Annotated in this window: 49 protein-coding genes; 30 read left to right on the top strand and 19 right to left on the bottom strand. The window is 59.2% G+C overall.

What is annotated here, in order from left to right:
• Positions 1-425: 425 nt before the first annotated feature.
• Entirely contained in the window at positions 426-1,328 is a 903-nt protein-coding gene (locus EXY20_RS36175) for a helix-turn-helix domain-containing protein (RefSeq protein WP_235886370.1), read from the bottom strand.
• A gap of 107 nt (positions 1,329-1,435) precedes the next feature.
• Here EXY20_RS36175 and EXY20_RS36170 point away from each other — a divergent pair, with 107 nt between their 5' ends.
• From EXY20_RS36170 to EXY20_RS36160, 3 genes are read left to right on the top strand one after another with little or no spacing between them, the layout of a single operon-like run.
• Positions 1,436-2,137: an HAD family hydrolase gene (locus tag EXY20_RS36170; protein ID WP_135557296.1), complete on the top strand. Its 702-nt coding sequence runs from the start codon at positions 1,436-1,438 to the stop codon at positions 2,135-2,137.
• A 59-nt stretch (positions 2,138-2,196) separates the two neighbouring features.
• Positions 2,197-3,015: a VOC family protein gene (locus EXY20_RS36165; protein WP_135557295.1), complete on the top strand. Its 819-nt coding sequence runs from the start codon at positions 2,197-2,199 to the stop codon at positions 3,013-3,015.
• Positions 3,016-3,052: 37 nt separating this feature from the next.
• Complete coding sequence (locus EXY20_RS36160) at positions 3,053-3,844, top strand: MerR family transcriptional regulator (RefSeq protein WP_167859766.1); 792 nt, start codon at positions 3,053-3,055, stop codon at positions 3,842-3,844.
• A gap of 110 nt (positions 3,845-3,954) precedes the next feature.
• Here the strand turns inward: EXY20_RS36160 and EXY20_RS36155 are convergent, their stop codons facing one another.
• On the bottom strand, positions 3,955-4,785 hold the full coding sequence (locus EXY20_RS36155; protein WP_135557293.1) for a collagen-like protein: 831 nt from the start codon (positions 4,783-4,785) through the stop codon (positions 3,955-3,957).
• Between the two features lie 334 nt (positions 4,786-5,119).
• Positions 5,120-6,157, bottom strand: coding sequence for a spore photoproduct lyase (splB, locus tag EXY20_RS36150; RefSeq protein WP_135557292.1), 1,038 nt, complete (start codon positions 6,155-6,157; stop codon positions 5,120-5,122).
• Positions 6,158-6,351: 194 nt separating this feature from the next.
• Here splB and EXY20_RS36145 point away from each other — a divergent pair, with 194 nt between their 5' ends.
• Positions 6,352-7,671 (top strand): glycosyltransferase family 8 protein, encoded by a 1,320-nt coding sequence (locus EXY20_RS36145; protein WP_135557291.1) that lies wholly within the window; start codon positions 6,352-6,354, stop codon positions 7,669-7,671.
• A gap of 2 nt (positions 7,672-7,673) precedes the next feature.
• On the opposite strand, the gene EXY20_RS36140 is transcribed toward EXY20_RS36145, so the two are convergent.
• A complete protein-coding gene (locus EXY20_RS36140; protein ID WP_235886369.1) occupies positions 7,674-8,738 on the bottom strand; it encodes an LLM class flavin-dependent oxidoreductase in 1,065 nt (354 codons plus the stop codon).
• Positions 8,739-8,919: 181 nt separating this feature from the next.
• On the opposite strand from EXY20_RS36140, the gene EXY20_RS36135 reads away from it, so the two are divergent.
• Complete coding sequence (locus EXY20_RS36135; RefSeq protein WP_135557303.1) at positions 8,920-9,657, top strand: Bax inhibitor-1/YccA family protein; 738 nt, start codon at positions 8,920-8,922, stop codon at positions 9,655-9,657.
• A gap of 304 nt (positions 9,658-9,961) precedes the next feature.
• Here the strand turns inward: EXY20_RS36135 and EXY20_RS39610 are convergent, their stop codons facing one another.
• The gene (locus EXY20_RS39610) at positions 9,962-10,813 is read right to left on the bottom strand and encodes a hypothetical protein (protein WP_207671395.1); all 852 of its coding nucleotides are present in this window, start codon (positions 10,811-10,813) and stop codon (positions 9,962-9,964) included.
• A gap of 137 nt (positions 10,814-10,950) precedes the next feature.
• Here EXY20_RS39610 and EXY20_RS36125 point away from each other — a divergent pair, with 137 nt between their 5' ends.
• A complete protein-coding gene (locus EXY20_RS36125; RefSeq protein WP_135557302.1) occupies positions 10,951-11,625 on the top strand; it encodes a response regulator transcription factor in 675 nt (224 codons plus the stop codon).
• Positions 11,618-13,024, top strand: coding sequence for a sensor histidine kinase (locus EXY20_RS36120; protein ID WP_135557290.1), 1,407 nt, complete (start codon positions 11,618-11,620; stop codon positions 13,022-13,024). The genes EXY20_RS36125 and EXY20_RS36120 overlap by 8 nt, the downstream gene beginning before the upstream one ends.
• 41 nt (positions 13,025-13,065) lie before the next feature.
• On the opposite strand, the gene EXY20_RS36115 is transcribed toward EXY20_RS36120, so the two are convergent.
• On the bottom strand, positions 13,066-13,956 hold the full coding sequence (locus tag EXY20_RS36115; protein ID WP_135557289.1) for a LysR family transcriptional regulator: 891 nt from the start codon (positions 13,954-13,956) through the stop codon (positions 13,066-13,068).
• A 131-nt stretch (positions 13,957-14,087) separates the two neighbouring features.
• Between EXY20_RS36115 and EXY20_RS36110 the strand changes: the two genes are divergently transcribed.
• The 4 genes from EXY20_RS36110 (at position 14,088) to EXY20_RS36095 (ending at position 18,762) form a co-directional block, all read left to right on the top strand.
• Positions 14,088-15,173: a branched-chain amino acid aminotransferase gene (locus EXY20_RS36110; protein ID WP_235886368.1), complete on the top strand. Its 1,086-nt coding sequence runs from the start codon at positions 14,088-14,090 to the stop codon at positions 15,171-15,173.
• Between the two features lie 283 nt (positions 15,174-15,456).
• Positions 15,457-15,900 carry a MarR family winged helix-turn-helix transcriptional regulator gene (locus EXY20_RS36105; protein WP_135557288.1) on the top strand — a complete coding sequence of 148 codons (444 nt, stop codon included), beginning with the start codon at positions 15,457-15,459 and terminating at the stop codon, positions 15,898-15,900.
• A 47-nt stretch (positions 15,901-15,947) separates the two neighbouring features.
• The gene (locus tag EXY20_RS36100; RefSeq protein ID WP_235886367.1) at positions 15,948-17,387 is read left to right on the top strand and encodes a DHA2 family efflux MFS transporter permease subunit; all 1,440 of its coding nucleotides are present in this window, start codon (positions 15,948-15,950) and stop codon (positions 17,385-17,387) included.
• 688 nt (positions 17,388-18,075) lie between these two features.
• Complete coding sequence (locus tag EXY20_RS36095; RefSeq protein WP_135557286.1) at positions 18,076-18,762, top strand: ChbG/HpnK family deacetylase; 687 nt, start codon at positions 18,076-18,078, stop codon at positions 18,760-18,762.
• An 81-nt stretch (positions 18,763-18,843) separates the two neighbouring features.
• Here EXY20_RS36095 and EXY20_RS36090 read toward each other — a convergent pair whose 3' ends face one another.
• Positions 18,844-19,743 (bottom strand): MerR family transcriptional regulator, encoded by a 900-nt coding sequence (locus EXY20_RS36090; RefSeq protein WP_135557285.1) that lies wholly within the window; start codon positions 19,741-19,743, stop codon positions 18,844-18,846.
• A 192-nt stretch (positions 19,744-19,935) separates the two neighbouring features.
• Here EXY20_RS36090 and EXY20_RS40550 point away from each other — a divergent pair, with 192 nt between their 5' ends.
• Positions 19,936-20,862 (top strand): methyl-accepting chemotaxis protein, encoded by a 927-nt coding sequence (locus EXY20_RS40550; protein ID WP_328592620.1) that lies wholly within the window; start codon positions 19,936-19,938, stop codon positions 20,860-20,862.
• A gap of 93 nt (positions 20,863-20,955) precedes the next feature.
• On the top strand, positions 20,956-21,639 hold the full coding sequence (locus EXY20_RS36080; RefSeq protein ID WP_135557299.1) for a glycosyltransferase: 684 nt from the start codon (positions 20,956-20,958) through the stop codon (positions 21,637-21,639).
• Between the two features lie 252 nt (positions 21,640-21,891).
• On the opposite strand, the gene EXY20_RS36075 is transcribed toward EXY20_RS36080, so the two are convergent.
• A complete protein-coding gene (locus EXY20_RS36075) occupies positions 21,892-22,704 on the bottom strand; it encodes a helix-turn-helix domain-containing protein (RefSeq protein ID WP_135557284.1) in 813 nt (270 codons plus the stop codon).
• Positions 22,705-22,790: 86 nt separating this feature from the next.
• Here EXY20_RS36075 and EXY20_RS36070 point away from each other — a divergent pair, with 86 nt between their 5' ends.
• Positions 22,791-23,093, top strand: a complete 303-nt coding sequence (locus EXY20_RS36070) for a helix-hairpin-helix domain-containing protein (RefSeq protein ID WP_328592619.1) — start codon at positions 22,791-22,793, stop codon at positions 23,091-23,093.
• Between the two features lie 343 nt (positions 23,094-23,436).
• On the opposite strand, the gene EXY20_RS36065 is transcribed toward EXY20_RS36070, so the two are convergent.
• Entirely contained in the window at positions 23,437-25,329 is a 1,893-nt protein-coding gene (locus tag EXY20_RS36065) for an LTA synthase family protein (protein ID WP_235886365.1), read from the bottom strand.
• 108 nt (positions 25,330-25,437) lie between these two features.
• Complete coding sequence (locus EXY20_RS36060; protein WP_135557283.1) at positions 25,438-25,881, bottom strand: MarR family winged helix-turn-helix transcriptional regulator; 444 nt, start codon at positions 25,879-25,881, stop codon at positions 25,438-25,440.
• A gap of 246 nt (positions 25,882-26,127) precedes the next feature.
• On the opposite strand from EXY20_RS36060, the gene EXY20_RS36055 reads away from it, so the two are divergent.
• Positions 26,128-27,375, top strand: a complete 1,248-nt coding sequence (locus EXY20_RS36055) for a nickel pincer cofactor-dependent isomerase, group 22 (protein WP_135557282.1) — start codon at positions 26,128-26,130, stop codon at positions 27,373-27,375.
• Positions 27,376-27,400: 25 nt separating this feature from the next.
• Positions 27,401-29,254, top strand: a complete 1,854-nt coding sequence (locus EXY20_RS36050; RefSeq protein ID WP_167859765.1) for a diguanylate cyclase domain-containing protein — start codon at positions 27,401-27,403, stop codon at positions 29,252-29,254.
• A 60-nt stretch (positions 29,255-29,314) separates the two neighbouring features.
• Here the strand turns inward: EXY20_RS36050 and EXY20_RS36045 are convergent, their stop codons facing one another.
• A complete protein-coding gene (locus EXY20_RS36045; RefSeq protein ID WP_135557280.1) occupies positions 29,315-30,199 on the bottom strand; it encodes a pirin family protein in 885 nt (294 codons plus the stop codon).
• Complete coding sequence (locus EXY20_RS36040) at positions 30,189-30,650, bottom strand: MarR family winged helix-turn-helix transcriptional regulator (protein WP_135557279.1); 462 nt, start codon at positions 30,648-30,650, stop codon at positions 30,189-30,191. The genes EXY20_RS36045 and EXY20_RS36040 overlap by 11 nt, the downstream gene beginning before the upstream one ends.
• A 394-nt stretch (positions 30,651-31,044) precedes the next feature.
• On the opposite strand from EXY20_RS36040, the gene EXY20_RS36035 reads away from it, so the two are divergent.
• Positions 31,045-31,344, top strand: a complete 300-nt coding sequence (locus EXY20_RS36035; RefSeq protein WP_235886364.1) for a helix-turn-helix domain-containing protein — start codon at positions 31,045-31,047, stop codon at positions 31,342-31,344.
• 112 nt (positions 31,345-31,456) lie between these two features.
• Entirely contained in the window at positions 31,457-32,704 is a 1,248-nt protein-coding gene (locus EXY20_RS36030) for an MFS transporter (RefSeq protein ID WP_135557278.1), read from the top strand.
• Positions 32,705-32,927: 223 nt separating this feature from the next.
• On the opposite strand, the gene rluF is transcribed toward EXY20_RS36030, so the two are convergent.
• From rluF to EXY20_RS36010, 4 genes are all read right to left on the bottom strand, one after another.
• Entirely contained in the window at positions 32,928-33,632 is a 705-nt protein-coding gene (gene rluF / locus EXY20_RS36025) for a 23S rRNA pseudouridine(2604) synthase RluF (protein WP_135557277.1), read from the bottom strand.
• A 76-nt stretch (positions 33,633-33,708) separates the two neighbouring features.
• Complete coding sequence (locus EXY20_RS36020; protein ID WP_135557276.1) at positions 33,709-34,425, bottom strand: HAD family hydrolase; 717 nt, start codon at positions 34,423-34,425, stop codon at positions 33,709-33,711.
• Positions 34,426-34,439: 14 nt separating this feature from the next.
• Positions 34,440-34,889, bottom strand: coding sequence for an aminoacyl-tRNA deacylase (locus EXY20_RS36015; RefSeq protein WP_135557275.1), 450 nt, complete (start codon positions 34,887-34,889; stop codon positions 34,440-34,442).
• A gap of 99 nt (positions 34,890-34,988) precedes the next feature.
• A complete protein-coding gene (locus EXY20_RS36010; protein ID WP_167859764.1) occupies positions 34,989-35,906 on the bottom strand; it encodes a helix-turn-helix domain-containing protein in 918 nt (305 codons plus the stop codon).
• 52 nt (positions 35,907-35,958) lie between these two features.
• On the opposite strand from EXY20_RS36010, the gene EXY20_RS36005 reads away from it, so the two are divergent.
• Positions 35,959-37,233 (top strand): neutral/alkaline non-lysosomal ceramidase N-terminal domain-containing protein, encoded by a 1,275-nt coding sequence (locus EXY20_RS36005; RefSeq protein ID WP_135557273.1) that lies wholly within the window; start codon positions 35,959-35,961, stop codon positions 37,231-37,233.
• Positions 37,234-37,914: 681 nt separating this feature from the next.
• On the opposite strand, the gene EXY20_RS36000 is transcribed toward EXY20_RS36005, so the two are convergent.
• The gene (locus EXY20_RS36000; protein WP_167859763.1) at positions 37,915-39,318 is read right to left on the bottom strand and encodes an extracellular solute-binding protein; all 1,404 of its coding nucleotides are present in this window, start codon (positions 39,316-39,318) and stop codon (positions 37,915-37,917) included.
• A 460-nt stretch (positions 39,319-39,778) separates the two neighbouring features.
• On the opposite strand from EXY20_RS36000, the gene EXY20_RS35995 reads away from it, so the two are divergent.
• The 8 genes from EXY20_RS35995 to EXY20_RS35960 all read left to right on the top strand — a co-directional run bounded on the left by EXY20_RS35995 (position 39,779) and on the right by EXY20_RS35960 (position 50,586).
• Positions 39,779-41,461 (top strand): extracellular solute-binding protein, encoded by a 1,683-nt coding sequence (locus EXY20_RS35995; RefSeq protein WP_135557271.1) that lies wholly within the window; start codon positions 39,779-39,781, stop codon positions 41,459-41,461.
• A 39-nt stretch (positions 41,462-41,500) separates the two neighbouring features.
• Positions 41,501-42,412 (top strand): ABC transporter permease, encoded by a 912-nt coding sequence (locus tag EXY20_RS35990; protein ID WP_135557270.1) that lies wholly within the window; start codon positions 41,501-41,503, stop codon positions 42,410-42,412.
• A 99-nt stretch (positions 42,413-42,511) separates the two neighbouring features.
• The gene (locus EXY20_RS35985; protein ID WP_135557269.1) at positions 42,512-43,393 is read left to right on the top strand and encodes a carbohydrate ABC transporter permease; all 882 of its coding nucleotides are present in this window, start codon (positions 42,512-42,514) and stop codon (positions 43,391-43,393) included.
• An 18-nt stretch (positions 43,394-43,411) separates the two neighbouring features.
• On the top strand, positions 43,412-44,221 hold the full coding sequence (locus EXY20_RS35980; protein ID WP_135557268.1) for a Rossmann-fold NAD(P)-binding domain-containing protein: 810 nt from the start codon (positions 43,412-43,414) through the stop codon (positions 44,219-44,221).
• A 38-nt stretch (positions 44,222-44,259) separates the two neighbouring features.
• Positions 44,260-47,265: a heparinase II/III domain-containing protein gene (locus EXY20_RS35975; RefSeq protein WP_135557267.1), complete on the top strand. Its 3,006-nt coding sequence runs from the start codon at positions 44,260-44,262 to the stop codon at positions 47,263-47,265.
• Positions 47,266-47,355: 90 nt separating this feature from the next.
• A complete protein-coding gene (locus EXY20_RS35970) occupies positions 47,356-49,080 on the top strand; it encodes a polysaccharide deacetylase family protein (RefSeq protein ID WP_135557266.1) in 1,725 nt (574 codons plus the stop codon).
• 218 nt (positions 49,081-49,298) lie between these two features.
• Positions 49,299-50,087, top strand: coding sequence for a M55 family metallopeptidase (locus tag EXY20_RS35965; protein ID WP_135557265.1), 789 nt, complete (start codon positions 49,299-49,301; stop codon positions 50,085-50,087).
• 22 nt (positions 50,088-50,109) lie between these two features.
• Positions 50,110-50,586, top strand: coding sequence for a GNAT family N-acetyltransferase (locus EXY20_RS35960; RefSeq protein WP_135557264.1), 477 nt, complete (start codon positions 50,110-50,112; stop codon positions 50,584-50,586).
• Positions 50,587-50,606: 20 nt separating this feature from the next.
• Here the strand turns inward: EXY20_RS35960 and EXY20_RS35955 are convergent, their stop codons facing one another.
• Positions 50,607-51,647, bottom strand: coding sequence for a DUF7309 domain-containing protein (locus EXY20_RS35955; RefSeq protein ID WP_135557263.1), 1,041 nt, complete (start codon positions 51,645-51,647; stop codon positions 50,607-50,609).
• A gap of 336 nt (positions 51,648-51,983) precedes the next feature.
• Here EXY20_RS35955 and EXY20_RS35950 point away from each other — a divergent pair, with 336 nt between their 5' ends.
• The 3 genes from EXY20_RS35950 to EXY20_RS35940 are packed head-to-tail and all read left to right on the top strand — an operon-like array spanning position 51,984 to position 53,989.
• Positions 51,984-52,607, top strand: a complete 624-nt coding sequence (locus EXY20_RS35950) for a YhbD family protein (RefSeq protein ID WP_135557262.1) — start codon at positions 51,984-51,986, stop codon at positions 52,605-52,607.
• 25 nt (positions 52,608-52,632) lie between these two features.
• Complete coding sequence (locus EXY20_RS35945) at positions 52,633-53,334, top strand: hypothetical protein (protein WP_135557261.1); 702 nt, start codon at positions 52,633-52,635, stop codon at positions 53,332-53,334.
• Positions 53,312-53,989 (top strand): hypothetical protein, encoded by a 678-nt coding sequence (locus tag EXY20_RS35940; RefSeq protein WP_135557260.1) that lies wholly within the window; start codon positions 53,312-53,314, stop codon positions 53,987-53,989. The genes EXY20_RS35945 and EXY20_RS35940 overlap by 23 nt, the downstream gene beginning before the upstream one ends.
• Here the strand turns inward: EXY20_RS35940 and EXY20_RS35935 are convergent.
• The gene (locus EXY20_RS35935; protein ID WP_135557259.1) at positions 53,986-54,501 is read right to left on the bottom strand and encodes a hypothetical protein; all 516 of its coding nucleotides are present in this window, start codon (positions 54,499-54,501) and stop codon (positions 53,986-53,988) included. The two genes, EXY20_RS35940 and EXY20_RS35935, sit on opposite strands and share 4 nt — an antisense overlap.
• Positions 54,502-54,973: the final 472 nt, after the last annotated feature.

Raw genomic sequence — 54,973 nt, 5'->3', positions numbered from 1 at the left:
ATTCCACCGCTGTATCTGACATTAAAATCGATGAAATCCTGCGAATGGCTGAGCATTCGTGAGAAATACCCTTAAATACGAGGGACGGAACCTACAGCCCTTATTTGTCTCCTGGAGCCACTTTTATCGAAGGTAACGGAACCAACAGCCGCTATCGGATGAAAAAACACCAAATGAGACGAAACATGCGAAAATAAGAGCGCTCTGTTCCGTTAGCATCAAAACTAGGGTCGCAATCTCCTAAATAAGGTCTGTGAGTTCCGTCCCTCGAGCATTCAACCATGGAGCCAGCTCGTGGGAAGATCGGCGTCCTCAATTGAGGTTACGAACTTTACAGGCTGCAAAAAATCTCCCCATAAAGAGGGAGATTTAAGTAATAACTAAAACTCTTTACACCGGCCGCCCCGTTCTGCTCCCACCCGATTTTACAAGTAGGAAGATCCGGCCAGATCGTGATGGAACTCGCTGACCTTCATCGCGATGTGCTTCGGGCTTACCCAGGAGAATGCTTTCATATCGCGTATAAAATGCGACTGGTCGTAATAATGCAGCGCATAAGCGACGTCGGACAAACGTTCGTATTGCTCGGAATGCATCATCCGAAGCGCTTCGTTGACGCGTCTTACCCGGATATACAGGTGAGGCGGCATGCCGACGACGCGGGTGAACCGCTTCTGGAACTGCCGCTCCGACAGATGAAAATGGCGCACCAACCCGCCAACCGAAACCTGCGCGATGTTGTCGCGAATATAGGCGAGCGTGGACTCGATCAGCTCGTCCCTTTTATGGCGGCGGAGCCCGTTGCCCGTCAGAAAGCATTGCAGCCGGTCGATCCGCTCGCTCGTCGAGGCTGCGGCAAGAAGGCGGCTTTCCAGATCGGCCGCGCCGAATTGCTCGGGCGTCAGCAGTACCTGGCGATGTTCTGCGGCATCCCAGCCAAACAAGCTGTACAGCGCGTGCGGTTTCAGCACCACCTGGATCGTCGTGTAAGGAATGCCTTTGAAATGCATGACGCTCGGCTCCGAGCCTTGCCCGTGAAGAAACAGAAGGGGGATCTGCGCGGTGTCGGCGGTGCGAATGGCGATCCGCTCGATCGCTGCCGTCCCGTCGGCCGCAAGCTGGAACACGATTCCCGGATAGCCGCCCGGACAAACCTTGACCTCCAGCGGCCGATCGCCGGCGTAGTCGGCTACCCGAATGCATTCCACGTCCCTGCTTAACGCCGGAGAAGGGGGAATGGTACGAAAGTGAATGGTCGTCATGAGGCTATTGTACAGGAATTGCCGGCCCGACGGGAACCCCGTCGATTCGGGCAATTGCAGCCTCACCTGAAGCCTCGCTCTTCTTGGAAGGAAAATCCCGCCGCCCCATCGAACTAGTATGTCAAAGGAAAGCGCTGGAAGTCTATCCATGAACACCAACCAGGAGGTTGCCCGTGCGGTATAAAGCTATTCTTTTCGATCTGGACAACACACTGTTGAACTATTCGCTCAGCGAGTTGAAATCGATGCAAGGAACCGTGGAAGCGCATGGACTGGTTCATCGCGATACGTTCTCCTGGGACACCTTCTGGACACTGTTCTGCCAAAAAAACTTCGCTTACTGGAGCGACAGAAGGAAATCGGGCTACAGCATCCATGAAGTGTTGGAGCTCTCTTTTCGCGACACGTTGCAGGGGCTTGACTGGGATCATGCCGACTCCAAACCGTTGGCTCAATTGTACTGGAGCACGTTCTGCGCCTCCTGCGAATTCGAAGCGCATGCCAAGGAGATCTTGACCCGGTTGTACGGGAGCTACCGGCTGGCGATTATTTCGAACGGGATTGGCGAAGCCCAACGAAGCAGACTTGCGGCCGGAGGAGTGATCGATCTCTTCGATACGTTGACGGTTTCCGACGAGGTTGGCTACTGGAAGCCGGAGCGGGAAATTTTCGACGAAACGCTGAAACGCTTGCAGATCCGGCCCGCTGAAGCGTTGTTTATCGGCGATTCGCTGCACGACGACTATAACGGCGCGATAAATGCCGGGATCGACTTCTGCTATTACAATCGGAGCGGCGCCCAAGTCGACCCCGACGTTCGCCCCAAATATATCATCGATAGCTTGCTTCATCTTGACGCTTGTTTGGTCGATTGACATTCAACTTGCTTGAACCCTTATGATGATGGCAAAATCGTTTGCGAGGAGAGACAGGCATGCAGCGACCAACATTCGGATTCGACGGCGGTTTTATCATGGCATCTTGGGACGGGTTTGAGGAAGCGATTTCCTGGTACGGTCGCCACTTTGGCTGGAAGCCCCGCGGCAGCGAGTTGACCGCGATCGGCAAAATGGCGTTTTTCGGCCTGCCGCTATATGGCCAGATGAACGTCAAGTCTTTTCAGACGGAGTGGGAGCATTATCGCGATGACGGGGCGTATGAAGGAACCTGCCGGCTGATCTTCTGCGTGGCCGATCTGGAAGCGGCGTTGCGCTATTTTCGGGAGAACGGGATTGGGGTTTCGGCGCCGCAGCGGCTTCCCGACGAGAGGGAGTATATCGATATCGAAGCGTTCGAAGGGGCAAGAGTGACGGCCGTCCACAAGCCGTTGAAGCCCAATCCCCATCCGGACTCGCGTCTGATCGGGTTCGGTGATATTTCGATGATCCTCCACGTTTCCCATTTGCAAGCATCCGTCTCCTGGTACGAAACGGTCCTCGGCTTCGAGAAGGTTACGGACGGGCCGGACGGGCGATCGGCGCTGCTCCGCATGGTCATGTCCGAGTATGGAAAAGATGTCGCCAGCGACGACTTCCCTCACCATGTGTGGATGATTGAAGATCCGTCCGTCGCCGGCGCGGCAAGAGGGAATCCGAAAGCGCGGGTATATTTTCAGGTGTTCCCGCATGAACTGGAGTCGTCTCGTTCGTGGCTGGCCGCGCACGGAGTTCCGATGTCGGAGCTGGCGGTGAACGATTACCACTTCTATGATCCGGACGGAAACCGGCTCAACGTGTGGGCTTATCAAATGTAGGGAGATCGAAGCGACGAATGGAGGCGGGCAGGCGGCCATGATGACGATCCAGGCTTTTGCGCACAAAACCGGGTTGTCTCCTTCCGCCCTCCGTTTCTATGAAAGCAAGAGGCTGCTGCTTCCGCAGGCGCGCGGCGACAACGGTTATCGCTATTACACCGAGGAGCAGGTCCCGCAGGCCCGGTTGATCCATACGTTTCGGCAGGCAGGAGTGCCGGTAGGAGAAATCAGACTGTTCCAGCAAGCATCGCCGGACGAGCAGGAGGCGCTGATGGATCGCTGGCGTCGGGAGACGGAGCGCAAACTGCGGGAGCTGCTGGTGGCGAAGCAATATTGGAGCGGCGCCCGTCCGGGGGTGCGGGCGGTGAATTTGGCGCAGTGGGAGGACACGACCCGGATGATCTGGTTCCTTCATGAAGTGGAGCCATCGGTTCATCCGTATGCGCGTGCGATCGCGGAGGACCGCAGGGCGTTGGTGTCCGGCGGCTGCGGGGCTGCAGCGGAGGCTTACGTCTGCCTGCTTCGGGCGGAGGGGAAGACGCTGCACGCGGAGATCGGCTTCCGGCTCGGCGGAGGCGGAACGGCCGCACAGGCCGCTTCGCGGCTTGCCGCCGAGCGTCCGGGACGGTGCCGGGTCGACAGCGTCGGCCCGACGCTGTTCGCCACGCTGGAAACCGAAGCGGACGATCCGACGCTGTGCATCCGTTATTCCCGCATGCTGGACCGGTATGGATTTCAACCGATAGGCCCCCGGTGGGAGCGATACGAAACGGGGAGCGAATCGCAGGTGCTTTCGTACATTCCCGTGCTGTCGAAGGAGGAGGCTTGATCTGTGCCGGAAGCGGGCGTTAGTTGTGACTAGGCCTACATATCGTGCACAGAAGGCCGCAGAAGTAATCGGCGGCCTTGACGCATGTAATTCAACTATCGACTCCCCCGCTATGCGATACGCGTAATAACAAGGTGGGCTGAGACAGGTCTTGTTCCGCCTGCAACAGGGGTGATAGTTAGTGCCGTTGATTCGCCAGCAGGATTTCGTACAGTGAGTATTGAATTAATGACTGATGTTTGCACAAGAGCCATTCCTACGATCTGGGATGCACCTGTAGCTCGCCCGACCACCGTATAGTCTAAATCAGCGTTATTGAGAGTTAGTATCAGCTGACCGGCTTCGGTTACACTCACCTGGAACAAGACCTGATAAGTGCCAATCGCAGCCAAGTTAAACGAACTGGCACCAATACGGGTGATAGCAGCCCCGCTAATAGGTCCATTTTGCGGAAAGCTTACATCTGTACCGGGAGCAACCGTTGCTGCATTATCGCCAGGCATCAAGGCAAAAAAATCTGCAAAGCCTAATACTCCACCTGGAGGCCCTGCTGGTCCTGCGGGACCCGTTGCCCCCGCCGGTCCTGCCAGCCCGGCTGCGCCAAGTGCTCCTGCAAGTCCTGCAAGTCCTTGGGGTCCAAGTGCACCAATCGCTCCTACAAGTCCTGCTGCTCCTTGGGGCCCAAGTGCACCCGCAAGTCCTTGGGGCCCAAGTGAGCCAATCGCCCCTACAAGTCCTGCTAGTCCTTGGGGCCCAAGTGCACCCGCCACTCCTTGAGGTCCAGATTCTGCTACTGCCTCCGCAAGTCCTTGAAGTAATTGCTGCGGAGAACAATTGCATCTATGAACTGCAAGACGCCGTTTCTTTTTCTTTCCTTTTGGAGGGCACACAATTACGGTTTTCTTTTTACACCTTTTTTTCCTATCCAGACAAATCAACATCGACACCTCCCTATAAAGATGGTTCAGTGTACGTGAGTTGTTAATTTTAGGCATGGACTAATAGCCGGTTATTGGCTAGACTAAAAACTATTTTCAGAATATTGGGTTTATAGCAGGGGAGTGCTATACCACAACCCCAACACACTTTCAGTTAAGACTACATATAGTTAAAATCAAGACAACTTCTTCCTTCCTTTCGTCAACCCGCATCATATTTGGCTTCTATTATTCTTCATTTCCCAACATCCGGAAATGCTGAAGACAAGCAACGGCTGATAGCGGCAGCAAAAAAGCACAATGGAGTCGAGCCTTAACCTCGGGTCGCTTGTGCAGTCTACGTAAAATACTCAATCCTCGCGTCAGGAAACTGATGAAATATCTGTTCGGTAATGAACTCTCTCAGAGCTTCCGCCTGATCTTTGGGATACACGTATTTTCCTTGCCCCCAGCGCCCCCATTTGTATTGACGCTTCGCTTCATCCATTTCAAGCTTTGATTTGGGGTACCTTCTTTCAATAATCGTTTTAGCCGTTTTCGTAAATCGATGCTGGATCAGCTCAAACGTAAGGTCCCGCGTTCCCTCTTTCGGAAGCGCTTCGGCCAATTTATCGAATAGCTCGGCATATCCGTGCTCCCAACCGTCATACCAAATAATCGGCGCGACAATAAACCCGAGCGGATACCCCGCTTTCGCCACTTTTCCCGCCGCTTCAATCCGGTCGGCAAAGCTGGATGTGGCAGGCTCGAAGTTTTTGATGACATAATCGGCGTTCACGCTAAACCGGAAACGGGTATGTCCCTGATGCTCGGCGTCCAGCAGGGAATCAACATGATGAAATTTCGTGACGAATCGGAGACGACCGAGTGGCTCCCTGCCCATAAATTCGATATATTCCTTTAACGAGCCCGAAATGTGTTCGATACCGACGGGATCGGATGTACAGGCTGCTTCGAAGCGTGTGATTTCCGGAGCCCGCTCCTCGATATACCGCTTCGCCTGCTTGAGAATATCATCCGTGTTCACGTAAACGCGTATGTAGGGTTTCGCCCCTAACGTAGTTTGCAAATAACAATAATGGCAATGTCCCATACATCCTGTGGCGAGGGGGATGGCGTATTCCGCAGAGGGCTTCGAAGTGTCGAAGGCGAGCGTCTTTCGGAGTCCGACGACAAGGGTGCGTTTCGCTATTTTGTACTGCTCCAGCTCGGAATCTCCCGGCAAATTCGTAATTCTGTTATGAGAAGTTGTCATCCGGTACGGGATTCCCTCGCTTTTCACCCATTCAAAGATGCGTTCGCCTTTCGGATAGGTAATGGCTTCAGGCTCAAAGTACGCCAATTCGGGAGTGAATACCCCTCTTGAATTGTTCATGGCGGCGACACTCCTTTACAAAGTGCACTTATTTTACCGCGGGGAAGGGGGGAATATGCACAACCGGAAATGTGCCTGGAAAAATGGGTGACCGCGCACCGGACGAACGTCTACGCAAGCGCACCGGGGCAAACATATAGTTGGATCAAGGGCTATCATCCACTACTACGGGTAGAGCGAGGTGACTGCAATCCATGATCGAACTGGCGCTGGCGGTTTACGACAGGAACGGTAGCGATGCGGAGCACGCCGGTGTCGTGCTGGCGTCCGTCTTCAGCCATACGAAGTCGGAGCTTCGCGTTCATCTGCTGCATGACGAAACGTTGCGCGCAGCGGACAAAATCAAACTGCTGCGATTGACCCGGCGCTTCGGACATCGCATCCGCTTCTATCGCGTCATCCTTCCGGCGGACATGCTGGAAGCGGCGTCCCGGATGCCGGCGATCGACGCCCGGGCAACGGCAAGCTTGTTCGGACTGCTGCTTCCCCAATATATTCATGCGGACAAAGTCATTTATCTGGACGGCGGCGCGGTCGTGCGCCTGGACATCGGTGAATTGTGGTCGACCGACGTGGGCGATTGTTACTTGGGCGCGGTGCGGGATCGGGAGGCTCTGGAGAGGGCCGGGGACATCGTTCGCTGCGGACTGAACTCGAACGAGTATTTCGATTCGGGCGTGATCGTTTTTGCGCTCGATACCATTCGCCGCCGCTTTTCGTGGTACGACGATATGCTGCAGTTCATGCGGCAATTTCCGACGGCTTCGGTGCCGGACCGGGACACGCTGAACGCCTTATACGGCGGCAACTTCCTTCCGCTGGATTCCCGGTTCAATAAGCCGCTCGCCGGGCTGCCGAATGACGGCGAGAACGGTATATTCCGCACTTCCGGACCGGTCGGAAGCGAGAGCGTCAACTCATCGTCTTTCGAATGCTATCGACAAATATGGCGGGATACGCCCTGGAACGAAAGCGAGCCGTACGACGAAGACGAGGGCGAGAAGGACGACAAGCCGCTAGTGAGACCGGTCCGCATTGGCCGGCTCTGGCGTCGCAGGTTTTGGCGCAAGCTGGCCGATCCGATGCGGAAGGCGAGCCGAAAGCTGCGCAAACGCGGGCGAGTCGGCAAAGGAAGGGGCAAGCTGCGGCAGAGGAAAAAGGTGCGGACGCCGAACAAACCGAAATCGGCGGTTCCGAGGCGGCGGTTCCGGCAGAAGCGGGAGCGGCCGGTGAGGAAGCAGGTTGTACCGGCGAAGAGAGCGGTTCGACCGAAGAAGCCTTTGGCTGCGCCGAGAAAGAGGCAGGCCGTGCCGAAGAAGCGGCCCGCCATGCCGGTCGCGCCGCCGACCCGCAGAACCGACGACCGCTTGCCGCAGCATGCCGAACGATCGCGGGCGATGGACTTCATGCCTGCCAAGGCATGGGTCCATCCGCGGTTCAATGAAATTCGCGAGCGGCTAAGAAATGCCCCTGGCCGACCCGGGACAACAAGGACCGTCCCGCCTGTTTACTAAGGTCAGCCTTCGATCCGCGCCAGTTCTTTATGCACGATCGGGGCAACCCGCGTGCCGAGCAGCTCGATGGCGTGCATGACGTCGAGGTGCGGCATCGTGCCGACATTGACGTGGAGGAAAAAACGCGTCACGCCGAGGTTGCGGCGGAGGAGTACGATTTTCTCCGCGACGTATTCCGGGTCGCCGACGTAGAGCGCGCCGCGCAAGCTTCGCGCCGAATCGAAGGTGGAGCGGGAGTACGGCTGCCCCCAGCCGCGTTCGCGCCCGATCTTGCTCATCTGCGCCTGGGTCGGCGGGAAGAACAGGTCGGCTGTCTGCTCGGTCGAGTCGCCTACGAAGCCGTGAGAGTGGGTGGCGATCTGCAGCTTGCTGACATCGTGGCCGGCTTGCGCAGCGGCTTTCTTGTACAACTCGACCAGCGGCGCGAACTGCTCGGGCATGCCGCCGATGATCGCGTAAGCTACCGGCAGCCCGAGCAATCCCGCGCGGATCGACGATTCCGGATTGCCGCCGGTGGCAATCCAGACAGGCAGCGGATCCTGCACCGCACGCGGATAAACGCCGAGGTTGTCGATCGCCGGACGATGACCTCCGCGCCACGTCACCTTCTCGTGCTTGCAGATTTCGAGCAGCAGCTCCAGCTTCTCCTCGAACAATTCGTCATAATCGTCCAGGCTGTAGCCGAACAGCGGGAACGATTCGATGAACGAGCCGCGGCCTGCCATAATTTCCGCCCGACCGTTCGAGATGCCGTCGAGCGTCGAGAACGACTGGTACACCCGCACCGGGTCGTCGGAAGACAGCACGGTGACGGCGCTGGTGAGCCGAATGCGCTTCGTTGCCGCGGCCGCCGCGGCCAGAACGACAGCCGGAGCGGAGCCCGCATAGTCCGGGCGATGATGCTCGCCGACGCCGTATACGTCCAGGCCGACCTGGTCGGCCAGTACAATCTCCTCGACCGCATGTCGCAGCCGCTCCGCATGGCTGATCCGCACCCCCGTCACCGGGTCGGGAGTCGCTTCGATAAACGTGCTGATGCCGATTTCCATCCGTGCCTTGTCCGTCATTCCAGTTACTCCTTTCGATTGCCGTTCGCTCCTTACTTGCTCATTTTAGGGGCTTCCCTTGCAAGGAGCAAATTAATCGTCAAAAGCCGGCGTCGACAGGTGCTTTTGCCGAATAATTTTCCTATGGAGAACCGACTCTATATGGTAGGATATAGGTAAAATGACAGATGGGGTGATCGGTTTGATCGGGCGCAGCGGCAATCCAACATTGAACGAGCGGACATTTGAACGTACCGGACAACAATCCGGGCAAGATGCGATGACGATTAATGGCACGGTGAACAAGGCGTTTATCACGCTGGCGATTTTGCTGGGCGGGGCGTTCTCGACCTGGTCGATGTACTTCGAGGACCGCAATGTTGCGTCTTATGCGATAACCGGGGCGATCGTCGGCTTCGTTCTGGCGCTGATCATCAGCTTCCGCCCGACGGCGGCGCCGTTCCTCGTGCCGGTGTACGCCTTGTTCGAAGGTTTGTTCCTCGGCGCGTTGTCGGCGAATTACCAATCGCTTTACAACGGCATTACCTTGCAAGCTTCGTTGCTGACGATCGGCGTATTCCTTGCGCTGCTGCTTGCCTACAAGCTCCGCCTGATTCAGGCGACGCGAAATTTCCGGCTCGGAATATTTGCGGCGACGGGCGGCATCGCGATCATGTATTTGCTCAGCTTCGTATTGGGGATGTTCGGCGTTACGATTCCGTATTTGCACGACAATAGCCTGCTTGGCATCGGCATTTCGCTGGTCATTGTCGTCGTGGCGGCGCTGAATCTGGTGCTCGATTTCGACTTCATCGAGTCCGGCGCGAAGCAAGGCGCTCCGAAATATATGGAATGGTACGGCGCGTTCGGGTTGATGGTGACGCTCGTATGGTTGTACATCGAGCTGCTGCGGCTGTTGTCCAAGCTGCGGAGCCGGTAAGTTCGGTTGTATGGAAAAGAGCCCCCGCCGGGTAAACGGCGAGGGGCTTTTGGTGCGCGGGGTTGTGCCCGACAAATAGCCAGTAAAACATGGCTTATTCATTGCTTTTTGCCCATGGCGTCGGAAATAGCCAATGAAAACACGGGTTATTTCGTCCGAACGGCCTTCAAATGGCGGTTTTCAGCCAAATAGCCAGCGATTTCGCTGGCTATTTTCAAGCTGTCGGCCATTTTAGTCTAAATAGGCCCTGAAACATGGCCTATTTAGAAACACCCTCTGGCCGAAGCGAGAGTGCCCGAATCGCTTAGTTGAGCGTAATCGAGGCGATGCTTCCGTTGGTGGCGAAGTCGGACGTGTACTTCACCGTCGCTGTGGCGGTTGTGGTGCCTTGCGGCCCTTTGACCGTTACGGTTGGCGCCGACGAGTATCCCGCTCCCGGGTTCGTGATCGTGATGCCGGTGACGACGCCGTTCTCGATAACAGGTACGGCGGTGGCGAGCGTCTTTTTCCACGTCGCCTGCTGGTTGCCGTTATACCGGTAGTAGTTCGACACTTCGTCCAGCCGGTCGTTCGTGATGCCGTACGGCGCCAGCACCTTAAGCAATGCGGCCTTGTTCGTGCGCGCTTCCGCTTCGGTCGGCCCGCCGCTGTCCAGGCCGGCCGGATGCACGCCGCTGAACGCTTCGCGGAATACCTCCGTCGGCACGCCGAGCGCGGCGGCGATGAGCACAACCGGGCGGCCGTGGTCCTGCGACTCGGTGTCGAAACCGCCGGAGATCGTGACGGTCACGCCGTCCTGCTCGGTGACACTGTCGATGCCGGCGCCGCGGTTGCCGGGCCCGCCGGGTCCGCCGTTGCCGCCTGCCGGAGCGGGCGGCTGCTTTCCCGCTGCCGGCTGGGCCGCGCCGTCGTTGTTCGCGCAGGCCGGCCCTTTGCGGCCGTCGTCCTGCGGCTTCGGCTTGTTCGCGCCGTCCTGCTGGCGAGCGGGCGGGGCCGGCTTCTGCGCCGCGTCGGGAGCGCCGGATGCGGCCGCCGACGGTTGCGGCGAAGGCGAAAGGGAAGGCGCGGCATAAGCGGCGCCAACAGCGGCAACAGCGGCAGTGGCGGCGAGAGCGGCAACGAGCGTAAGCTTGCGGAAACGTTTGTTCATATTCATCGGTCATCTTCCTTTCGCGGTGGAGGAGTGGTTGTTTCTTGATCCCATCTTATCCGCGTACGGTGAAAATTCGGTGAAAGCTTGCGAACAATCGACTATACTGGTGGTAAAAGTTTCTGGAGGACGGGCGCATGCCGATGAAGCTGCTGCTGGCGGAAGACGACAGGAAATTGGGCGAGCTGACCGCCCACCTGCTGCGCAAAAAAACGGGCGGTACCGTCGACTGGGTGACGACCGGAGGCGACGCGTTCGACTACGCGACGGCGTCGAGCTACGACGTCGTCATTCTCGACTGGATGATGCCGGGCGGCGACGGCCGCGAAACGTGCGCCCGGCTGCGAAAGGCAGGCTACCTCGGCGCGATTCTGATGCTGACGGCCAAGGATGCGCTGCACGACCGCATCGAGGGGCTGGATGCCGGCGCCGACGACTACCTGGTCAAGCCGTTCGAGATGGACGAGCTGCTCGCGCGGTTGCGGGCGCTGTCGCGCCGCAGCTTCGTCCCGCTGCAGGACGACGTTGCCCGCGCCGGCAATCTCGAGCTGCAGCGGACGAACCAGATCGTCCGGCAAGGCGGCCGGCCGATCCAGCTGTCGCCGCGCGAGTTCCAAATTCTCGACCTGCTGATGCAGAACAAGGGGCGCACGCTGACGCGCGAGACGATTCTGGACCGGGTCTGGGGGCTGGACGCCGACGTCAACCTGAAGACGATCGACGCGATTGTCAAATTGATCCGCAAGAAGCTGGAATCGTTCGAATCGCGGGAGCTGATCCAGAGCGTGCGGGGCGTCGGGTACAAGATCGATGCGTAACTTCGTGCCCAGCGCGGGAGGTTGGCTGAAGCGGGCCGGCGGCGTCGGGAGCAACTTGTTCGACCGGACGAGAGGCAAGCTGACCCTGCAGTACAGCGGCGTGTTGATCGTGTTTCTCACCGTGTTCGTGATCGCCGTGTACACGCTGCTGTACGGGTTTATTTGGAACGACCAGCGGGCCCGGCTGGCGGAGGTGGCCGACTCGGAAATCCGGCTGCTGCAGCAATGGGCCGACAGTGACGACAACCCGACTCGGCGGCCGCCGCGCGATGTAGAGGACGGATTTTCGCTCAGCACGGATCAGTCGTTCTATTACTTGATCCGCAGCGACGGCGAAATGCAGCTGGCGGGCGAAACGCAGCCGGAGCTGCGGGCGCAAGTGACGGCGCTGGCCGCGGAAAGCCGCTTCGGGCCGAAACGGATGGAGCTGGCGGCGCTGCAAACGTACGACCGCCCGTCTTCGGAGCCGACGGGCCGGCCGCAGAAGAGCGGCACCGGGCGATTCCTGATCGCGGAGCGGGAGCTGACGTGGAAGGGCGAACGCATCGCCACGCTGTACGTCGGCAAGGAAGTGACCTTCCAGCACGACTTGTTCCGTTACCTGCTCGTGCTGCTCGTCGGCATGGCGCTGCTGTTCTTTGCGCTGGCGTTGTGGCTCAGCCACTACATGGCGCGCAAAGCGCTCGTGCCGATCGCCGGCGCCTACGCGCGGCAGCGCGAGTTCGTCGCCGACGCGTCGCACGAGCTGCGCACGCCGATGAGCGTGCTGCTGACGTCGATCGAGGCGCTGGAGCTGGAAACGGAGGAGGGCGGCAGCGAATTTTCGCGGAACGTGCTGCGGGGGATGAAGGACGAGGTCGGCGCGATGACGAAGCTGACCGGCGAGCTGCTGCATCTGGCCCGCACGGATGCGGACGGCTTCGCGCCGAGCCGGGCCAGATTCGACGCGTCGCAAACGGCGGCGGCGGTCGTCTCGAAGCTGCGGCCGCTGGCGCGGGAGAAGGCGATCGAATTATCGCTGCATGCGCCGGAGTCGCTCGTTGTGGCATGGGACGCGGAGAAACTGACGCAGCTGCTTGTGCTGCTGGTCGACAACGCGATCAAATACACGCCGGAGCGCGGCGCCGTGCAAGTCCGATTGGCCCATGCGGAGGAGAAGGGCGGCCATGTGCTGACGATCGAGGTGCAGGACAACGGCATCGGCATTTCGCCCGAAGCGTTGCCCCGCATCTTCGACCGGTTCTACCGCCAGGACAAGGCAAGAACGCGCCAGAGCGGCGGCGGCCACGGCATCGGTCTGGCCATCGCCCGCAACATCGTCGAAGCCGGCCGCGGCACGATTCGGGTGGCAAGCAAGGAAGGCGAAGGCAGTACGTTTACGGTGCGCCTGCCCGTCTGATTGCGGCGCCTGCCTCGCTTTCGCCGCACAGCCAGCCGAGGCTACTCGCGGAACATTTCAATGAACCGGCGCGCGCTTTTGGACAAGTAGCGATTGCTCTTCCAGACGACGCCGACTTCCGAGCGCAGATCGGCATTGGCAACGTCCAGGACGGCAATATTCGCCACCTCGAAGGAAGCCATCACCGATTTCGGCAGCAGGGTGGCGCCGATGCCCGTCGCCACGAGCGAGATGATGACCGCCACGCTGGAGCACTCGCAGATGATGTGCGGCTCCAGTCCTTTGTCATGAAACTCTTGCAAAATGCGTTCGTGCATGCCTTTTGTGCGATCGGTCTTGAGCGTAAGCCAGGGAAAGCGGGCCAACTCGCTCATGTCGATGGCGGGCTGCGCCGGGTCGGGCTGCCACGCGGCGGGCAGTACGGCGACGAATGGGTCGGGCGGCAGCTGAAGCACTGTATAAGGCCCGGAATCGGCGGAAACCTCGAAAGGAAGCCGGGCAACGGCCAACTCGACCATCCGGCGCTTCATCCATTCGCCCAGCAAATAGTGGTCGCCTTCGAGAATTTTGAACGTCACATTCGGATAAGTTTGCCGGAAGGCGTCGATTTGCCGCGGCAGCAGCGAAATGCAGGACACGACGGCGCCGATGGCGAGCGTTCCGCGAAGCCCGTCGTCAAGCTCTTTCACCTCCTGCATCGTTTCCTGGAACTGTTTCAGCAGCAGCTCGGCCCGATGCCTCAGCAATTCCCCTGCGCGCGTCAGCTCGAACCGCCTGCCGCTGCGGTCGAACAGCGCGACGCCGAGCTCATCCTCCATCAGCTTCAGCTGCCGACTGAGCGGCGGCTGCTCCATATTGAGCCGCTTCGCCGCGCTGGTTACCTGCCCTTCGTTTGCCACCATCAAAAAGTAGCGAAGCTGTCGCAAGTCCACTTTTGGTACCTCCTTCCCATCCATACCGAAAAAGTATGTCATACGAACCAAACAGATATTTTCAATATAGCGAAAGAATTGATATTCTGCAATTAACGGAAGGAATCCGACAGAGGAGTGTGGACTGCCCGATGATGAAGGCGGAAACGGTTGCAATCGCAGTGGAGAGAACACGTACAAAGAAAACGAAACCGGCGGCGGACCAGCTCGGCTTCGGCAAGTATTACACCGATCATATGGTCATGATCGATTACGAAGAGGGGCGGGGCTGGCACGATCCGCGCATTGTGCCTTACCAGCCGATCCAGCTCGACCCGGCGGCCAAAGTGTTCCATTACGGGCAAACTGTGTTCGAAGGGATGAAGGCGTATCGGACGGAGGACGGGCGGGTCCTGATTTTCCGGCCGAACAGCCATCTGGAGCGGTTAAACCGCTCAAGCGCCCGGCTCAGCATCCCGCCGATCGACGAACGACTGGCGCTGGAAGCGATCCGGCAGCTGCTGCTCGTCGACGAGGAGTGGATTCCCGAAGCGGCCGGCACCTCGATGTATATCCGGCCGTTCATCATCGCCACCGAACCGGCGCTTGGCGTGACGCCGTCGCGCGCGTACCGGTTTATGGTGATTTTGTCGCCGGTCGGCGCATATTACGCCGCGGGCCACGGCCCCGTCAGCATCCATGTCGAAGCTGATTACGTGCGCGCCGTCGCCGGCGGGGTAGGGGAAGCGAAGACCGCAGGCAACTACGCCGCAGGGCTCAAGGCGCAGGAGGAAGCGGCGCGCGGCGGTTATGCGCAGGTGCTGTGGCTGGACGGCGTGCATCGGAAGTACGTGGAAGAAGTGGGCAGCATGAACGTGTTTTTCCGCATCGGGGATACGGTGGTGACGCCGGCGTTGACCGGCAGCTTCCTGGCCGGCATTACGCGCGACAGCGTGATCCGGATGCTGCGCCATTGGGACGTGCCGGTCGAGGAGCGGCTGCTGTCGATTGACGAAGTCAGCGAAGCGTGCCGCAGCGGCGCCTTGCGCGAAGCGTTCGGTACGGGCACGGCGGCGGTCGTTTCGCCGATCGGCGAGCTGTGCTGGCAGGGCGATCGGATCGCCGTCGGCGACGGGCTCACCGGTCCGCTGGCGGGCAAGCTGTATGAGGCGCTGACCGGCATTCAGCGCGGGCTTGCGCCCGATCCGTTCGGCTGGACATGGACGCTGCGCGAATAGCATAGGATTTGGAGAACGAACCCGCCCCGGGGCCGAGCAACATCGGCTGCCGGGGCGGTTCCTTTTGCGGCGGATGGAATGGCCTTTCTGCGCATTGCCGATACTAAACGCGCGCAAACCGGCGCAATCGGGATCAAACGGCGGTTGCGAGCCTGCTGGTTTGGCGACCGCTTTTTTTTTATTCTTTTCTGCCATTCAGATCGGTTTGACAATTCCACCGAGCGGTTACATAATACTTCGTATGCGAAAGTTCGTATGCGAAATATATGGCGGAGGGAGTCTTGTGAACGAACAACAACGTGTGGTGCATATATTCCAGACGTATCGGGAAATCAACCAGGCCTTTTTTCAGGTCATGTCCAAAGCCGCGCGCCAGCACGGCATTACCCCGCTGCAGCTGATCGTGCTGCGGCTGCTGAATGAGTATCCGTCGTGCAGCCTGACCAGGCTGGCGGAAAATTTGAATCTCGGCAACAGCACGACCAGCGGCATTATCGACCGGATGGTAAGGGCGGAGCTGGTGACGCGCGAACGGACGGAAACGGACCGTCGGGCGATGACGCTTACCTTGACGGAGAAGGGGAAACGGCTGTGGCACGATTCCGATGCCACCCGGATGAGGATGCTGTCCGGCTTGCTGGAAATTTCCCCGGAAGATTTGCTGGAGCTGGAACGGATCCAGCTTCAGGTGCTGCGCATTCTTAGAAAAGTCAGAGAGGACGTTTGACTACCATGACAGGCATAGCATCCAACACCTTACGGAGAGGGCCGATCATGGCCGCTCTGATTCTGGCCGCGTTCGTTGCGTTGTTAAGTCAGACGCTGCTGAACGTCGCTCTGCCGAAAATGATGGAAGACCTGAACGTCAACGAGAACACGATCCAGTGGCTGTCCAACGGCTACATGCTCGTCAACGGCGTGCTCGTTCCGGTCAGCGCCTACCTCATCAGCAAGTTTACGACCCGGCGGCTGTTCCTGATCGCTTCGATCCTGTTTGCGGTCGGCACCTTGTTCTGCGCCTTGTCCGACACCTTCGCGCTGCTGCTGACCGGCCGCCTGATCCAGGCTTGCGGCGCCGGCATTTTGATGCCGTTGATGACGGTCGTGACATTGACCATTTTCCCTGTTGCGGAGCGCGGCAAAGCGATGGGCATGATGGGGATCGCGATGATTTTCGCCCCGGCCGTCGGTCCGACGATGTCCGGATGGGTTGTGGAGCATCATAGCTGGCAAATGCTGTTTTACATCGTGCTGCCTCTTGCTGTCATTGCGGTTATTTTTGGCGCCGTATCGATGAAGAACGTCATCAAGACGTCGAATCCGAAGCTTGATTTGCTCGGCGTTATTTTGTCCACGATCGGCTTCGGCGGGTTGCTGTACGGCTTCAGCGACGCGGGAAGCGCCGGCTGGGATGCGCAGGCCGTCGTTTGGTGCCTGGTCGTCGGCGGCATTTCGCTGCTGCTCTTCATCTGGCGTTCCCTGGCGACGAAAGTGCCGCTTCTGGAGTTCCATGTGTTCAAGTACCCGATGTTTTCGCTGACGTCGCTGATTAACGCCATCATTACGATGGCGATGTTCTCGGGCATGATCCTGCTGCCGATCTACCTGCAGAACATTCGGCATTTCACGCCGCTCGAATCGGGCTTGCTGCTGATGCCGGGCGCGATTCTGATGGGCATTATGTCGCCGGTAACCGGGATGATCTTCGACAAGATCGGCGCGCGCTGGCTGGCGGTCGCCGGTCTGCTGATCACGACGGCGACGACGTATGAGCTCAGCAGGCTGACGGCGGATACGACTTACAATCATATGATGCTGATCTATACGCTGCGGATGTTCGGGATGTCGATGCTGATGATGCCGATTCAGACGGCAGGCCTGAACCAACTGCCGCGGCGGCTCAACGCGCACGGTTCGGCGATGTCGCAGACGCTGCGGAACGTATCCGGAGCGCTCGGCACGGCGCTGCTGGTGACGTTCATGACGAACAAGGCGGCGGCGAAGACCAAGGAGCTGATTGCCACCGGCCATATCGACCCGAACGACAAGGTCAAGATGGGAGCCGCCGTGCAGGAAGCGACGATCTACGGGATCAACCATTCCTTCGTCATCGCCACCTGGTTGTCGGTAGCGGCGCTCGCGCTCGCTTTTTTCCTGCAGAAGGTGAAGCCGGCCGAGGAAGCCGAACCGATCAAGCAGGCGGCGCAAGCTTAAGGAACTTGTTTTGGGTCGAAAATAGGCCGTGAAAAGGTTACTACTTAGGTCTCCTCTTTAAGGGGAGATTTTTTCTTGCAACCTGTAAAGTTTGTGACCTCAATTGTGAACGTTCGATCTTCTCACGAGCTGGTTCCATGGCTGAATGCTCGAGCTAAACGAGGGACGGAACTCACCGCTCTTATTTAGGCGATTGCTCCCCAATTTTGATAGCTAAACGGAACACAGCGCTCTTATTTTCGCATATTTCGCCTCATTTGGTGTTTTTTCATCCAATAACGGCTGTGAATTCCGTTAGCTTTGATAAAAGCGGCTCCAGGAAACAAATAAGGGCTGTAGGTTCCGTTACATGTTCCAAGGCACCGATCCGGTCTACCTTGGGGTTCGTCGGAGCTTACTACGAAGTTGCTTATCGTTAATCAACAGCCGCGAAAACTGGCTTATCGGTCGATTTTAAGTGGTCATGTGAAATATATCCAGTGAAATCACGGATTATTTGCTGGATTGAGAGCCCAAGTTCGTTAATTGTACCGTAAATTCTGGCCGTTCGAGGCCGGAGAGTACCTGAGTAGTAACGTGAAAAGTGGCTTATTCGTCCCTTTTTAGGCCGCAAGTGGGCATAGCAGCGATTTTGCTGGCTATTTTTTCGTTGGCGCATCTGGCGAGCTGAAGTGAAGGAGAGATTGCGATGGCAAGACAAGCTGCATCGGAGCGGCAACTCATCATCAACGCCGACGATTTGGGTTGGACGACGGGAACGAACGAAGCTATCTTCCGGCTGATGGCGGAAGGATCGATCACATCGGCGTCGGCCATGATGCCTTGTACGTCTGCGGCTGAAACGCTGGCGCGCATGAGGTCGGCGTCGCTGGGAAGAGTCGGCGTTCATCTGACGCTGACCAGCGGGGCGACGCGTTCGGAGCGGCCCGTGTTCCGGCAGCATCCGCTGCCCGGTTTGACCGATGAGGACGGCTGCTTCCACCGGGACGCTGCCCGGGCGGAGCTTGACGCCGATCCGGAGGAAGTTCGCTTCGAACTGGAGGCGCAAATCGCGGGGGTTACGATCTGCTGCGCGACGCGGACGTTCGCCAGTTGCTCGATACCGAAGGGATCCAGCTCGCCTCCTGGCAGGACATACGCGACGAACAGCGGCGGATCCGCTAAGCGGGACGGCGACCCGGGAGCCGCAATACGCTGGATGCGCTGGCCCGGAAGGCTTAACGGGAAAACCTCCCGTTATTTTTTCGTTTTTCGCCGGAAAATGAGAAATAGCGGGAAAACCTCCTGTTATTTTGCCGCCAACTGCCGCTTTTCGAGTAAATGGCGAAAAGTAACGGGAGGTTTTCCGGTTATTATGGAAAATCAATCGTTTTGACGCGAAATAACAGGAGGTTTTCCTGTTATTCGTTTGTATCGTCGGACTAAGCCTTTGCCGGCTTCTTGCGCCGGCGGCTCGTCAATCGCGGTGGAAGCTGGCTTCGTACCAGCGCTCCCAGTCCGCGCGCCCGGCGCCGACGAAATGTGCGGCAAGCAGGCCGGAAGCGTTGCAATGAAAACCGCTGCCGCTCAGCGCAAATTTCAACCGGGGATAGTCGCGCAAGCATTCGCCGATCCACGCTTCGAGCGGAGCGGCAAGCGCCGGGTCGGTCACCGAAACGGCAACGACGGTTACGTTCGCGCGGCCCAGCACGGGAATGGCGTCGTCAAGCGGCGTGTCGGGCCCGAGGTAGATCACATCCATGCCTCTTGCCCGCAGGAACAAGCTGAACAGCATCAAGCCCAGATGGCGATGCTCGCCGCGAGGACACAATGCCAGCGCTTTCGGCATATACGGATAGACGGGCAATACCCGGAGGTAATGGCTGAACCGCTGCATGGCCACCTCCGCCGCAAAATGCTCATGAACCTCGGAAGCCGCCCCGCACTCCTGTCCCTCGCCGATCCGGTTCAGGACGGTCACCAGGATGCTGTGAAACACTTCCTCAAAATGATGGTTGGCGAGCGCCAGATCGATCGTCCGATGCGCTTGCGGCGCATTCAGTTCCATAAAATCGTTATGCAGCCTCCCGACATAAGCTTCGATCGAGTCCGGCGCGGGCACTTCCGCCGCTTTCGTTGCGGGGCAGGAGCCAACCGGCCATTGCTGCTTCCATTGTCTGACCGCCTCTCCAATTTTGATCCGTTTCTCGCCGATTTGCGTTTTTACCCAACGGAGCGTCTCTACGTCCCGATCGCTGTACAACCGGTGTCCGCCACGGGTCCGCACAGGCGTAATCAGCCGGTATCTCGTTTCCCATGCCCGAATGGTTACGGGAGGAATGCCCAGCAACAGGGACACTCTTTGAATGGTGTACATGCACTTCCACCTCGGTCTTTATTATACCGATAGGGACGGAAATGGAAAGGGCCAAGCCGGCACGACTCTTGCGCAGCTTGGTTGCACCGGCAATAATACATACTTGTTTCCTTTGTATAGATTATGTATAATTTTTACCGGAGATAGTAGGGAAATTATACAATCAAATTGATTTTTCAGAGGTGGCCTCACTTGATTGCAGCAGAAAATGGCATCGTGACCAGCACGCAGGTGCTGGAACAACAGGCGGTACTTGCGGCCATGGAACAGACGCTTGCGATGATCGAATTCGACGTCCATGGCAAGGTGCTGTGGGCGAATCATAATTTTGCCCAAGCAATGGATTACGAAGCCGCCGAAATGCCGGGCATGACGCACCGGCAGTTCTGTTTGCCCGACTATGCGAACAGCCCGGCTTATGAAGCGTTATGGAACGACTTGCGCAGCGGTCGCCCGTTCCAGGAGAAGATTGCGCGCATCACGAAGACTGGCCGTCAGCTGTGGTTGGAGGCGACGTACACGCCGGTGTTCGACGCGGACGGGAACGTTCAGGCGGTGCTCAAGGTGGCTACCGACATCACGGCCAGGGAAGATGCGGCGCTGCGCATGACGAACGAGCTGCAGGCCATGGCGGCGGATTTGCTGAAGCGCGCGGAAGCGGGCATCGCCAGCAGCCACGAGGTGGCAGCGGCCATCGAACGCGTCGTAACGGAATCGAACGACAACATGCAGGTGCTGCGGCAGCTGGAAGCGAAAGCGGAATCGGTGCGCGGCATGATTCGGATCATCCGCGAGATCGCGTCGCAGACGAACCTGCTCGCCCTGAACGCAGCCATCGAAGCGGCGCATGCGGGCGAATACGGGCGCGGCTTCGATGTGGTGGCGAGCGAAGTGCGCAAGCTGGCCAACCAGGCCGAAGAGGCGACGCGCGAGATCAACGCCAACTTGACCGGCATGGCGGCGCAAGTGAACGATATTTCCACCGGTACGAAGCGCACGCAAGCGGTCGTCGCCGACAGCCAGCGCTTGACCCAGCAAGCCGTCGACGAATTTACGGGCATCGGCGAAGCGGCGCTTCAGCTCGACCGTCAGGCGAAAACGTTGAACGAAAGCATCTAGCACGCCTGCCCCGTCATGCATGAAAGGGAAATGAATGCTCCAAACTAAGGACGGTTGGAAGCCGTCCGAAGGGGACGAGCGCGCGTGAGAAATATGGTTCTGGCGATCGCCTTGCTTGCGACCGTGGGGACGACTCCCTTGCAGGCGGGAGCGGCAGGTACGGCAACGGCAAGTCCCGCGGTTGAGGCACAAGGGCATCCGAACGGTCAGAGCGGCCAGAAGACGGTATGCATCAGCCCGAAAGCGGTGCAGCTTGGCAATACGATGCGGCGGCTGTGGTCCGATCACGTGACCTGGACGCGCAACTATATCGTCAGCGCGCTGGCGGGGCTGGAGGACCAGCAGACGACGCTGAACCGGCTGCTGCAGAACCAGCAGGATATCGGCAACGCGATCAAACCCTACTACGGCGATGCCGCCGGCGACAAGCTGGCCGGGCTGCTGCGGGAGCACATCCTGATTGCCGGCCGAATCGTCGCCGCCGCCAAAGCGGGCCAAACAGCCGAAGTCGAGAAGCTCGACAAAGAATGGCACCGCAATGGAGACGAGATCGTCAAGTTTTTGCACTCGGCGAACCCCGACAATTGGCCATACCAGCAGCTGAAGGACATGTTCGACAAGCATCTCGAGCTTGTGACGGAAGCGCTGACCACGCGGTTGAAGAAAGATTGGGCGGGGGATGTCGCCGCCTACGACAAAGGGCAGGCGCACCTCGCGATGCTGGCGGATACGCTGACGGAAGGCATCGTGAAGCAGTTTCCGCAGAAGTTTGCGTAGGGTGGCCGACAAAAAACGAACCGGGACTCCCGTCCCGGTTCGTTTTTTTGTGCGTGGACAAGATGTAAGCCAGTCGGTTAATCAGCGAGAATGGGAGATCGCCATCACGAGCGCAAGCGCCAGTGTGAGCAATCGGGGCAGACGATGTTGCATGATCGATCGTTCCTCCTGAAAATAATAATTATTCTCAATTGATTGTAGCGGCATACGGGCAGTTAGGCCATGAACATTTTGCAGATTGGGCATGTCGGATTATTCGATTTCGCCGCTGCCGGTCCTCAGGAAGGCGGTAGGCGAGCAGCCGGCCTCCAGCTTGAAGGCGCGGCTGAAATGAAAGTAGTCGGCATAACCGACGCGCTGGGCGACTTCCTTGGCGGGCAGGCGGAAATGGCGGAACATCTGTTTCTCCTTGTCGATGCGCAGCCGACGCAAGTAGTGGCTCATGGTCGTGCCGGTCATTGCCTTAAACAGCACAGTGTAATGCCCGACACTGACGCCGGCGCGTTCGGCAAGCTGCGGCAAGGTCAGCTTCAACATATAATGCTCGTTGATGTAGGCGAGCGATTCTTCCATGTTGGCGGCAGACGACTGGACCTCCCGGGCGCGGGCCGTTTCGTATAAGTAGATGAACAGCACCCGCTCGAGCAGCAGCCGTTTGCGCACTTGCCGCACGACGCGTTCGTGCTCCGGTTCGGCGTTTCCCGGCGCCTGGGCGAACAGGGCCAGCTCGTCCAGCATGTATTTGATTTTGACGGCGCTTGAGGCGCGAAGCGGTCCGTACAAGCTCCAGGCGCTTGTTTCGGGGAACACGCGGTACGACAGGACGATGTAAGATGCTTCCCGCGTACGCGGCACCTGGACGCGGTAAGGCCCATGAAGCGGATCGCAGGCAAACGCCTGCGCCACCGGTGCGGGCTCTCCGTCGCTGCCGGTGACGGACACGTGCCCGCTCAGCGCGACGATCAGCCGGTGGCTGCCGGCCGGAACGGCGATCGTCTGCGACGTCCGGTACGCAGCCATATGTTCAAAAAGCGGAATGACCGAAGCCAGCTCCTGCATGCTCATGCGAAAGTCGTCCTTTCCCTGGAAGCGCTGCGGCGTCTGTCAACGAAAAAGTAATGGTATACTGGAAGGAAAAAGGAGCGATGACGATGAGCAAGCGACAAACGGGAGCAAGCGCGGACACAAGCGCAGGCAAAGGCGCGAGTGCGGGAGCAGGCGGTAGCGCAGGTGCGAGTGTGGGAGCGGGCACAAGTGCGGGCACGGCGCTGCCGGCAGGGCTGTCCAATCCGGCGCGAAGGGCGCTGGCGGGTGCCGGTTATGTATGGCTGGAGCAGTTCGCCGCCGTTAGCGAAGCCGAGGTGCTGAAGCTGCACGGCATGGGGCCGAAGGCGATGGGCTCGCTGCGCGCCGCGCTGGCTGACATCGGCCTGGCGTTCAAGCAGCCGATGTAAGCCGGCGACAGGGCGGCTTGACGTCTTCGTGACGCCCCGTCCACCGCCGGATCCCCGCCACGTTGCGCAAACCGTACCACGGTCGCAGCCTCGACCGAACCGATCGGTTCAGACAAGCTGCTTCAACAGAAATAGGCCATGTTTAATGGCCTATTTCCTCCAAAGTAGCAAGACGCAACGAATAGCCAGTGTAAACACTGGCTATTCGTTAGCAAACCGCCATTTGAGTGCTGTTTGAGCAAAATAGCCAGCGATTTCGCTGGCTATTTCCGTTGGAGCGACTGAAATGGCACGAATAAGCCATTTTTCATGGGCTATTTTTCCCCCAGTGGACTTAACGAAGCTACTTCGGCGCCGCGGCCCCCGTCGCGCTCGGTCCGGGGCTTGCGGTTTGCGGCCGGTCCGGGAGTTGCTCGACGTAGCTGTCGGACAAATGCAGCAGCTCCAGCGCGCGGTTGTACTGCTCCTCGGTAGTGCGCGCCTGGTCGACCGTGCCGCCGGAGAGCGAGTAGTTCGTGCCGTCCTCGTATCCTTTGCCGGTCAGGAAAATATCCGTATCCGTCACGACCGAGCCGGTAGGCAGGAAATGGCGCATCGGCAGCAAGTTGGATTCGGCGTTCAGCAGGTCCTGGCCGAAGTGCAACTGGTCGTCAAGCTTGACGCCGGTCAAATTCGCCACGGTAGGCAAAATGTCGATCTGCCCTCCGGTCGTATGGATGACGGCGGGATAAGTGACGTCCGGCACGTGCATAATAAGCGGAATATTGAACATGTCCGTGTACCCGTACTCGTGGCCGACCATTTCCTGCATCAGCGTTTTTTCGTCCTTGCTGAGCGAATACAGCGGCAAGCCCTGGTGATCGCCGTACAGCAGCACGACGCTGTCTTCCCACAGCCCGCTCGATTTCAGGCCGTCGATGAAGGCTCCGAGCGCATAATCGGCGTAATTCTGGGCGCGAATGTAGTCGCCTACCAGCGTGTTTTCGAACCGGTCGGGCAGCGTCATCTTGTACTTCGACTTCGGAATGTCGTACGGATGATGCGCGCTCATCGAAATGATCTGCGCGTAGAACGGCTGCTCCTGCTCATCCAGCCGCTGCAGCTCATCGAGCGTTTTGGCGTACAGCACTTCGTCCGACGAGCCGAAGGCGACATGGTCGTCATCCCCGAAGAAACGTTCGTCGTAGTACCGATCCCAGCCCAGCGCCGGGTACAGCTCGATGCGGTTCCAGAACTCCACCTTGTTCGTATGGAACGTAGCGGCCAGATAACCGTTCGCGTGCATCAGCTTGGGCAAGCTCGGCAGCGCCTTGTCGACGTAGTGATCGGTTGCCGCCGCGTGCTTCGGCACATACATCGACGTATTGACCACGTATTCGGCGTCCGACGTTGTGCCTTGCCCCACCATCGTAAAGAACCGGTCGAAGTGAAAATCGTCCTGCGCCAGCCGGTTCATATTCGGCGTGATTTCCTTGCCGTCGACGGTCAGCCCGATCAGGAAGTTCTGGAACGATTCCATTTGGATGATGATGACGTTTTTGCCTTCGGCGGCTGCCCATTGGCCCGCCTCTTCGCCTTGTTCCGACACGCCTTTCAGCTTGTCGATGGCGCTTTGCGTGATGTTCGCTTTGTCGACGAGCTCCTCCTTCTCCATCGGATCGGAGAGCAGCGTATACAGCTCGTAATTCAGGATGCCCATCTCCGAAGCTTGTTTGTTCTCGTTCATGTTGGCCCGGTTCGGCCAAATGTTGAACAGGCTGACCACAAGCGAAACGACGAACAGGCCGGTAATCAGCCTCCGGTTCATCGGCCGGATGCCAATCGTTTGAAGCTCCTTGCGTTTCTTCGGCCACCACAGCAGCGCAGCCAGCACGACAATGTCGAGGAAGATGAGCAAATAGTAAGGGTCGAGCAGCGAATAGGTGCTGTTGCCTACTTGCGTTACTTTATCGGCTTGATGCAGGGCGTGATAAGTGACGATGATGCCGTAATATTTGTAATACATCAGGACCGTGAAATAGAGCAGCGTAAACAGCAGATTGACGATCACGTAGTAGAGCAGCTTCCGTTTGCTGGCCCACCACTCGATCAGACAAAAGACTCCCCAGATGCAAGGAATCTCCGTCAGCAGCGTCATGCCGAGCGACACGTTGTCGAACACGACGTTCCAGGCGAGATATCCCTTGAGCAGGAGGATGACCGTAAAGAAGAAAAAACGGCGGTTCAAGATCCTCACAGAAAGCACCCCGGTTCTCGTATAATGATTGCATTATACAACTACCTGTGGCGATGAACAACCTCAATTAACTGGAGCCTGCTTCTAGACAGGCGTTCTGCTGCCGGCTCAACCGCGACTGTCGGACAGCTTGCTCAGGCTGCGGTTGAACTTGCCGAGCAGCGTGCCGAACTGCGCCCGTTCCTCTTCGGACCAATCCTGCATAATGCCCGCGATCGCTTGCAGCCGCACCTGCTTGAAGGCGGCCAACTCGCTTGTGCCGAGCGGCGTTATCTCCAGTACATACGCGCGGCGGTCGAGCGGGACCGGCTTGCGCACCACGAGCCCCTTCTGCTCCAGCGCCGCCGTCTGCCGGCTGACGGTGGAGATGTCGAGCCTCAGCTCGTCGGCCAGCGTTTTGACGCCGGCGGCGCCGCGCTTGGTGATCCGGTACAGCAGCAAGTAGGCGGAGCGGTCCAGGCTGGCTCCGTTCTTGTCGAAGGAGAACGATGCGACGCGCCGCACCAAACGCGCGATCTCCAGTTCGACGAGCTCCAGCGTTTCCGTGTCCATTCGCTTTCGCCTCCCTCTTCTATTTTCCACTTCATGGTACCATATGAAACGCGGTTTACAAAAGATGGGCTTGTCCGTTTCGAGCCACTTGTATTGGATGAGAAATTCAAAAAACTTCCGGAAGTCTCTATAAAATCGCTGCCTATTTGTGCTACGATGCAGCTAACTACAGGTATCGCAGAAAAGGAGAGCGGCCGTGCATGGCCCCGCCTCGGTTCGCACGTATAACGGAAAGGATGACCGTCGATGACCATAATGGAACAATTGCTGAACCCGATCGCGATTCCGAGAATGGTGAAAGTAAGGCAGTGTTTTCAGGCGCCGGAAATTGACGATGTGCCGGAGGCAGTCCGCGCTGCGCTGCGCGACGCGAACGTCATGCAGCGGATTGTGTCCGGAGACCGTGTGGCTGTAGCCGTCGGCAGCCGCGGCGTCGCCGATATCGCGATTATGGTGCGGGAGACGGTACGGGCGATTAAAGCGGCGGGCGGCCATCCGTTTATTGTGCCCGCGATGGGCAGCCATGGCGGAGCGACAGCAGAGGGACAGCGAGAGGTGCTGGCTCAACTGGGGGTAACGGAGGATACGATCGAGGCGCCAATCCGCTCGAGCATGGATGTGATAGAGCTAGGCAGGCTGCCGAACGGGTTGCCGGTCTACATCGACAAACATGCGTACGAGGCGGACAAGATTGTAGTCGTCAACCGCATCAAGCCGCATACCGCCTTTCGCGGCCCTGTCGAAAGCGGACTGATGAAGATGATCACCATCGGCCTCGGCAAACAAAAAGGCGCCGAAGCCGCCCACGCGTTCAGCTTCAAATATATGGCCGAACATGTCCCGGAAATGGCGAAGCTTGTTCTGGCCTCGGCGCCGATCGTGTTTGGCCTCGGGTCGATCGAGAACGCCTACGATCGGCCGGCGAGGATCGTGGCGGTACCGGCGGAACAGTTGGAGGAAATGGAGCCGGCGCTGCTGCTTGAAGCCAAACGGCTCATGCCGCGCTTGCTGTTCGACGATATCGATGTGCTGATCGTCGAGGAGATCGGCAAAGATATTTCGGGCGACGGCATGGATCCCAACATTACAGGTCGGTATGCCACGCCGTACGCGAGTGGAGGGCCGCAGATTTCACGAATTGTTGTGCTCGGACTGACCGATAAAACGCATGGCAACGCGACGGGAATCGGAATGGCGGATATGACGACCCGCAAGGCGTTCGGAGCCATCGATTGGGACAAAGGTTATGCGAACGCATTGACCAGCACCGTAGTCAGCGTCATCAAAGTGCCCATGGTGCTGGAGTCGGAGGAGCTTGCGATCAAGGCGGCGATCAAAACTTGCAACGCTTTCGACCTGGACAAGGTTCGCGTCTTGCGCATTCGCAATACGCTTCACCTGGAGGAAATCTGGATATCGGAAAACATGCTGCCTGAAGCGATGGCGCATCCCGATATACAATGCGATCCGGGCAGCGGGCGGAAGCGCAGCTGAAAATAAAATGGGGGAAGACACTCCGATGAACAGCCGGCAACCAGCCGAATCGACGATTTATTCGCTCTTCTCCTTTCCGGCCGAACCCGCTCAGCGCAGAGCGGCGTTCTATTTCGCCGCGTTCGTGGCGCTTACCTCCTTGCTTATCACTCCTTTCGTGCGCTTGCCGCTGCCGCCTTCGCCGGCCTATCAGGCGGTTCTGTTCGGGCCCGTCATCTGCTTCGAGTTGATGACGGTTTTCGTGCTGTACAGCCAGTATCGGGTCGCGCGGTCGCCGGCGATTCTCGCCGTCGCCGCGGGCTACTGGTATTCCGCGCTGATGACGGGGGTGTACTTGCTGACGTTTCCCGGCATCGTGTCGCGCAACGGTTTGTTTCACGCCAGTCCCCAGACGGCGGAATACGTGTATATTTTCTGGCATGCCGGATTTCCGGCGGCGATCTTGCTGCATGTGATTCTGGAGGCCTTCTCCCGCAAGCGTCGGCCGATCGGCGCGCGCCCGGCGCATCTGCTGGCGGGGGCGGTGTTTCTCGCCGTCGCCGCGCTTGTCTGTTTGCTTGCGTATATCGCGTGCGTCCACTGGCGACGGCTGCCGCTTGCAATGGATTTCGGCCGGGTGACGCCGGTATTCCTGTATGCCTTCGGCCTGCCGGTGCTGCTGCTCAGCTTGCTGGCGCTCATCGTCTACTACCGGGCCACCGGCGGCAGAACGGTCCCGTCGTTATGGCTGTGTGTGGCGCTGCTGGCGACGATGCTGGACGTTGGGCTCGCGTTCGGCGGCGGCCAGCGATTCAGCCTGGGCTGGTACGTGTCCAAGTGGGACACGTTCGTGTTCGCCGCAATCGTGCTGAGCGGCATGCTTTACGAATTCACGCGCATGTACCGCAGCCTGGCGGCGCTGAACGGGCAAGTGACGGAGAGCGAAGCGAAGTATCGCACCCTGTTCGAACAAAGCCGGCTCGCCGCGCGCAAAATCGCCGAACAACGCGACATCATCGAGCGCATGATGGCCTCGAGCCGCGAGGCGATTGCGAGGTGCGACAGCGACGGCACCGTGCTGTTCGTCAACGGCCGCTTCGCGCCGTTGTTCGGCAAGCCGCTGCGCGTCGGCGAGTCGCTGGCCGCCTATTGCCGCGGCATGAAGGCCGCGTACGGCGGGCTGCCGGAGCGGATTGGCGCCTATTTGGCGCAGCGGGACGACAAGCCGTTCCGCGAGCGGGTAACCGTCGGGACGGGGCCGGAAGGGGAACGGCACTTCGATTGTTACGCCAGCCCGATCGTGGACGAGGCGGACGGCAAGCTGCACGGCTATTTGTTCGCGTTCGGCGACCGGACGGAGGAGGAGCGAAAGGCGAATTACGACGAACTGACGGGTTTGCCGAACCGGCGGCTGGCCGGGGAGCGGCTGCAGCAGGCGACTGCGCGGGCGCAAGCGTCGGGGGAGCCGCTGGCGGTATTTTTCATGGATTTGGACGGGTTCAAAAAAGTGAACGACACCCTCGGCCACGACACCGGCGACCGGCTGCTGCAGGAGGTGGCGGAGCTGCTGCGGGTGTGCGTCGGCGACCGGGGCTTGTGCGCCAGATGGGCGGGCGACGAGTTCGTCGTCGTGCTCGATGCGCCGGCGGAGCGGCAGGAGCTTGCGGCGATCGCTCAGGAGACGATAGCCGCCACGCGCCGGATCGAGCGGATCGACGGGCAGCGGGTCGCCGTGTCGGCCAGCATCGGCATCGCCGTCAGCCCGGGCGACGGGGACGGGGGACTTGCGCTGCTGCAGCGGGCCGATCGGGCGATGTACGAAGCCAAGCTGCGGGGCAAAAGCAATTGGTTCTTCTACGCCGACATCGGCGGCGAGGCATCTTCGTCGGAGGCGGGTTGAGGCGCCGCACCGGCAAAAAAAGGGACCGAACGGTAACAAAACCGATTCGGTCCCTTGCTGTCAGAAGCGGGTGGTGCCCATTTTGCCCGATTGGAAGTCCTGAAACGCCTGGACGATTTCCTCGCGGCTGTTCATGACGAACGGACCGTGCTGGACGACCGGTTCGTCGATCGGTTCGCCGCTGAGCACGATGACGAGCGTTTCGTCGGTTAGCCCTTCGATGGCGATTTCGCCGGCTTCGTTCGCGAACAGGACGAAGTCGCCTTCCTTCGCCGCCGCCCCGCCGTTGATCCGCGCTTCGCCGCGAAGGACGAGCGCCGCCGTGTGGTAAGCGGCCGGCAGCGTGAACTGCGCCTTGCCGCCGGCGCGAAACGCGATGTCGAACAGGTGAATCGGCGTGAACGTTTGCGCCGGGCCGCGCGCGCCGTTGTAGTCGCCGGCGATGACGCGCACCGTGCCGCCGCCATCCGGCAGTTCGGCATAGCCCATGTCCTTCTTCAGCAGCTCCTGGTACCGCGGCGGATGCATCTTGTGCGCCCGCGGCAGGTTGACCCACAGCTGGATGAAATGGAATGTGCCGCCGCGGCGGGAAAATTCCTTCTCATGGTACTCCTTGTGCAGCAGCCCCGATCCGGCGGTCATCCATTGCACGTCGCCGGGGCCGACGATGCCGTGGTTGCCGTGATTGTCATGATGCTCGACCGTGCCTTCGTACGCGATCGATACCGTCTCAAAGCCGCGGTGCGGGTGGGCGCCGACGCCGCGCGGCTCTGTGCTTGGCGCCACCTCGAACGGCGGGTTGTAGTCGAGCAGGATGAACGGGCTGAAGCGCTGCCCGAAATCCGTCCCGCCCGGAAAATAGTTCGAAACCCGGAACCCGTCCCCCACCATATGGAACGGCGCGCCGCGGTACATGCCCTCGATGGGCCGAAATTCAGTTGTCATGTTCCTGCACCCCTTTGCCTAAAATTTTGAGCAAATCGATTGCCGTTTGTTGTTGTTCCGGCGTCAGTACGCTCATCAGCCGATGCATCGCTTCGGCATGCTGCGGAAAAATACGATCGAGCAGCGCGCGTCCTTCTTCCGTCAATTCGGCGTAGATGACGCGGCGGTCTTCCTGGCATGGCACGCGTTTCAGCAAGCCTTTGCCGGCCAGCTTGTCGATATTGTAGGTCATGGTCCCGCTGGTGATGAGCATCTTGTCGCCGATCTGCTGCAGCGGAATGCGGCCTTTGGCGTACAGCACCTCCAGAATGCCGAACTCCGTGGGAGACATGCCGTAGCGGCGGATGTCTTTGGATGCTTTGTCAAGCACGCTCTTCTGCGCTTTGGACAACACGACCATCAGCTTCAGCGAGAGCGCAACGTTCTCGGTTTCGTTCGAGTGAGGGGGCATGCTGGCACCTCCTTTTCTTTTATAGCTTCAAATCAAATATCTTGATTTAAAGATAATACAGCGGCGGCAAAATGTCAAGCTTTCCGGTCGCCGTGGTGAGCGTCCTGCGGAGCGAATAGCGCATGGAGCATGCGATGGAGTGCCGCCGCTGGCGTCCCGCCGGGCGAATAACGCATGAAACATGCGCTGGAGTGTCGCCGGAGGCGCTCTGCGTCTTCGTGCCTGACGGATACAAGGAAGAACGCTTTTGCCCAGCTTGATTTGCCGCCGCCATAAAAAGTTAACGTTGACGTTAACGTTCAATACGAGTATGCTAAAAAAAGTCGATTGGTTTTGTCGGAAAAGGGGCTGGTGCGGCTATCGAAACGTTCAAAATTGACGAAGTCTCGAAAGAATGCGGTTGACCAAACGCACGATTCGATACTACGAGGAGCTCGGGCTGCTGCCGCCACCGGAACGGCGTAAGGGAGGCATGCGGCTGTACACGCGCGCTCATATCGAACGTTTGCGGCAAATGGCCGACGCCCGCGACGTGCTGGGCATTACGCTGCAGGAAATGCAGGAGTTCGTCGCGATTCGCGAAGGCATGCTGCGGCACCGGCAGCAATATCTGGAACAAGGCGAAATCACGAACGCAAGCGGCGGGAGCTGCTGGAGGTCAAGCGCTTTGTCGACAAGCAACTGGAGATGGTAGATCACAAGATGGAGAAGCTGACCGAATTCCGTCAAGAAATCGAACGCATCAACCGGCGTGTCGCCGCGGCGCTCGACAATCTCACTTTATGATGAAGGAGCAGAAGGAAATTATGGCATCCAGAAGTACTGGCAAGGCGGCAACGATTCCCGGGGGAACGCTGCCGAATACGGCTCAATCGTCCAGCATGTGGAACCAGCCGATCGCCGTGTGGGCAGTTGCTTTTGCCAGCATCATCGCCTTTATGGGGCTTGGCTTGGTCGACCCGATCCTGCCGGCCATCGCACACAAGCTGAACGCTTCGCACAGCGACGTCACGCTGCTGTTCACCAGCTACAACACCGTCATGGCGGTCGCCATGCTGATTACCGGCGCCATCTCGTCCCGGCTCGGCATGAAAGGGACGCTGCTCAGCGGGATCGTCATTATCGCGGTATTCTCCGCGCTCGGCGGCAACTCGAATGGCATTTGGGAGCTGGTCTGGCTGCGCGGCGGCTGGGGGCTCGGCAATGCGCTGTTCGTCGCCACGGCGCTGTCGGCCATTGTATCGCTTTCGCGGACGGGGGTGGCGCAGTCGATCATTTTGTTCGAAACGGCCGTCGGTCTCGGCATTTCGGTCGGGCCGCTGCTGGGCGGCGAGCTCGGTTCGATTTCGTGGCGCGGGCCGTTCTTCGGCGTCGCTTGTTTGATGGTGCTGGCTTTTATTCTTGTCCTCTTCATGATGCCGAAGCCGGCCCCTTCTGCCGTTAAGGCAAAAAAGACGTCGCTGCTCGATCCGTTCCGGGCGCTGAAGCATCGCGCGCTGCTGGTTTTCGGCATCACCGCGTTCCTGTACAACTTCGGATTCTTCACCTTGCTCGCTTATTCGCCGTTCGAAATGGGATTGACGGAGCGCGGTCTCGGCTTCGTGTTCCTGGGGTGGGGGATTTTGCTGGCGTTGACGTCCGTGTTCATGGCGCCGAGGCTGCAGAAACGATACGGCACCGTCACGTCGATGGCCGTGCAGTTGGCGCTGTTCGCGGTGACGCTGATCGTCATGGGGATCTGGACGGATACGAACGAAGTGATTATCGCGGCGGTCATTATCGCCGGCGCTTTCCTCGGTAACAACAACACGCTGATTACAACAGCGGTCATGAACGCCGCGCCTTCGGTCGAGCGGTCCACCGCTTCGGCGGCTTACAGCTTTTTGCGTTTTGTCGGCGGCGCCATCGCGCCGTACTTGGCCGGCAAGCTGGCGGAATGGTTCAACCCGCATGTGCCGTTTATCGTCGGGGGCATCTTCGTGCTCCTGTCGGTGCTGTACGTGCTGGCGAACCGGCAGCATGTGAAGCATGTCGACCTTGCAGCGGGGCATTAAGGCATGTGGCAAAATAGCCCATGAAAAATGGCTTATTCGCCCCATTTTACCTGCTTCGCTCGGAATAGCCAGTGAAAACACTGGCTATTCCAGCTAAACAGCTGCCAAGTGGCGGTTTTCTCACGAATAGCCAGCGAAATCACTGGCTATTTTGCTGCGCCCCGCCGCTTTTGGCGAAATAGCCCATAAAACATGGCCTATTTCCCCGCGAACAGCGCGCGAGCTACCGGCTCGGCTTGTAGCCGAGCAGCCGGAACAGCTCCGCCAGCTCGCCCTCGCCAAGGTCGCGCCAGCGGCCGGTCGGCAGGCTGCCGAGCTGGATGTTCATGATGCGCACCCGCTTGAGCCGGCGCACCTCGTAGCCGAGCGCGGCGCACATGCGGCGGATTTGCCGGTTCAGCCCCTGCGTAAGGATGATGCGGAACTGCGTGTCCGACAGCCGCGATACCTGGCACGGCAGCGTACGCGTGTCGAGGATGTCGACGCCCTGGGACATCGCCTTCAGGAACGCGCCCGTCAGCGGTTTGTCCACGGTCACGATGTATTCCTTCTCGTGCCGGTTCTCCGCACGCAAGATTTCGTTGACGATATCGCCGTCATTGGAGAGCAGGATGAGTCCTTCGGAATCTTTGTCGAGCCGTCCGATATGGAAGATGCGCTCGGGATGATTGACGAAGTCGACGATGTTGCCCTTGATATGCCGCTCGGTCGTACTCGTGATGCCGACCGGCTTGTTCAGCGCGATGTATACATATTTGGGCTTCGTGCCGATCGGCCGCCCGTCGACGCGCACGTCGTCGCCCGGTTCGGCCTGGCTGCCTAGCTCGGCCGCGACGCCGTTGATCGTCACGCGCCCTTCCGCTATCCACTTGTCCGCTTCGCGCCGCGAAGCGACGCCCGTTTCGCTGATGAATTTGTTGATCCGCAATGTCGCCCTCACCTTTGTCGCCTGTTGCTTCCATGCTTCTAGCATAACCGGAAATGCCGCCGCGCACAAAGAGCTGCTAGGCGCGCTTGCCGTCCAGCAGGCCCGGAAGCTCCGCCAGTCCGGCGATTCGGTGGTCTTCGCCGAAGCCGGCCGAACGGCCGCCGCGATCGATCAGCACGGACCGGGCTCCGGCTCGTTTTGCCGTTTGGATATCTTTGTGCTCATCGCCTACGAATATCGTTTCCGAGACGGCGACGCCGAACTGCGCGGCGAGAAGCTCCAGCCCCCTCGGATGCGGCTTGCGGAACCCGCATTCGTTCGAGGCAAGGAAACAATCGATGCGATCGAGGATGGCGGCGGCATCCCGTTTGGCCAGCTCGGTCGGCATGCCGGTCGGCACGTCCGTGAGGACGCCGATCGGGTAGCCGCGCTGCTTCAGCGCCGCAAGTACGTTGCGGGTATCCGGGTAAATCGTGACATTGCGGCGAAAATAAACGAAAAACGCGTCAATTGCCTCGTCGAGCAGCTGCTCGGGGAGCCCCCATTCGCGGTACACGGCGCCGAATATGTCGCGCGGCTGGTATTCGATTTCCCGCGGATACAGCCGGGCGTTATACGTTTTCAACGTTTCGATTTCACGCTCGAACTGATCCTCGGATACGGCCCGCTGAAGCCGGGCCGCCGCCAGCTCGAAAGCCGGCCGGTAATGGTCGCCCCAATAAGATGGAATCCCCTCGTAATTAATCAGCGTACCGCCCAAATCGAAAATAACCGCTTTGCTGACCGGTTCCATGGAACGTTTCCCCCTTACGGCATGTCCCAAAAAGCAACCACACGATTCAATTTTTCCAAATCGCCGGGTGCAAGCTTCAACGTCGATCCCGGCTCTCCCGTACCTCCGTAAACGAATGGATAACGGAAGAGCCTTCGGTCTACGATACAAGGCAAAGCAAGCACCAGGCACACACTGCCGACCGTGTATCCGGTGATGTGCCGGACTTCTTTCGGGGTTGCCATGCTCAACTGGCCGTACCCCCAAAGATCGGCTGCTTCGTCCAAATTGACACGCCCGCGATCTCCCGAAATAATCAAGGCGCAATATCCTTTTTCCGACTTGAGCACTAATGTGGGTGCCGTTTGACCGATTTCAATGCCGAAATACGCCGCCCCTTCTTGTGCGGTGCGGATCGGCTTCTCGTGCTGAATAATTTCGTAGAAAATCCCTTTGTTTTGCAAGATCGCTTTTAATTGATCCATAAACAAGCGTGCTCCTTCCCGTTGATCCCAACCGGTCCGTATGCGACATGGTGCCGGCGTTTATGTCCGTTTTGGCCGTATCGCGCCGGAGCCTCCCTTTTATACAATTTGGGTGGGGATGGAAGTTTTCCGGAACTGCGCGGGGGTAACGCCGGTGCGCTTCGCGAACCAGCGGACGAAGGCGCGCTCCGAACTGTAGCCGACGCGCTCGGCAATGTGCGCAATGGGCAGGCTGCCGTCGAGCAGATGGTGCTTGGCTACCTCGAGGCGCCGTTCGTGCAGCTTCTGCTTGAACGACACGCCGTAAAAGCGCCTGATGATGCGGCCCGCCTGCTTCGTGCTGACGTTCAGCAGCGCCGCCAGCCCCTCGACGGTCGGATGGGTCTGGCCGTCGTTCAAATAAATTTCGATCGTGCGGGTGCGCAGATCGTCGCCATTCCGGGCCGGGAGCGGGTAATCGCCCTGCTCGGGGCGCAGCGCGCGGACCAGGCGGACGATCAGCTGCACAAACAGGCTCTGGATCTCGGCGTAGTAGCCGACCTCGGCGCGGGTGAATTCATCCTTGATCCGCTCGGCAAGCGCCAGCACCGGATCAGGATCGGGAAGCTCGGCATATCCGGTCTGCGCCAGCGTGTCCCGAATCCGGGTTGCCTCCGGCAGCGGGAATTGCATGTCGGATGCGCCGCCGTCCTCGCGGAACAAGAATTGAATGTAGAAGCGCCGAAGCGGGTCGTTTGGGTCCGAGACGAACGTATGGTAGCAGCCCGGTCCGATCAGATGGACGGACGGGCTGCGCAACGGAACGCCTTCGGCGCGGCGATCGACGTACAGCATGCCGGAGCCGGCGACGAAGCATTGCAGCTCGTAAGCGTAGTGGCTGTGTTTTCCCGGTCCTCCCGCTACCGGCAGCGGGAAGAAGCCCGCGTCAAGCAGCAGGTCGAACAGCAGGGTGCCGATTCGCAGGTTGATATTCAGCTTTTCCAGGGGGACGGGGCTTGTGCGGACATGGTCCGGCATTGCGGTTCTCCTGTGCTCGTAATGTAGGTGACGAAAGGGAGGTACAATTGTCATGGTAGCATTTCGACTTGGCATTGCCAAGGCGGACATTACGCCGCCGAAGCCGATTCCGATGGCGGGATTTGCAGCCCGGACGGGCAATAGCGTCGGGGTGGCGCGGCCGCTGTATGCGCGCGTATGGCTGTTCGAGCAGGAGGGGCGCAAGGCGCTTCTGGTACAAGGGGATCTGATCTGGTGGGGAGCGGAGCGGATCGCTTCGATGCAGCGCAAGCTCGAAGCCGACTGGGGCATCGCGGCGGAGGATGCGCTGTTCCACGCTTCGCATACGCACGGCGGTCCGCAGACGTCGGACTTGCTCAACCCGATTCTGGGCCGGACCGATGCGGCTTACGTCGATTATCTCGAGCGTCAGGTGCTTCAGGCGGTAGCCGAAGCCCACGGAAACATCGAGCCGGTCTCGGTCGAAAAAGGGACGGGCGCCTGCGAAGGCATCAGTATCAACCGGCGCAAAGCCGTGAACGGGGTTATGGCGATGGCGCCGAACCCGGACGGCGTTAACGATACGGAACTGATCGTTTACCGGTTCCTTGCCGCGCCTTCGCGTGTCAAAGGGGTGCTCTTCCACTTCGCCTGCCATCCGACGACGGTTGGCGAGCTGTTGTTCACGTCGGAGTACTGCGGCGCCGCCATGGAGCGACTGGACGAACAGTGGGGCGACGGCGTCAGCTGCTTCCTGCAAGGGTATTGCGGCGACATCCGCCCGCCGCTGGTGCGGGACGGGGCGTTCTACCGCGGCACCGAGGAGGATGTGGCCAGGAACGGCGGCATTCTCGCGCAAGCCGTGCTGGACATCGCGGCTCAGCCGATGCGCGCGCTGCAGCCGGCGCCGTTCTTCAGCAGCCGGCTGACGGCAACGCTGCCGTACGAACGCGTGCCGCAAGAGGCGGAACTGGAGCCGGCCGACGGCGACAGTGCCGCGACCGCATTGTGGAAGGCGTTTCTGCGCGACCGTCCCGAGCTTCGCAAGCCCGCAGCGGCGTTGACGCTGCACGGGCTGAAGCTGGCGGACGGGCTCGCGTTTCTGGCCATGGACGGGGAGATCGTGGTGGAATACGGCTTGCATGTGAAGCGTCTGTCCGGAGGCGGGGTGCTGCCGCTCGGCTATACGGGCGGCATGGTCGGTTATGTGCCGACCGCGCAACAAATCGCCGAAGGCGGCTACGAAAGCAAGGATTCGGCGCCGCTGTTCGGCCTGCCGGCGCCTTTCTCGCCGCAGATCGAGGAGGAATTGCGCGCGCGGATCGGCGAACTGATCGCGCGTATGTAGCTGCTGCGGCTTGCAGTATGTTGCAGAGGGGAGGGGAACGAGTTTCCCCTCTTTTTTGCATCCGTGCCGGGCGGGGTAACCAAAATAGCCAATGAAAAATGGCTTATTTGCCCGATTTGGCCTGCCTTGTCGGAAATAGCCAGTGAAAACATGGCTTATTTGCTCCGCCAGGCCCCCAAATCTGGCCTTTTGTCCGAAATAGCCAGTGATTTCACTGGTTATTTTTGTGATGCTGGCTGTTTTAGCCAAATAGGCAATAAAACATGGCCTATTTTGCCAAGTTGTCGCCGTGGAGGAAGGGGAGCGGCACAAAAAGCGAATTTGTTAGTTGGCGAAGGGGAGAATGCCGCGCTTTGTGCAATGTATATGCTTTGGGAGGGTTATAACAGAGGCGAAAGGACGGGAGCGGAGAGCGGGGGGTTGGGATGGAGAAGCTGAGCGCTTTCTGTAAGAAAGCGGCTTCGGAAGCATACGCTTTGCGTTCGCCTTTGTTTTCCGGATTCCCCCTTGGCCTCTATTGTTCGAAGAATCCGGAAAACAAGAAGCGATCGGAATCCCAACCCCCCGCGCGCAGCGGGAGCCGGCGTCGCCGGGCATTCGTCGTTCGGGTTGCCGTTTTCTTCCGCAGCTGGAGCCGGTTTCGCCGTTTGGGTTGCCGTTTTCTTCCGCATCAATCGCCGCTTACTCCACCGTGGCGTGTTGGCGCTTGTACATGTTGACGATCTTGTCGGCAAAATGATCGGCCTTCTCCAATCCGGCCCAGAAAGACTCCATCTGCGTGTCGAGCACGTTCAGGATTTCCCGGTCGGGCACCATTTCATGGATGTATTGGTTGCCCGCGATGCGGTCGTCCGACAGCAGCAATTTCTCCAGGTAGCGTTCCTCCCAGACGCGGTTGTTGACGCTTCGGTATACAGAATGGAATCCGGCCTGGCGCGCAATCCGCTCCTGAACGGCCGGGTCCAGCGCGGTCTGCAGAAACAGGGAAGCCATATCGAAGTTCGGCGACTGGGAATGGGCCATGAATACGTTGGAGGAGAGCAGCGTCGATTGAATGTCCCCGAACGGCAAGTCCGCCATGAGCGGTTCGAACGGCAGCCCGTGCCGCCGCAGCCCGATCATCTCCGGAGTCGTTGTCAGCAGCATGGCGGCCTTCTCATTCACGAAAGGATGGGAGCTGATGACATAATCGGTCGGTTTGTATAGCTTGGCGATGCGATACCGGTACAACGAGTCGTGGATGAAATCCAGCGTCCGCAGAAACGGTTCGGAGCTGTCCATACGATGGAAATTGACCTGCTGCTGCAGCGCGATAACCGGCCAGCGACTGATCGAGGACGGCAGGAAAAACCCGTACTGGTCGAGAATGCCGTCGCTGTTCGTGTCGACGGTCAGCTTCTGTGCGGCGCGAATAAAATCCTCGGTGGTCCAGGACTCGTTCGGCAGCTTGACGTTATACTTGTCGAACAGGCGCGGGTTCACCAGCATGAATACCGACGCCACATTGACCGGAACGGCCAGCGTTTCTCCCGACTCTTCGTAAGCGTGCAGCAGCTTCGGATACATCGTCAGGTAGGATGGCGGGAGCAGCGGCCGCAAATCGGCAAACATGCCCGTCTGATTGCGGGCAAACCGGTATTGATTGTCCGAGAGCAGGAACAGATCGCTCTTGAACCCCATCTCGTCGCTGGTTGCAACGGATTGCCAAAAATCCTGGATCGAAAGCCGGAGCAGCTTCACGCTCATGTGCGGATACCGCTTGCGGCATTCTTCGAGAATGACGGGCATCGCATAATCGAGATAATGAAGCGGCGAAGAGCTGACGATGCGCAGAACCCGTTCATGACCCTCGTTCGGAGAGAGCAGCGGATTGACGATGCTGCCCTGGCCGGCTTTTTTGGCGATGAGTCCTTCGTTCTGCAGCAGCTCGAGCGCCTTGCGGACGGAAAATCGGCTCGTATGGTAGTAGTCGCATAATTCCGCTTCCGACATCAGAAATTTCCCCGGCTCGATGGTACCGTCCAGAATCGACTGCCGGATTTCGCCCGCGATGGTCAAATATATAAACTCGCTGTTCCTCTTCATAGGAGATGGATTCCTTCCCAAACGGCATTGTACGGCAACTGCAGCATGTCGTCCTTGATCGTGGTGCCCAAGGTGCGGCTCGCTGCCGGCCGCCATATTCCGGCTTGTGCGCAGAATGGAAATGTCTGTGGTGCTTCGTGTAAGACCATTGTAATGGAACGCCTATTAAATAACAAGAACCGTACCTATTAGGGATTTCCGACTCAACCTTACAAGTTACGTACACCTGGCGGAGATATGCCCTGGAACTACCATTCGGGCGCGTCGCCGCTGGTTTTTCTACGTCCAAACGGATTAAAACGGCGTACGATGCATGAACGAACAACGAATTATCCATGATCTGGGACAGAAAATAATTATTTTTATAAATAACATGTAATGTACTTGTAATTTTTTTAGGGCGTTTATATAATCAAATTGCAGTGAATCGTCACGAAAATTATGGGGGAGGACAAGCAGTATGAGCAGCAGAAGTTGGGGCCGGTTCGGAACGGTCGCCGCGGCAGTCGGTCTGTCGCTAAGTCTGATCGCGTCAGGATGTTCCTCGGGTGGCAAGGACAACACAAGCAAGGACAAAGGCAGTTCGGCAACGCCCGCGAGTTCGGGCAGTCCGTCGATCGCAGCGTCGAAGCAACCGGAGGAACGGCTGAAGATGTCGCTCTTCATGGCCAATTCCGGCCTGCAGATACCGAACGGCATTGACCAGAACGACAACCCGTTCATCAACATCATCAAAGATTACGCCAACGTCGATCTTAAGGTGGAGGTGCCGAGCTGGCAGGATTTCAAAACGAAGCTTGCGCTGCTGCTTTCTTCGGGCGACCTGCCCGACGTGCTGCATTCGCCTTATTCCGCCGACGTGCTGCCGGCAGCCGATCAAGGCGCGTTCCTGGATTTGAAAAAGTATTACGACAAATCGCCGATCATCCAGAAGTATATTACGCCGGAAATGATGGAAATGGCCAAATCGCCCAGCGGGCATTACTATCGCATCCCGATGAGCCAGGTCGAACGGCCGCAAGGCAGAGGGCTTGTCGTCCGCTACGATCTCGTGCAGAAATACAACGGCGGCAAGTGGCCGGAGTCGATCGACGAATGGGTGAAGCTGATGCGCGCGATTCATCAGGCCGACCCGAGCGCAACCGTGCTGTCGAACCGGGTGGTTGGCGACTACGGCTTGACTTACGGCGGTATCGCGATTTTCTGGCTGTACGGCGCGCAGCCTTACAATGTTCGCGTACAGGACGGCAAAGTGCTCAACACGTTCGTGCTGCCGGAATACCGCGCCGCAGTGTCGCTGATGAAGCAATTGTACAACGAAGGCATTCTTGACAAGGAATTCGCGACGAACGACGCGAACAAGTGGAATGACAACTTCCTGAACAAAAATGTGCTGATGTGGACGGACAATGCCGACCAGATTTTCGGTACCGCCCAGACGCGCAAGGCGGGCAAAGAATCGCCGAATACAACGACGCAGACGCTGCTGTTCGCGCCGCCGCTGAAAACGTTTCCAACCGAGTTGAAGAACCCGAAATACGCCGAGCCGCAGTTGTCCGTACCGATCAACGACCACGGCTTGTACATTTCCAGCAAATCGAAAAATCCCGACCGCGCCTGGAAAATCATCGAAGGCTTCGCCTCGGATCAACTGCGCGAGGCCATCTTCTGGGGCAAACAAGGCGAAACGTATACGGTTCAGAATAACGTACGCACGCCGATCGCCGACAAGCTGGCCGATCCGAACCGCTCCTGGTCCCTGCAGCTTGCGCTCGTCAGAGGCTTCGCCGACGGGCAGGATGTCAAGAAGGGAACCAACGACCAGCTTCTCGGCGCCGACTACTCGAAACAGCAGTACGACAGCGTAAATGCGCTCGCGGAGCAGGCGAAGAAAAACGGGGTGCCGTTCTCCAGCATGGCGAAGCTGTCCGACGACGCGTCGAAGAAGCAGGCGGAAACGATCCGTTTCATTACCGAAGCGACGGTGCAAGCGATTATGGGCAAAATCACGATGGAGCAATTTGACGAGAAAGTGAAGCAATTCAATACGACGTACGGGTTCATCTATGACGAGTACACAAAATATTTGAAGGATCACAAAGACGAACTGCTGAAGATCGGCATTAAAGATGCAGGCTGGTAATCGTTGCCGGGTGCGCGGAACAAGAAGGGAGGACGGACAATGGCCGTACAAGTGAGACGCGTGTACAAGAAGAAGCTGTTCAGTCTATGTCTGCTGCTGCTCCCGAGTGTGCTGCTGTTGTTCGTCTTTCAATACTTGCCCATGTACGGCATCGTGATTTCGTTTCAGGACTTCTCGCCGTACCTGGGAATACAAGGCAGCCATTGGGTAGGCTTCAAGCAATTCAACTACTTCCTGCATGACCCTACCTTCTGGGTGGTAATGCGGAATACGCTGATTATCAACCTGTACGATATCGTCTTCGGGTTTACGGCGCCGATCCTGTTCGCGCTGCTCGCGAACGAGTTGATGCAGAAGGCGTTCAAGTCGGTGGTGCAGTCGATTTCGTACATGCCGCACTTCTTTTCCTGGATCGTCGTGTCCGGCGTATTCTACAGCATTCTGTCCCCGGAAACCGGGATGCTGAACGAACTGCTCGGCTGGTTCGGGATCGATTCGGTTTATTTTATGGCGGAGGAACGGTATTTTCGCGGCATCGTCATCTTTGCGGATATATGGAAGAACGTCGGCTGGTCGGCGATCCTGTACTTTGCGGTCATCGCCGGCATCGACAAAAGCCTGTACGAGGCCGCCATGATCGACGGAGCCGGTCGCGTGCGCCAAATCCGCCATATCACGTTGCCCGCGATGTACCCGATGATTATTCTGCTGCTGCTGCTCAAAATTTCGACCATCTTCAGCATCGGCTTCGAGCGGTTGTTCACCATGCAGAATCCGCTTGTATACAGCGTGTCCGATGTCATCAGCACGTATATTTACCGGCTCGGGCTGGAGAAATCCCAGTTCAGCCTGACCACGGCAATCGGTCTCGTTCAGAGCTTGCTCGGCTTCGTACTGCTGCTGGCGGCGAACAAGCTGTCCAAGCGCATCAGCGGAATGGGGCTGTATTAGAACGAGGGAAGCGGTGAGACGGCGTGCCTCCGGGCGCGCCCTTTCCCGCCTTCCGACCTTGCGCCGCAGCCTGTGATTGGGAAGGAAGGCGGGAGAAGCTTGCATTACCGTTCGACATCGAGGACGATATTCAATATCGCCAACTATACGTTATTTGTCGCGTTCAGCCTTTCGATTCTGATCCCGTTTCTGAATGCGATCTCGATTTCGCTCAGCGGCTTTCAGTTCGTATCGCAGGGCCGCGTCGGGATTTGGCCGATCGGGTTCAACCTCGAATCTTACAAGATACTGGCCGCCAATGCGCAGTTTCTGCGCAGCATTGTCAACTCCGTCTTCCTGACGGTCATCAATACCGCATTGGTTATTCTCATCGCCTTGGCGGCGGGATACGCGCTGGCCAACAAGCACCTGATCGGCAAAAAGACCGTGTTCCTGTTCATCCTGATTCCGATGTACTTCAACGGGGGGCTCATTCCCACCTATTTGCTTGTACACAAACTCGGCTTGACGAATACGTTTGGCGCGCTCATTCTGCCCGCGATCGTCAACATTTTCTATATCATCGTGTTCCGCAATTCGATCGAGCAGCTGCCGCAGGAACTGATCGAATCCGCGGAAATCGACGGAGCAAGCGAGTCGCGCACGCTGTTCAGCGTCATTCTGCCGCTCGTGCTGCCGATGGCGATGGCTTTTACCGTGTTCAGCGCGGTGGCATACTGGAACGAATGGTTCGGCGTGCTGATCTACATTCGCGACAAGTCAATGTGGACACTGCAGTTTCAGCTGCGCGAAATTTTGGCCAATCCGAATATCATGGATCCCGGCACCCTCGATCAGCTTGCGAATCGCAACGCTTACGTGCATCCGGAGAACTTGAAGATGGCCGCCCTGATGCTGACCATCCTCCCTGTGCTGGCCATCTATCCGTTCGTGCAAAAATTTTTCATTCACGGCCAAATCGTCGGGGCTGTCAAAGGTTGACTGAAGAGGCGCAAGGAGATGAGAGTGTTGACGATCATCAATGTACCGACCCGTTATTACCGCCAATACGACGCCGATTATGCGCTTGAGGCGCCGGCGGAAGCATTCGGCGGCTGGGGTGTGCGCGATTTGCCGCTCAGCCTGGAGCATACGGCCGTCGCCGTCATGCATGCCATCGACGCCGGCTCCCGCGAGCAGTACCCGGGCTGGTTCCGCTGCGTCGAATACATTCCGCGTTCGTACGACATTGCGCGCACCGTGTTCCCGGGTTTGCTGCAGGCGGTCCGGCGCTCGCCCTTGAAGCTCGTGCACATCGCGGCCAAAGGGGAGTACTGCCAGTCGCACCCCGGCTACCGGCGCCAGTCCGCCCCGGAGGGGGAAACGGCGAAGGCCGAAACGGATCCGGTCTGGCAGGAGCTCCAGCGTTTCCGCGCGGATCACGTTTTCCCCGGCGCGCACAATGCCGCAGACGTCAAGCTTGGCCGTCCGCAGGTCGACTTCCTTGCCGATGCGAAGCCGCTGGCCGGGGAGACGATCGTCGAATCCTCGGATACGCTGTTCGACTGGTGCCGCCAGGAGGGCATCAATCATTTGATTTATGCGGGGTTTGCCATTAATGGCTGCCTGATGATTTCTCCCGGCGGCATCGTCGACATGTCGCGAAAAGGGATTATCTGCTCGGCGTTTCGCGAGGCGGTAACGGCGATCGAAAACAAGGAATCGGTTCAAGGGGAATGGAACAAGCAGAACGCTCTATGGCAGGTGGCTTTGCTGTACGGTTATGTATACGAAGTGGACGCTTTCGTCCGGGCATTGGACGCTACATGAGATGAAGGCGGGGACGACAGGAAGGCGGCATTCAGCAAATGAAAACGCGAAGCACGTACTATACGGCGGATAAGGTTGCAGCAGTAAGGCGCAATGTCGAGCGGTACGAATGGGCTGAGGAGATGAAGCGGCAAGCCGTTGCCAAAGCGGATGTCTACGTGCGCCGGGGCCTCGATTTCCTGTGGGGGCTTGTGCCGCCGCCAAGCTTGCCGCGCAGCATCTCTGTCAATCAGCAGGCGGGAAGCCCGGTCACCGGCAAGGCCATCGACAAGTACGGCACCTATCCGTATACAAGCAACCCGCTCGAAGACCCGTGGAAGCTGACCGATCCGAGCAGCGGCATGCGTTTTCCGACCAACGATTTTGGCGCCTATTATGCCAGCGGGCTGGATAAGCACGGCCTGTTCCAACCCGAGCTTGCGGATCGCAGCCTGCTTGTGAACGTCCTGTACCCGGAAAGAGGGGCGAATTGGGGAGTAGACGACGGCTTCGGCTGGTACGATGCGAGCAGCGGTACGTGGCATACGTTTATCGCTTATTACATTCATTTTGCGCTGTGGACGACAATCGCGAACGGGGCGGGCGCGATCGAGGATGCGCTGCTTTCGCTTCGCGATGCGTACGCGGCAACCGGGGAACCGGCGTACGCCCGGGCCGGACTTGTGCTGCTGGACCGCATCGCCGACGTGTATCCGCAGCTCGACATTTCCCGTTTCGATGCAAGCCGTTACAGCAATTGTCACGGGGGATCGTACAAGGGGAAAACGATCGGCTGCATCTGGGAAACGGAGCTCGTGAAGCCGTGGCTGCTTGCTTATGACGCTTTTTTCCCGGCTGCGGAGGACCCCGTTCTCGTCGATTTCCTTAGCGGCAAAGCGGCGCAGCATGAGTTGGCGAACCCGAAAGACGGAGCAAGGCGCATTCGCGACCATATTGAAACCAATCTCGTCCGGCAGCTGTATCCCGCCGTCAAAGCGGCGCAAATTCGCGGCAATATGGGCTTTCATCAAAGCGCTCTCGCGCTGGCCGCCGTTGTGATGGACAACGGGAAGGAGAGCGGGGAGTGGCTCGATTTTGTATTTCGATCCGGCACGTATACCGGGGAAACGATTACCGGCGGCAATATGCTGGCCGGGCTTGCGAACGACATCGACCGGGACGGCTTCGGCAACGAAGCGGGCCCGCAATATAACTACGCCTGGCTGCAGGCATTCCGGATGATCGCGGACGTGCTGGAAGGGTATGACGGCTATCCGTCGGTGTTCCGCTACGATCACCCGAAAATTCGCAAAATGATGCTGGCGTTTATTCCGCTGGTGCTCGCGGAGCGGTATACGCCGACCATCGGCGATTCCGGCAAAACGGGCAACCCGGAACGGATGCTGGCCTTGTCCGATATGACCAAAGCGTTCGCGTTGTACGGCGAGCCCCTTGCGGCGCAGGCCGCTTATATGCTTAACGGAGGGACGGCGCAGGGACTGCGGTCCGATTGGTTCGCGCCGGAGCCGGAGCGGCTTGCGGCCGAAATCGAGGCGGTCGTTCGCCGGGACGGGCCGATCGTTTGGGGGAGCGATCATCTGAGCGGCTACGGATTGGCCGTGTTGAGGGACGGCAAGGCCATGCGCGACATCTGGTGCTATTATGGCAAAAACTTCGGTCACGGGCACCAGGACGCGCTGAACATCGGGCTTCACGCGTTCGGACTCGATCTGGCTCCCGACCTGGGCTACCCCGAACTCGCCAACGCAACGAACGAACACCGGTTCGAATGGGTCCGTCACACGATCAGCCACAATACGGTGGTGGTCGACCAATCCGGCCAGTTGCCGCACAATGTGGGCGTGCCGCTGCATTTTGACGACGGCGCGCATGTGAAGCTGATCGACGTGCAAGCGCCGCAAGTATATCCGCAAACGCGCCTGTATCGTAGAACGGTGGCGCTGATCCGGATCGACGCGGAGAACTCGTATGCGCTCGACTGGTTCTGGGTTAAGGGCGGCGACGATCACCGCTACAGCTTTCATGCGGCGGAAGGGGAAGCGACGACGGCGGGTTTGAACATGCGCGAGCAGCCATCCGGCACCTATGCGGGAGCGGATGTCGCTTTCGGGCAACGAACCGACGGAGAGGGCGGATTTGCATACAAGGGCAGCGGGTTTCACTACTTGCGGCATGTCAGCAGGGACGAAGCGCCGGCTTCGCCGTTCAGCGTCGAATGGAACATCAAGGACACGTGGAAGGTGCTTCCGGGCGAAGCGGACATTCGGCTGCGGCTGACGATGGTCGGCGACGTGCACGAAGCGGCTCTTGCCGAAGGCGTGCCGCCGCGGAACAAAGCCGGCAATCCCGAGAAGCTGGCCTATCTGATCGCATGGCGCAGCGGGACGGATTTGCAAAGCCTGTTCGGCTCCGTGATCGAACCGTACCGCGAAGCAAGAAGCATCCGTTCGATCGAACGAGCCAGCCTCGTTTGTCAAGCGGCGTCGGCTGCGGCCGATGATGCGCTTGCGTTCAAAATCGTGCTGGAAAATGGCCGTACGGATTATGCGGTCTGTTCTTGTCGTGCCGACGTCGAATATGTCATCGACGGCAAGCTGCAGTTCCGGGGATATTTCGGCTATTACACGGAACAGGACGGCAGGCCGGTGCGGGCCAATCTGCACGATGCCGCTTATTTTGCCGTTGGCGGCCCGAAAGGTGTTTGCCGCATCGGGGGCAAAGCGTCTTTAACCGGGGAGGTAGTCCGGTTTACCGAAACGTTCGCGATCCGGAACGAAATCGACATTCGGCTGCACGAACCGTTCGCAGCGGAGAAGTTGGTGGGCCGCACCTTGTTCGTACAGAACGACGGGGTGCGAAACGCCGCGTACCGGATTCGCGACGCGGCAGTTCCGGAGGAGGGCGTCGTCCGCCTTGGGATCGGCGATGTGACGCTGATCCGCGGCTTGCTTGACGCCGGCGACGCCTCGCGCGGATTGGCGTACGACATTGCGGCGGGCGCCGCAGTGCGCATTCCGCTGACGACGGAAGCGGAGTTCGATTGAATATCGGCACAGCCGGAGGGCGGGCAGCGGGCGCGGTGCGCGCCCTCCGCATGCCATCGCCATACACAGCGGGAAAAGGGAGCAATCGACATGCGAATGGCGCGAGTCGCCGTGCTGATGCATGAACAGTCGGCACAACAACATTGGGCTTATGGTTTGAACGTATTCGGCGCGTATGCAGGTGAAATCCTGCGGCATTACGGCATCCCGTTCGAAGCGGTCGCCGACCCGGCCGCACTGGCAGCGGGAGGATACGATATCGTGGTTGTCGCTCATGCGGGCAACGATCCGCATACGGCGGAGCTGCTCTGGAAATACGCCGAAGCGGGCGGCGTGCTCGTCTCCTATGCCGGCTTGCGAGGACTTGCCGGCAAGCTGCACTGCGCCGAAGCGGCGGAGAAGGGCAGCGGTTACGCCGCGCTGCTTCCTTGTCTGGAGGAGGAGCCGCCGCTTCGTTACTTGCGTGCGGTGCCTTGGACGCCGGCAGGGGCGGGAAGCGGGAGCCCGGAGCGATACGGCGCGCTGCACGACAGGAAGCCGGGCGGCGCGATCGCAGCGGAGGCGCTGCTGCGCTTCGCCGTCGGCGACGGAAGCGTGGAGCGGTGGGCGGTCGATATTCCGTACACGATCGTTGGGCTGCAGCAGGGGATCAGGCCCATATTGGAGGACGGCATCCCGGCTCCGGACGGCTCCGCGCAAATCGATGACGGTATCCTCAAGGCGGATGACAGCAGCGAGCTCGACTGGGAATACGACCGATTGACGACGGAGACGGACATGCCGTATTTTGCCTATCCGTATGCGGATTTGTGGAAAGAGGCGCTTGCCGGCCATCTCGTCCGCTGCGCCTACTCGCGGGGGCTGGCGCTGCCGTTTGTCGGCTTCTGGCCCGACGGGGTGGCGAAGGTGGCGACCGTATCGCACGACAGCGACACGAACGAAGACGAACAGGCGGAAACGACGCTTCGGGTGCTGGCCGAGTGCGGCGTCCGCACGACCTGGTGCATGATCGAACCGGGCTACAGTCCGGGAATCTACGACAAAGTCAAGCAGGCCGGGCACGAATTGGCCTTTCATTACAATGCGTATGTCCGGCAAGGCGGCAAGTGGGGCGGAGACGAATTCGACCGGCAGCTGGCCGTCATGAAGCAGGCGATGGGGCTGGAGCGGGTCGTGACGAACAAAAACCACTACACGCGGATGGAAGGCTGGAACGAGCTGTACGAATGGTGCGACAACAACGGCATCGAGATGGACCAGACGAGAGGATCGAGCAAACGGGGCAATGTCGGCTTCCTCTTCGGCACCTGCCATGCATTCGTGCCCATCGCCTGGCATACGGCCCGCAACCGGACGTTCCGCGTGCTGGAGCTGCCTTTTTTCTCCCAGGACATGGGGACCGGCACGTGGGCCGACGCCAGCATCGCGAATCCGATTCTGAGCGGAGTCGAGCGGGTGGAGGGTGTTGCCCACATCTTATTTCATCAGTACCATTTGCATTACAACGATCATGTGAGACAATTGTTCTGTCAATATATCGAGACGGCTCAATCGCGCGGCTTCGCGTTCTGGACAGCGGCGGAAATCAACGACTGGACGAGGGCGCGGCGTTCGGCGAACGTAACGGACATCGATGAGCACGGCGAAGCCGCGGTGAGCGGCAGCGTTGCGATCCGCGATTTGGTCGTCTGGGTGCCGGTGGCGGATCGACAAGGCGCCGACATCGAGCTGAAACTCGGCGTTCCCTGCCGGAAGCAGGTATGCAGCATTGCCGCCGCGGCATCATGCTGGGCCGGGAACGAAAATAACCAATGAAAAATGGCCTATTTGCCCGATTTCGCCCGCCTCATCGGAAATAGCCAGTGAAAACATGGCTTATTTGCTCTGTCAGGCCCCGAATCAGGCATTTTAGCTGAAATAGCCAGTGATTTCACTGGTTATTTCGGAGAGGCTGCCCGGATTCGACGAAATAGGCAATAAAATAGGGCCTATTTTTGAACACGCACTAATACGGAGCGGATGGAGGAAGCGGGATGAAGGTTTATTTTGTCACGGATATGGAAGGCATCAGCATGGCGACGGAATGGGATCAAGTGCGTCAGGGGCACGAGTTTTATCCGCGCTACCGGGACATCTTCAATCTGGAGCTGGCGGCGGCGGTCGAAGGAGCGATTGCTGCCGGGGCAGAGCGCATCGTCATTCTGGACGGGCACGGCTCCAGGGATTACAACGTACTGTGGGAGCGCCTGCCCGAGGTGGTGGAAATCGAACGGCCGGGCGACGTGAAGCGGCTGTTCCCTTCGATCGACGAATCGTTCCATTCGCTCGTGCTGATCGGCTACCACGCCATGGCAGGCGCTCCGGAGGCGGTGCTGCCCCACACCCAGAACAGAGACTGGGAGGAGTACCGGGTGAACGGCACGCTGCTCGGGGAGATCGGGCAAATGTCGCTGATCGCGGGCCATTACGGCGTGCCGGTCGGCTATATCAGCGGCGACCGGGCGGCTGTAGAGGAGGCGAGGGCGCTCCACGGCGACGATCTGCCTGCGACCGTCGTCAAGTGGGGGCATGAGGGAGGCAAAGCGCGGTCCCTGCATCCGGCGGAGGCGGCGCGGCGCATTCGCGCGGATATCGAGGCGGCGCTGAAGGCGCCGAGGCGCGGCATCCGTTTTGCGCTGCCGGCGCCGTACGAGCTGACGCAGAAATGGACAACGAAGGAACGCGCCGATGAAAAGGCAGGGACAACAACGATGACGCGAATCGATGAGCGGACGTTCGTGAAGACGGTAGATTCGGCGCTCGAGATTTTGGACTTGTCATAAATAGGAGAGGCGGGCGAGTGCAATGCCGTATGCCAGCAGAAAGGCGCAGAAGGAAGACTTTGCGAGGATCGGCAAGTTCCCGGCGAATGCCGAGGAAGCGTTCTTCATGTACCCGAGCGGGGTGTATCCGCTGACCGGCGAACAGCTGGAAGAAGCGGCGGCCAAACGGTTTCACCCGACCGTTGTGCTGCACGACGGCGAATTGGCCGGTTACGCCAACTTCTATGCCACGAACGAAGGGACGCAGTTTTGGCTGGGCAACTTTATCGTGGCCCCGGCATTCCGCAGCAAGGGGGCCGGCGCATTCCTGCTCACGACGATGATGGAAATCGCGAAGCGCGATCTTGGCATGAGCCGGCTCCAGCTCGTATGCCACGGCATCAACACGAAGGCGATGCTGTTTTATTTGAAAATGGGCTTCCAGCCGTTCGAGATGTTCGCCGCGAAAGACCATGAGGGCCGCCCGATCGTTTCGTTCAAATTGGCTGCGGCGCTGTAGCGCGGCGCAAAGCGAAGCGGCTACATGCCGCTTTCGATTGCCTCCCGCGCGTGAAGCAGCGCCGCTGCCTGCAAGTTCAGGCGAATCGCGATGCCGAGCTTGTCCGCGCTCGGCTTCAGCGCCTGGTATGCCTTGCGCGAAGCGACGTCGATGTGCGCCGGTTTGCCGCCGGCCGCTTCCAGCAGGTCGAGCAGCTGCTCGACGAACAGCGCCCGGCAGTCGGCCGGTTCCGCCAATTTGACGCCCAGAATCATGCCGTTGTCCCCGTTCGCCCACAACAGCAGACGCGGATAAATCGCTCTTCCATCCGCGCCTGCGACGGGCACGGGGGCGTAGCCATAGTCCGCCTCCCACACTTCGTCAAGCTTCGCTTTCGCTTTGGCCGCGGCTTGCTTGAGCCGGAACTCGCCCGGATACTCGTATGGCGGGCCGTCAAGCTGCAGCTTGCCCGGCAAACGCCACGGCTGCCATTCCTCGCTCCAAACAATGCCGCCGTTTCCGTCCGGATGAGGGACGAGATGCAGCCGCTGCTCCTGCCCCTTCGGTGCGCCTTCCTGCGCCCGATGCCGTTCCCAGACGCCGGACGCCTGCTCCAGCCCCGCCGCAAGCAGCAGCACCTGCTCCCGGTTCGGCAGCCACGAATGTTGGCCTGGTACGTAGCTGCGAAATGCCGGCCACTCATTAGCCCCCCGGAACTTGTACCCGAGGCTGCGGATCAGCTCGTAGTCTTCTTTTTCCAGCTGCTGGCGGTCTTCGAACGATACTGTGACGGCTTGCGTGCTCAGGTCGAATTCGCGATCGTCACCGGCGAGCGGACCGGAAGTGCCGCCCGTCAGTTCTTGCAGGTAGTGCGCCGCGTTCGGACCGTAATACACGTTCAGGCCGTAATCGATGCCGCCGTTGCCAAGCACGACGCAATACACCGTTTCGCCGCCGGCCGGATCGGTCATGGCGAAATAGTGAGCGTCGGGAATATCGATCCAGGGCGCCCTTTCTTTAAAAGCGAGCGCAGTTTCGAACAACTGCTGCCAATCGGCGCGGGAGACGGTTTCCATCGTCATGAGTGTCGACTCCTTTTCCATCATGCATGATGTGCATTAGCGTACCCGGTAACGGGGAAAAAGACAACCTCTTATTTGTGCGGTTGGGTGATGGTTTGTGAGATGACAGGCGAGAAGACAGGCGAGATGGCAGGTGAGATGGCAGGTGAGATGGCGTGAGAGATGACGTGTGAGAAGATATGCGAGAAGACAGGCGAGATGGCAGGTGAGATGGCGTGAGAAATGACGTGTGAGAAGACCCGCGAGAAGACATGCGAGAAGACCTCGCGCCGCCGGCCAAACGCTGCTTTGACAACGTAACAATGTTATGTTACATTAGCGGTGGAGGAGATGAAGATGGAGCGGGAGTTAATATCCAAGAAGGATTTGCTCGATTCCACGGGCATATCCTACGGCCAGCTGTACCGCTGGAAGCGGAAGCAGCTCATTCCGGAGGAATGGTTCATCCGCAAGGCGACGTTTACCGGGCAGGAAACGTTTTTTCCGAAAGAACTGATCCTCGCGCGTATCGATAAAATTCTCGACATGAAGGACGACTTGTCGCTCGACCAGGTGGCCGGCAAGCTGTCGCCGCTCATGCTCGACTATGAGCTGCGCAAAAGCGATTTTGCCAAACGTAACATTGTTTCGAAAGAAGCGCTGCAGCGCTTTGGAGCGGCGGACGCGGATCAGACGTTGTACGGGTTCGAGCGAATGCTTTATTTTTACGTGGCGGATCGGCTGCTGCAGACGGGCGATATGAGCCTGGAGGAAGGGGAGCGCTTGCTGGACACGCTGCGCGAGCACTTCCCGAGGTTCGACGGCAAGGCGTGCGATTTGCTGTTTATTCGGCGGATGGGCGTGTCGGCGTTTGCGCTCGTGTCCGTGCCGGCGGAGCTGCACTTTGAAAGCGGCGTGAAGCTGGTGGCTAGGGTGCCGCTGGCGGAAAGCATCGAGCAGTTGAAGGGCAAGCTGATTTGAGCGAAACGATACGGGAGGTGCGGACATGGAGAAGACCGGCATGTCGGATCTAGTTATGAACGGCGTCGCCACTGCCGCGGGCGGGCATTATCGCAACGTGAGGATGGACGGCGTCGGCAAGGTGGAAGGCAGCCTGGAGGCGGAACGGTTCGATGCGAACGGCGTGCTTACGGTGAAGGGAAGCATTCGCGTCCGGGAGCTGGCGGTTAACGGCCGGCTGAAGGTCGAAGGCGGATTGGCCGCGGCGCACATGCGCATTGACGGCATCGTCCGCGCGGAAGGCGATTTGAGCGGCGATCGGCTGGAGCTGAACGGCATCTGCACCGTTCGCGGCGACATGGCCTTCGAACGGATCGATGCGGCGGGAACGTTCCATGTGGACGGACTGGTCAATGCGGGGCATGTCGGCATCCGGCTATTCGGCCAGGCAAGGGCGCGGGAAATCGGCGGCGACACGATCCGCGTCGGCAAGACGGCCACGGCAAAGTGGAAAACGCTCTTGCGCTGGGTGTATCCGAAATGGCATCCGGAGCTTGTGGCCGATACGATCGAAGGCGACGACATCGAGCTTGCCCATACGATCGCGGAAACGGTTCGCGGGGAACGCGTAGCGATCGGACCGGGCTGCCGGATCGGGCGGATCGAATACCGCTCGGAGCTGCGCGTGCACGCGTCATCGCAAGTAGGAGAGGAGGTGAAGTCCGGTGACGGAAACGGTCGCGGGTGATTTGCGATTGATCGGTACGAATACGTCGGGCGGGGGCAGCTTCGGCACCGTCAAAATAACCGGCGAAGCCGTCCTGCTTAGCGACACGAGCTGCCGCAAGTTCGGCTGCACCGGCACGCTGCAGGTGAAGGGCTCCATGCGGGCGGATGAGTTTCGACTGACGGGCGAGTGCAAGGTGGAGGGCGATTTTCGCGCGGGGCGGCTGCGTACGATCGGCCAACTGGAAGTAGCAGGCAGCGTTCGCGGCGGGGAACTGAAAGTGACCGGCGAGATGCGGATGGGAGCGGCCGGTTGCGAAGTCGACCGGCTGACGGTCTCCGGCATCGTCCGGACCGAAGGCTTGATCAGCGCGGACAGCGTCGACATTCGGCTGTACGGCCCGGCGCGGGCCGGAGAGATCGGCGGCGGCAGCATCACCGTAAGACGGGCGCGCATCGCGTCGCTCAAGCATCTGTTTCAGCCGCAGCATGCGGCGGGCGAGCTTGACGCGGGCACGATCGAAGGCGACGTCGTGCACCTGGAATACACGCGCGCGGCGGTCGTGCGCGGCAATCGCGTCACGATCGGCCCCGGCTGCGACATCGGGCGCGTCGAATACAGCGAAAGCTTCTCGCGCAGCGCCAAGTCGGCCGTGCGCGAGGAAGCGAGAGTTTAAGCGGCGGTCTTGGCGAACGGGTCGGTTTCGCGGCCGTTCAGATCGAGATAGAGACGGGTCGTGCCGTCATCGAAACACCAATAGAGTGCGGAGCCGATTTCGAACAAGTGCAGGTTGCGGAATTCGGCAATCGGCTGCGGCGAAGCAAGAGGGGTCGGAACGGGGATCCCTCTTTTTTGCATGGCTTGCACGGTCTGTTCGTACGTGATGGGCAGCGGCACCGTGCGCATCGCGCCGGCGCGGTCGAACAACGCTGCCTGCTCCCGGCCGCCCGCGTCCTGTACGACGGCGATGAACGGCGCGGTGAAATAGGGGAATGCCGCTATTTCCCGCAGGCCGGCCGCTTCCAGCTTCGCGCGATATCCGTCCGGCACGTACAGCGAGTCTCCGGCGACAGGCTCTTTGCCGCCGATTCCGCTGCCCGCGCCGCAGGCACCCAGCGACACCGCGATCAGGATCAGCCCGATCCACACAGGCCAGCGCAAATAAACCGAACGGATGGTTCTTTTCATCGCATCACCGCCTTTTTCGTCACTGACGGGCGGTTGCGCCGGAAAGTTGCGGGTTGGGGGCAGGTTCAATGTTGTCAGGTTAAGCGGTGTTAGCTACCCCGATCTACTGTAAGACTGAAATCAGCCTTATTTCGTCCGCCGCTCGCCGCGGCGCGTTTAGCGCATGTTTCATGCGCTGCAGCTGCTTCGCGGACCCGCCACGATGCGATTAGCGCATGTTTCATGCGCTGCAGCTGCTTTGCGGACCCGCCACGATGCGATTAGCGCATGTTTCATGCGCTGCAGCTGCTTCGCGGACCCGCCACGGCGCGATTAGCGCATGTTTCATGCGCTGCAGCTGCTTCGCTGAATTTAGACTAGAAAGTAGACACACTGTAACAGCGACCTGATACAATACAAACAAACGAAAGGTCGAGGTGTGTCATGGGAAATATCCGCCAACATTTTGATGAGGAGTTCAAACGCCAAACGA

This window comes from Paenibacillus cymbidii, from assembly GCF_004764705.1.
GTDB lineage: Bacteria > Bacillota > Bacilli > Paenibacillales > NBRC-103111 > Paenibacillus_AN > Paenibacillus_AN cymbidii.
The sequence above is the reverse complement of the archived record's forward strand: the minus strand, read 5'-3'. Positions and strand labels throughout refer to the sequence as shown.

What these genes read in the sequence shown, in the direction of transcription:
- EXY20_RS36165 (WP_135557295.1), top strand. Translation starts at nt 2,197, where the DNA reads ATGCAGCGACCAACATTCGGATTCGACGGCGGTTTTATCATGGCATCT.
- EXY20_RS36160 (WP_167859766.1), top strand. Translation starts at nt 3,053, where the DNA reads ATGATGACGATCCAGGCTTTTGCGCACAAAACCGGGTTGTCTCCTTCC.
- EXY20_RS36155 (WP_135557293.1), bottom strand. Translation starts at nt 4,785, where the DNA reads ATGTTGATTTGTCTGGATAGGAAAAAAAGGTGTAAAAAGAAAACCGTA.
- splB (WP_135557292.1), bottom strand. Translation starts at nt 6,157, where the DNA reads ATGAACAATTCAAGAGGGGTATTCACTCCCGAATTGGCGTACTTTGAG.
- EXY20_RS36145 (WP_135557291.1), top strand. Translation starts at nt 6,352, where the DNA reads ATGATCGAACTGGCGCTGGCGGTTTACGACAGGAACGGTAGCGATGCG.
- EXY20_RS36140 (WP_235886369.1), bottom strand. Translation starts at nt 8,738, where the DNA reads ATGACGGACAAGGCACGGATGGAAATCGGCATCAGCACGTTTATCGAA.
- EXY20_RS39610 (WP_207671395.1), bottom strand. Translation starts at nt 10,813, where the DNA reads ATGAATATGAACAAACGTTTCCGCAAGCTTACGCTCGTTGCCGCTCTC.
- EXY20_RS36125 (WP_135557302.1), top strand. Translation starts at nt 10,951, where the DNA reads ATGAAGCTGCTGCTGGCGGAAGACGACAGGAAATTGGGCGAGCTGACC.
- EXY20_RS36120 (WP_135557290.1), top strand. Translation starts at nt 11,618, where the DNA reads ATGCGTAACTTCGTGCCCAGCGCGGGAGGTTGGCTGAAGCGGGCCGGC.
- EXY20_RS36110 (WP_235886368.1), top strand. Translation starts at nt 14,088, where the DNA reads ATGATGAAGGCGGAAACGGTTGCAATCGCAGTGGAGAGAACACGTACA.
- EXY20_RS36100 (WP_235886367.1), top strand. Translation starts at nt 15,948, where the DNA reads ATGGCCGCTCTGATTCTGGCCGCGTTCGTTGCGTTGTTAAGTCAGACG.
- EXY20_RS36095 (WP_135557286.1), top strand. Translation starts at nt 18,076, where the DNA reads ATGGCAAGACAAGCTGCATCGGAGCGGCAACTCATCATCAACGCCGAC.
- EXY20_RS36090 (WP_135557285.1), bottom strand. Translation starts at nt 19,743, where the DNA reads ATGTACACCATTCAAAGAGTGTCCCTGTTGCTGGGCATTCCTCCCGTA.
- EXY20_RS36080 (WP_135557299.1), top strand. Translation starts at nt 20,956, where the DNA reads ATGGTTCTGGCGATCGCCTTGCTTGCGACCGTGGGGACGACTCCCTTG.
- EXY20_RS36075 (WP_135557284.1), bottom strand. Translation starts at nt 22,704, where the DNA reads ATGAGCATGCAGGAGCTGGCTTCGGTCATTCCGCTTTTTGAACATATG.
- EXY20_RS36070 (WP_328592619.1), top strand. Translation starts at nt 22,791, where the DNA reads ATGAGCAAGCGACAAACGGGAGCAAGCGCGGACACAAGCGCAGGCAAA.
- EXY20_RS36060 (WP_135557283.1), bottom strand. Translation starts at nt 25,881, where the DNA reads ATGGACACGGAAACGCTGGAGCTCGTCGAACTGGAGATCGCGCGTTTG.
- EXY20_RS36055 (WP_135557282.1), top strand. Translation starts at nt 26,128, where the DNA reads ATGACCATAATGGAACAATTGCTGAACCCGATCGCGATTCCGAGAATG.
- EXY20_RS36050 (WP_167859765.1), top strand. Translation starts at nt 27,401, where the DNA reads ATGAACAGCCGGCAACCAGCCGAATCGACGATTTATTCGCTCTTCTCC.
- EXY20_RS36045 (WP_135557280.1), bottom strand. Translation starts at nt 30,199, where the DNA reads ATGACAACTGAATTTCGGCCCATCGAGGGCATGTACCGCGGCGCGCCG.
- EXY20_RS36040 (WP_135557279.1), bottom strand. Translation starts at nt 30,650, where the DNA reads ATGCCCCCTCACTCGAACGAAACCGAGAACGTTGCGCTCTCGCTGAAG.
- EXY20_RS36035 (WP_235886364.1), top strand. Translation starts at nt 31,045, where the DNA reads ATGCGGTTGACCAAACGCACGATTCGATACTACGAGGAGCTCGGGCTG.
- EXY20_RS36030 (WP_135557278.1), top strand. Translation starts at nt 31,457, where the DNA reads ATGGCATCCAGAAGTACTGGCAAGGCGGCAACGATTCCCGGGGGAACG.
- EXY20_RS36020 (WP_135557276.1), bottom strand. Translation starts at nt 34,425, where the DNA reads ATGGAACCGGTCAGCAAAGCGGTTATTTTCGATTTGGGCGGTACGCTG.
- EXY20_RS36015 (WP_135557275.1), bottom strand. Translation starts at nt 34,889, where the DNA reads ATGGATCAATTAAAAGCGATCTTGCAAAACAAAGGGATTTTCTACGAA.
- EXY20_RS36010 (WP_167859764.1), bottom strand. Translation starts at nt 35,906, where the DNA reads ATGCCGGACCATGTCCGCACAAGCCCCGTCCCCCTGGAAAAGCTGAAT.
- EXY20_RS36005 (WP_135557273.1), top strand. Translation starts at nt 35,959, where the DNA reads ATGGTAGCATTTCGACTTGGCATTGCCAAGGCGGACATTACGCCGCCG.
- EXY20_RS36000 (WP_167859763.1), bottom strand. Translation starts at nt 39,318, where the DNA reads ATGAAGAGGAACAGCGAGTTTATATATTTGACCATCGCGGGCGAAATC.
- EXY20_RS35995 (WP_135557271.1), top strand. Translation starts at nt 39,779, where the DNA reads ATGAGCAGCAGAAGTTGGGGCCGGTTCGGAACGGTCGCCGCGGCAGTC.
- EXY20_RS35990 (WP_135557270.1), top strand. Translation starts at nt 41,501, where the DNA reads ATGGCCGTACAAGTGAGACGCGTGTACAAGAAGAAGCTGTTCAGTCTA.
- EXY20_RS35980 (WP_135557268.1), top strand. Translation starts at nt 43,412, where the DNA reads ATGAGAGTGTTGACGATCATCAATGTACCGACCCGTTATTACCGCCAA.
- EXY20_RS35975 (WP_135557267.1), top strand. Translation starts at nt 44,260, where the DNA reads ATGAAAACGCGAAGCACGTACTATACGGCGGATAAGGTTGCAGCAGTA.
- EXY20_RS35970 (WP_135557266.1), top strand. Translation starts at nt 47,356, where the DNA reads ATGCGAATGGCGCGAGTCGCCGTGCTGATGCATGAACAGTCGGCACAA.
- EXY20_RS35965 (WP_135557265.1), top strand. Translation starts at nt 49,299, where the DNA reads ATGAAGGTTTATTTTGTCACGGATATGGAAGGCATCAGCATGGCGACG.
- EXY20_RS35960 (WP_135557264.1), top strand. Translation starts at nt 50,110, where the DNA reads ATGCCGTATGCCAGCAGAAAGGCGCAGAAGGAAGACTTTGCGAGGATC.
- EXY20_RS35955 (WP_135557263.1), bottom strand. Translation starts at nt 51,647, where the DNA reads ATGACGATGGAAACCGTCTCCCGCGCCGATTGGCAGCAGTTGTTCGAA.
- EXY20_RS35950 (WP_135557262.1), top strand. Translation starts at nt 51,984, where the DNA reads ATGGAGCGGGAGTTAATATCCAAGAAGGATTTGCTCGATTCCACGGGC.
- EXY20_RS35945 (WP_135557261.1), top strand. Translation starts at nt 52,633, where the DNA reads ATGGAGAAGACCGGCATGTCGGATCTAGTTATGAACGGCGTCGCCACT.
- EXY20_RS35935 (WP_135557259.1), bottom strand. Translation starts at nt 54,501, where the DNA reads ATGAAAAGAACCATCCGTTCGGTTTATTTGCGCTGGCCTGTGTGGATC.